Genomic DNA, 57671 nt, shown 5'->3' with positions numbered 1-57671 from the left:
TTTCCACTATTTTGTTTCACATAACTAATACACGCATTTTTTAATGGTGTCTTAAATGTAATTTCATCTGGTTCAATGGCATGTAAAATCGCTTTTATCGCGTGTGAGTGAGCAACAATAATAATACGTTTGCCAAAATGAGTTGTCGCAACATCTTCTAAAGCAGCAAAGCAACGAGCTACAATCTCTTCATCTCGCTCCATACCTTCTACTTTACCCTCAGCAATCAACTCTCTAACAGCCGCAACCGGCTTCCCTGAAGCTTCTCCAAAATTCCGTTCAACAAATCGCTCATCTAATAAAATCGATTGTAATCCAACTGCCGTTGCGATTTCATTAGCCGTTTCTTGCGCTCTAATTAACGGGCTACTTATAATGATATCCCACGTTTCTTCTTGTAAAGCAGCTGCACTTTGACTCGCTTGCTTCTTACCAACTTCATTAAGCGGAATATCTTCTCGCCCCTGAATAATTTCTTGAAAATTCCAATCAGTTTGTCCATGTCGTACTAAACAAATTTCCGTCATGCTGCAACTCCTTTTTAAATAATCAACTTCTATTGTAACAAAAGTTCTGCATGACGGACATATTTTTCACTTCCAATTAGGTTGCGTTTTGTTGCTTCATATACTGAAACATATCAATCATAATCGAAGCAACGGCCAATTGATTTTGAAACTTTTCCACTTTATCTGGTATCGTTTTTTTGAAATGTTGCATCGCCGCTAACTCAAAAGCCTCTTTTTCTTCAGGATTTCGTGTTAATTTTCTATACCAGTACGGTTGCTCCCTAATATAACGAGATAAATCCTCATCAGCCTTTATAAACTCCATAATTTCTGCTCTCATCATCTTTCCCCCTAATCCTTTTGAAAGAAAAACGGGTTATTTTCTGAAGTACTTTGCTCTTGCTGCGTACGGTTACCTTGAAATTGCTGAATAACTTGTTGCACGCTCCCAATTGCACTCGTCACATTGGCTAAATGGTTCTGCATTTGTTCCACGTCCAACTTTTTAAAAAAAGAAAGCATTTGCCCCATCACATCAGCAGTTTTTTCCTCTTCAGTTCGATTATCTTTTTCTTTTTTATTTTCTTTTACCGAAGAAAAAGCAGGCGCTCCATCCGGTCTATAAGTTGCCCATATTGGATCTTCTTCACCAAGTAAGTACCATTCTTCATAAAATTGTTGCCATGTTTTATGACCACTTCTAACCTCATGAACCATTTTAGGGTGATGGTTTACAAATTCTTTAAACTGTTGAACCGATGGATGTAACGGTCCTTTTGTTGTTGGCATAATCCTCACCTCTCCATGTATATCTACTATATAGTAAGAAAAAAAAGGCGCATGGTTCGCCTATTTTTAGACGATTCATGCACCTTTTTTTCTGCTATTTGCATACGGTCAGATTCCCACCTACAATTCAGTGAATACGAAGTAACTAATTAGGTGATGTAACACCCCACCGCTTACAGTTTCGCTTTATTTTCGAATAAAGTTTTGTGTATAAAATTTATCGTATACACCAACACCTAATCCTGTAAATTGTTCATTTAATAAATTCTTTCTATGCCCCTCACTATTTAACCAACCTTGCACTGCCGCAATTCCATCACTATGTTGCGCCGCTATGTTCTCACCAGCAAGTTGAAATCCTACTTTCCCGCGCTGCAAACGATCTCCTAGCGTACCTAATGTAGGTGAGTCATGAGAAAAATAATTATTGTCTTTCATATCTTTACTGTGACCAACAGCAACATCTGCTGTTTCCTGATCCCATGTTAATAATGGTAATTTATGACGACTTCGAATGATATTTGTTAAATCAAAAATTTGTTGCATATTCCCATTTTCTACTTGTTTTATTTTTTCTGGAGTCAATGGTTGTTCTGCTATTAATTCACCTGAATAAACGAGCTGATACGGTCTTTGGCGTAATAAAGTTTCATCATCCATATAACGAACACCAACAAGCTCATGTGTAAATTGATCAAAATACAATTGCGCCCATCCATCTTCTACAGGTATTAACGGTTGTTCCATGACTTCGGTATCAGATAGCTCAAATTGATAACTATTTTTCCCTCTTTTTAATGAAATTTCATGCGAAAGCGGACTTTTTTTATATACTTCTTCATATTTTTCATTTATATAATAAGGTGGAACCTTAACTTGTTCACCAGCTGCGTATGCCGTTACAACTTTACGTTCAGAAACTCCAAATTGAACATACTGAGTTAAATCCTGGTTGTATACCCACCATTCATATCCGTATGCAGATGGCTCTATTCGAGAGGGTTCTCCCCACTTTGCTAATAGGTTTTCAGAGTCTTCACCAATCATATTTAAAACAGTGTCTGAGGAGTCTTCCTTAATTTGCTTTTTCTTTTTCACAATTTTATTTTCTTGCTTTGATTGAGATGGGGTTAATATATATTGTGAAACGAGTAATTTCCCGTATAAATCAACAGCTAAAATTAAAAATGTAATCATTACGATACGCAATAATTTCTTCAAACGATATACCTCCTGAACAAAACATAAAATTGAGATATACACAAATCCTTTTCTTTCTTTTTGTGTGTACCGTACTCTTTTCACTATATCATATTTTTGTGAAAAAAGTCTGGATTATCCCTTTTCTCTCAATATGAATTGCACTTTCTTATTATTCATACTATTATAAAAATAATGGTGTAACATTAAAAAAGGAGGTATTATATGCAATTTACAAATACGAAATTTAATGGAGCCGTCGTTGAATTAACTCTTTTAACTGAAATCATGGAAAACAACCACTTCGTACTTGCCGGACAGTGGGATTATGAACGAGTTACATACGATTATAAATTTGAAATATTAAAGGATGTTTATTATTTACGAGTGCAAGGAGTTGCTGTTGAAGGTGACATTGGCAGTAGACACGCTGAAGTAAAACTACTCCCCCCCTTATTAGGAAAACATTATTATCCTCACGGCGTTGAATATGGTGATGATGAGACTTTCCCAACGAATGTACTTCAAAAAAGCGAACAACTCCTACAAAATGTCGAAAAAGAGTTAAAAGAATTTCAAATTATTGATTAACAAAAACAAGCGCATCAATATGATGCGCTTGTTTCATTTCCCTTCCCTAAGAATGAATCGTTTTTTTTACTGGATATCCATAAATAGATCCATCTTTTACTTTAATCTCATCTTCCCAAGGGACCTTATATTTACCTTCAGCTAAATCTTTTACAAACGTATATGGATTTTCTTTCACCCCACCAGGAGTTGCTACATATCCTCTTGAACCTAGATTATATATATTATTTTCCAATCCCCATCCTAATCTAGCCTGATCTGCTAGTTCTGGATATACTTCAGCAGTAACAATCTCCCAAGGATTTCGATGACCCTGTACTAAAGTAGTCCCATCAAAATTACATACTTGTCCTTCACCAAAGTAATAAAATACACCATCATAACCCGCTAAGTTTACCGACAATGTATACATTAAATTTTGCCATGCATTTGAACGATTCGTTAGCATCCATTGTTCACTAACTTGTGTACTATATCCAGAAATACGAATTAAGACATTTGCACCTTTATAGGCCGCTTCACGAGCTACTTCAGGGAACATGCCATCATGACAAATACAAACAGCTAATTTACTTCCTCCAGGTCCATCACAAACAGGTAAGCCTAAATCTCCAGCTTTCCAAGGCTCGACTGGCACCCAAGGATTTAGCTTACGATACTTCAAAATCATTTCACCTTGTGGATCAATAATAACTGCTGTATTATACGGCTCTCCACCATCAGGATTTTTCTCCATTATTGAAAAAACACCATATACTTTAGATTCTTTACATGCCTCAGCAAATAAGTCTGTTTCTGGCCCAGGCACTGTGCATAAAAATTCTTCTGTAGTCCATTTTTTTGTATTGAGCCCTTGTGTACTATATTCAGGAAATACTATCAATTCTAAACCAGGGTAACCTGATTTGGTCGAATGAATTGTTTTTATGATTTGTTGAATTTGTTTATCAATGTCTGTACGCGATTCTACTACTGGTACTGGATATTGAATTAGTGCTGTCAAAAAACCACTAATCGGCTTTACCATACTTCCACTACTACCCATTTAAACTCCCCCTTAAAATAGTTCGTGTTTATTAAAGATAACAGTATATATTTGTAACTCTCTAAAAAACTTGCACTACATATGGAATTATTACGCATGAAAGCTAGTAGTAAATTTTATCTCCACTTTTAGTACACGCCTACACTAACTTAACATAAAAAGTTAGAAAATTCAATCTTTTTAAGGTAACTAAAACTAAAAAGAAAAAGCGCATGGAATCCCATACACTTTTTTACTTAGTCTGTAAATACGGCGGCAATTGTTGCAACTGCTCCTTATCCTTTTCACGTTCTCTACGTGCCCATCTAAAGAATACATAGCCTATAATTGTACCGTACACTATTTCCTGGACAATTTTCATTATGATACCACCAGTTTGCTGGTCTTGTACGACTGGCATCCAGTGCAAAAATTCTGGTCCCGTTATATTTAAATCCGATAAAGTGCCCGCTGGTACACATAGTTCCATCGCTTTCATCCAAGCAGCCGGATCCGTATACGTTGCAAATAACGGCGCTGTCGCAAAAATGATTAACGCACAAGCAGGCGTTAATAATATACCGTTAGCAAACATATAACCAAGTTTCTTTATATCACTTAACGTTTGATATTCTGGTAATGGATTTAACATCGGCCACCACATCATGATTGCTGTAAAAAACAATATAGCGAGACAAATAGGATGAGCTATTTGACTTTGTTTTACTGTATCAAAAACAACTGGTAAATGATAAAAAGAAAACAGGCCGTTAAATACAAACAACGCAATAAGTGGTTTAGCAAATGCATTTAATATAATTTGAACGAACTTAAAAGAAGTAATGTAACGATATAACCAAATTGGTATACCAAGCAACAGTAACGGCGGAACTGCAATATACATGACTGCCATTTCAAACATATGAGCACTAAATATAATATGGCCAATTAAATCAATAGGCCCTCCCTTTACAAAATACAAAAGAACAATACCAGTCGTAAAATAAAAAATTTGCTTCTTACTTACCTTCGTCGCATTTTCAAATCGCATTCTATATGGCCCAATAATTAAGAAGTACCCAATAAGAATCGAAAGCATAAATAATAAAAAGATAGGACTCCATAAAGCCTGAAAACCAAATATCCACAAGTTACTCATTTTCACACCTACCTTCGTAAGGTTATCTCATAATATGAAGAGGGAGCTGTGACAACACAAGCTCCCTTATTTTTCACTTTTCAAATCCACACGATTGTCATAAAAGCTAAAATTGTAATTAACCCTATTAGCAGACCTGAGTAAAGAAAGAAACTTGCTGCTTCATGTCCTTTATGACTCATATGCATAAAATAATACAATTGAAAAATTACTTGTACCACTGCTAATAGTAAAATAAACGGTACAGAGAAAATCGGACTAAAAGTTTTTGGATACGCCACTGCTACAAATGCAACTAATGTTAAAAAAATCATTAATGCAAACGTAATAACTTGATGCCTCATTTCCTCCGCACTTTTTCTCTTCCGATAAACAAGATCAACTTTAGGATTATTCGTTTGCTTTATCGCCATTGTTTATCCCACCATTCCCATTAAATATACTACAGTGAAAATAAACACCCAAACTACGTCAATAAAGTGCCAATAAATCGATGCAACATAAAACTTCGGTGCATTGTATAAATTTAGACCTCTCTTCGCATTTCTAAAGATTAATGTTAAAATCCAACATAACCCAAACAATACGTGGAGTCCATGTGTACCAACAAGAGCATAAAACGCAGAGCCAAACGCACTACTTCTCATAGTATGCTTAAATTCATGTGTATAATGATAAAACTCATATATCTCAAATCCTAAAAACCCTAAACCTAGCAATACTGTTACTAGTAACCAAAGCTGCATTTTCTTAAAGTTAAAGTTTTTCATGTGATACATCGCATATACACTCGTTAAGCTACTCGTTAATAAAAGCATCGTCATAATGAAAACGAGTGGCATTTGGAACATCTCTTGAGATGTTGGTCCACCATTTGTAGAATTCTTTAACGCTAAATATGTGCCGAATAAGGAAGCGAACAACACTGTTTCGCCTCCAAGAAATAACCAAAAACCGACAAACTTATTTTTCCCTTCAAGGGTTGCTTTTTCAGGCTCTGCTGGAAATGTTTCATTCGTTAACTTTTCATCTACATGCATTATGCCTTGCCCCCCTTATCCTCTAAATCTTCTTTATGAATATGATACCCATGATCATCAATTACTGAACGTAGGAACATTGCGCCAAATGTAATGATTAAACCAATAATTGCTACTAATAACCAGAACTTATCTTTTCCGCCCTGCATATACATCGCACCAAATGCCGCTATAAACAATCCGAAAGAAATAACAAATGGTGAAAACGAAGGATTTGGCATATGAATATCACCAACTGGTTCCGCTGCTGTCATCTCTTTATTACCTTCACGTTTTTCAATCCAAAACGGATCTAATCCGCGAACAAATGGTAATTGTTTAAAGTTATATTCTGGTGTCGGTGCTGGCATTGTCCATTCTAATGTACGTGCATCCCACGGATCACGACCAGCTTTTTCTTTTGATACTGTCGTTTTAATTACATTGAATAGAAGAACAATCGTTCCAAGAGCCATAAACACCGCTCCGATAGAACTAATCATATTCCCCATTTCCAACCCTTGCCCTTCAAGATATGTGTAGTAACGGCGTGGCATACCAATCAAGCCAAGGAAATGCTGAATAAAGAACGTTAAATGGAAGCCGATAAAGAATAGCCAAAACGTTATCTTTCCTAATGTTTCATTTAATACTTTATTAAACATCAGTGGCCAATAATAATGAGCTCCTGCAAGTAAACCAAATACAACACCGCCAACGATTACATAATGAAAATGCGCTACTACGAAATAGTTATCATGAAATTGATAATCAGCTGGTGCAGATGCTAGCATAACCCCTGTAACTCCACCCATTACGAATGATGGAATGAAAGCTACTGCCCACATCATTGGTGTCGTAAAACGAATACTTCCACCCCACATTGTAAAGAGCCAGTTGAATATTTTGATACCAGTCGGAACCGCAATCGCCATTGTTGCAACTGAGAAAATAGCATTAGCAACTGGACCAAGTCCAACAGTAAACATATGGTGCGCCCATACCATAAATCCTAAAAATCCAATTAATACAGTCGCAAACACCATCGATGAATAACCAAACAATCGTTTTTTCGAAAATGTTGCGAAGATTTCTGAGAATATTCCGAAAGCTGGGAGTATAAGAATGTATACTTCTGGATGACCGAAAATCCAGAATAAATGCTCCCATATAATTGTATTCCCGCCCAATGCCGGATTAAAGAAACTTGTTCCAAATAAACGATCTAACATTAAAAGTCCTAATCCTACAGTTAACGGCGGAAAAGCGAATAATATAAGCGAAGATGTTACAAATGTTGTCCATGTAAACATCGGCATACGCATATACGTCATTCCTGGCGCGCGCATATTAATAATGGTTACAAGGAAGTTAATTCCTCCAATTAATGTACCAATACCTGAGATTTGCAAGCCGAGTACATAGAAATCAACACCATGACCTTTAGAGGCTAAAGCTAAAGATGCATAAGATGTCCATCCTGCATCAGGTGCTCCACCTAAAAACCAACTTAAATTTAAAAATACTCCACCAAAGAAAAATAACCAAAATCCGAGTGAATTCAAAAACGGGAACGCTACATCACGTGCACCAATTTGAAGTGGTACAGCGGCGTTCATAAATGCAAACACGAGTGGCATAGCTGCGAGGAAAATCATTGTTGTACCGTGCATCGTTAATACTTGATTATAAGCATCCCCAACAAGAAAAGCGTTGTTAGGAATCGCTAATTGAAGGCGAATAAATAGAGCTTCTATTCCGCCTATTACAAAAAACAATCCACCTGCAATTAAATAGAGAATGGCAATCTTTTTATGGTCTACTGTCGTTAAATAATCCCATATGACAGCACCCATCCCCTGTTTTTTTGCTACAGAACTCACGTTTTCAACCTCCCCTTCGCGAATAGTCCCTCTTTACTTTTCAACTTTTAACGTTTGTAAGTATGCATTTAATGCATCAATTTGATCATCCGTTAAGTTGCCATATTTGCCAGTCATTTTGTTTCCTGGCTTCATATTTTCAGGATCTTTCAGCCATTTTTTTAAGTTTTCTTCATTGTTTTCGGCAATACCGGCAACCATATCGCGATCCGCAAAGTTTGCTAAGTTTGGTGCGATACGAGCGGAAGGTGGTCTACTATCATTAGATCCAACTGCGTGACAACCAATACAGCTTTTATTAAATATTTCTCGGCCCTCTTGCGCCTTTGTTGAAGCTACTTCTTTCTTTCCATCAATCTTCTTCATATCAGCAAGCCATTTTTTGTACTCGCTTTCATCTAAAGCTTTCACTTTAAATTGCATTAAAGAATGTGATGGACCGCAAAATTCTGTACAAAAACCATTATAAGTGCCCGATTTATCTGCCTTTAACCACATTTTGTTCACATTGTCTGTATTTGTATCCATTTTCCCTGCTAAAGATGGAACCCAAAATGAGTGTTTAATATCGGCACCCTTCAAATTTAAATACACTTTCTTACCTGTGGGGATGACCAAATCTTGCGAAGTTACTATCTTTTCTGATTTATAAGAAAATTCCCACCAATAAAGATTCGCTGTTACATCAACAACGATAGTATCTTTATCAATATTCTTTTTCTCCATCGCACTTACATCAGCAAGTTTGAATGTATATGTAACCGTTGGAACAGCTAAGATTAGTAAAAGAATAATCGGAATAACTGTCCATATAATTTCTAGCTTGTGATTCCCTTCAACTTGCTCTGGAATATAATCTTCCTGACCTTTCTTTTGTCGGAAACGCACAATTACATACAAGAAAATAATAGTAACTACTAGTACTACTCCTACCATGATTGCACTAGCCAGTAGAAGTAAATCATATTGCATTTTTGCTACTTCTCCTTGCGGAATTAAAGTAGATTGAAAGGCTTTACCGCATCCCCCTAACAGTAAAGCCAGCAGTGAAACGAACGAAAGCAGTCGCCACTGTTTCTTCATACAAACAACCCCCACTTTCCTTGTGAATTAGATTGTACTTTATAGTTAAGTAAAGTAAATCTCAACGTAAAGAAATCCAATTATGTCGTTGTCTTAGAAGAATGTAACTACAATCATTGATACAAATAAGATTGTTAAATAATTTAGGGAATAAACAAACATTTGCACGGACCATTTGATGTCATCTTTCTTACGGAAGCCATAAAATCCTAAAACGATCCATCCGATGTTAAGCAGTGTTGCAATTACCATAAATGTTATCCCTAGTCCACTCATATAAAATGGGAGTGGTAATAAACATACTGTCCAAATCATAATTTGGCGTTTCGTAATTTCAAATCCATGAACTACAGGAAGCATTGGAATTCCTGCATTTCGATATTCATCAACACGTTTCATCGCTAATGCAAGGAAATGTGGGATTTGCCAAATAAACATAATTAAAAATAACATCCAAGCAATTGGATGACCTAAAGATGGATCGATTGCTGCCCATCCAATTAAAGGTGGAACTGCTCCAGATATACTACCTACAACAGTATTTAGTGTATACTTTCTCTTTGTCCATAAAGTATATAGGACAACATATGTGAAAGCACCAATAAATCCCATTAAAACTGCCATTGGTGTTGTTAATAATAAGAATACAAATCCAAGAAGTAATATAACTAGGCCAAATGTAAGTGCAAATCCTGGTTTATACTTTCCAGTAACCGTTGGACGAGTCTTTGTTCTTTCCATTAACGGATCGATGTCTCTATCGATGTAGTTATTTAAACAACATACCCCCGCCATAATTAATCCTGAACCAACGATTGTAAAAAATAGCTTATCCAGATTGTCCATCACACTTAATCCATTAAAGTGTAACGCCAACCAAAATCCTGTAAATACAGTAAGTGTATTTGAGTTTACAATCCCCATTTTAACGAGTGCTGATAAATCTTGTAACCGAGTTGTTTCCGGTACACTTGTAACAGCGGACTCATCATGCAGCTCACTTGTTGCATGGTTCATCACTCTAACCCCCTCTTAAAACTTTCATCTTTCTTTTTGCGCTTATTTCAAATGAAATAATTCGCTTCTATATAGCAATATTATTACAGTAGAAACATTGTTAACCCATTCTACTACTAATCTACGCCCATACTCCAATATATTAAATCATATTTCCCGAACATTTTGTGAAGAAAACATGAACTTTTTGTGTCGGATATAAAAAACTTCATTCTGACTTGTCCTTATCATAACATGATGTTACCTTCTATAATAAACTATTTTGTCCTATTTAACACGTATTCTCCCCATTTCTTTTCAAAACAGCCTATTTTTCACCTAATTTTTTCCTTTCAAACCCTGTTTTTACACCTATTTTCTCCCCATTTCCTTCCTCCTCCATTTCTTTGCTATTTTATTATTTTTTATATATCATAGGAACTAGCGCGTTTTATTCTATACATAATGGAATGAAAATATTTCGCAATAACTTCATAGCAGAAAGATGGTGAAAGAGATTGCAACGCTTTATTAAATGGTTAGCAGTCATTACAAGCCTTGATTTATTAATAGTTTTATTAGGAGGCGCTTTAGTTACAAAAACAGGTTCTGGTCAAGGTTGTGGTAAATCATGGCCACTTTGTAACGGTGAATTTGTTCCATCTAATTTATCAATGGAAACTATTATTGAACTTAGCCACCGATTAACATCAGGATCAGCTGGAATTCTTGTCACTCTCCTTTGTATTTTGTCCTGGAAATATTATAAACATGTGCGTGAAACAAAAACGTTAGCAATTTTATCCTTCGTATTTTTAGTTGCACAAGCATTAATGGGAGCAGCAGCAGTTGTTTGGGGCCAAATGCCCGCTGTACTTGCTATTCATTTTGGTATTTCCTTAATTTCATTTGCTTCTGTCATTTTATTAACGTGTCTTATCTTTGAAATTGACCAAAAGTTTGATGCACGTTCACTTATTATGGACAAAAAAATGAAATTCCATATCTATGGTGTAACAATTTACAGTTATATCGTCGTCTACACAGGCGCTTTAGTACGTCACGAACGAGCTAGCTTAGCCTGTCCAGACTTTCCTTTATGTAGCAAAAACAGACCTATGCCAACTCAACTACATGAATGGGTTCAAATGGGCCATAGAGTTGCAGCGATGTTAATTTTCGCTTGGATACTATACGCGATGATTCTCGCTATTCGCCATTACAAACAGCAACCTGTCGTATATTGGGGATGGATCATTTCATTTATCCTTGTTACACTTCAAGCTGTAGTAGGAGTTTTAGTTGTATTTACAAACGCTAGTTTAGCAATGGCATTGTTACATTCTCTATTTATTTCTTGCTTGTTTGCCGTACTATGCTATTTAGTTATGTTAGGAACAAGAAGTAAAGTGAATGCAAAAGAAGCCGAATCAACTTCTAAACAAACAAAATAATTTAAAACTAAAATCCCTTGCCAATTCGGCAAGGGATTTTTTGCAATAAAAAAGAGCTGTATTTACACAGCTCTTTTCTTATTTTAGTGATCTAATTCAATAAGTAAATCACCCGTTTGAATTGCATCACCATCGTTAACATATACTTTCTTCACTTTACCATTGAACGGCGCTTGAACTGTCGTTTCCATTTTCATCGCTTCTGTAATTGCCATAGAATCGCCTTTTTTCACTTCGTCGCCTTCTTTTACAACTACTTTAATTACCGTTCCTGGCATCGTTGCACTAATATGATTTGGATTCTCACGGTTCCCTTTCACACGTTGTGCAACTGTTGCTTTTACACTCTCGTCTTTCACGATAATTTCACGTGGTTGACCGTTAAATTCCAAGTAAAGAACGCGGTTTCCATCCGGCTGAGGTTCTCCAATTGATACTAGTTTAACCATCAATGTTTTACCCTGTTCAATTTCTACATCAATTTCTTCACCTAGTCTCATACCATAGAAGAACGTCGGTGTATCAAGTACAGATACATTTCCATAAAGCTCAGCAACTTTTTCATAATCCATAAATACTTTTGGATATAAAGCATATGCCACTACATCAAAAATCGTTACTTCGCGTCCAAGTTTATGGAATAATTCTTCTTTTAACGCTTCGAAATCTACTGGCTCTAGTAATTCACCTGGTCTTACTGTTAATGGCTCTTTCCCTTTTAAAATAATCTTTTGTAATTCTTTCGGGAAACCACCGTACGGTTGACCTAAATCACCAGAGAACATTTCAACAACAGACCCTGGGAAGTCCATGGCATGTCCACGCTCTAAAACATCTTGTTCTGTCAGATGGTTTTGAACCATAAATAATGCCATATCACCAACAACTTTTGATGATGGCGTTACTTTTACAATATCTCCAAACATGTCATTCACACGGCGGTACATTACTTTCACTTCATCGAATCGATCTCCTAAACCAACCGCCTTCGCTTGTTGCTGAAGATTACTATACTGCCCACCCGGCATTTCATGCATATACACCTCTGTATGAGGCGCATTCATACCACTTTCAAACGGTGCATAGTATTTGCGTACATCTTCCCAATAATGAGATAGTTTTTCTAAAGAATCTATATTAACATCTGGTTGTCTTTCGTTTCCGCCTAACGCATAGTATAGCGTGTTCGCACTTGGTTGTGACGTTTGACCAGCCATAGAACTCACTGCTACATCGACGATATCAACACCCGCTTCAATTGCCTTCGTATACGTTAATATACCATTTCCACTCGTATCGTGCGTGTGCAGATGAATTGGAATCGACACTGTCTCTTTTAATGCAGAAACTAAATCATATGCTGCATTTGGTTTTAGTAAGCCCGCCATATCTTTAATACCTAAAATGTGAGCTCCTGATGCTTCTAACTCTTTTGCTAAATTTTTATAGTAATTTAAATCATATTTACTACGCAGTGGATCATGAATATCCCCTGTGTAGCACATTGTTGCTTCTGCAATTTTACCAGTATCTCGTACAGCGTCAATTGCAACTCTCATGCCTTCCACCCAGTTTAAGCTATCAAAAATACGGAATACATCAATGCCTGCTTGAGCAGAACATTCCACAAATTTTTGAATTAAATTATCTGGATAGTTTTTGTATCCAACTGCGTTTGAAGAACGAAGTAACATTTGGAATAACACGTTCGGCATTTTTTCACGAAGATCTAGTAATCGTTCCCATGGATCTTCTTTTAAGAAACGATACGCAACATCAAACGTTGCACCGCCCCACATTTCCGCTGAGAATAGGTTCGGTAACATTCTCGCTGTTGGCTCCGCAATTTGATGTAAATCTTTTGTACGAATACGAGTTGCAAGTAATGACTGGTGTGCATCACGGAATGTTGTATCCGTTAAAAGTACACGTTTTTGATCCTGTACCCATTTTACTAATCCGTCCGCTCCACGCTCGTCCAAAATTTGTTTCGTTCCATTTTGGATTGGCTCTGAATGTTTTAAACATGGAATACGAGCATCTGGGAATATTGGTTTTTCTTTTTTCCCTACTCCTGGGAAACCATTTACTGTTACTGTACCAATGTAATTTAACATTTTCGTTCCACGGTCTTTACGTTTCGGGAACAAGAACAATTCAGGTGACGCATCGATAAATGAAGTATCATATTCTCCTGATAAGAAGTTTTTATGCTTTACTACATTCTCTAGAAATGGAATATTTGTTTTAATACCACGAATACGGAATTCTTTTAAGTTACGTTCCATTTTTGCAGCAGCTTGCTCAAAAGTAAGTGCCCAAGTTGTAACTTTTACAAGTAAAGAATCGTAGTACGGTGTAATAACTGCACCTTGGAAGCTATTTCCTGTATCAAGACGTACACCAAAACCACCGCCTGATCGATACGCCATAATTTTTCCTGTATCCGGCATAAAATTATTTAGCGGATCTTCAGTTGTTACACGAGATTGAATTGCAAATCCATGTACAACTACTTCCTCTTGCTTCGGAACACCTACCATTTTGCTATGTAATGAATGTCCATCAGCTATTAAAATTTGTGATTGAACAATATCTACTCCCGTAATCATTTCTGTAATCGTATGTTCTACTTGAACACGTGGATTTACTTCAATAAAGTAAAACTCATCATCTTTTACAAGGAATTCTACTGTTCCTGCATTTAAATAGTTTACATTTTTCGTTAACTTCACAGCAGCATCACAAATACGCTGACGCAGATCATCTGAAAGTGATACACTCGGTGCAATTTCTACAACTTTTTGATGACGACGTTGTACAGAACAGTCACGCTCGTATAAATGAACAACATTGCCTTCTTCATCTGCTAAAATTTGTACTTCTATATGTTTAGGTTTTTCAACGAATTTTTCGACGTAAACTTCATCATTACCAAAAGCTGCTTTCGCTTCTGATTTCGCTCGATTATATGATTCTCCTAATTCCTCACTAGTACGCACAATACGCATACCACGACCGCCACCCCCAAGGGATGCTTTAATAATAATCGGGTAATCATACTTTTCAGCAAATTTTTTGACTTCTTCTAATGAATTTACTGGACCATCACTACCAGGTATAACTGGAATTTGTGCTAGCTGCGCTTGTGTTCTTGCTTTCACTTTATCTCCAAACATATCTAAATGCTTACTTTTCGGACCGATAAAGATAATTCCTTCTTCTTCACAACGTTTAGCGAATTGAATATTTTCTGACAAGAAACCATATCCAGGGTGGATTGCATCTACATGATTACTTTTTGCAATCTCAATAATGCCTTCAATATCTAGATAAGCATCAATTGGTTTTTTTCCTTCCCCAACTAAATAGGACTCATCGGCTTTATAGCGATGATAAGAACCACTATCCTCTTTAGAATAGATTGCAACTGTTTTTAATCCAAGTTCCGAACAAGCTCGAAACACACGAATTGCAATCTCTCCACGGTTAGCTACCAATACTTTTTGAATACGTTGCAGCTTTGTCATGATTTTCCCCCTCTACTTTCCTACCACTCTAGAGATAAAATATATACACACCTTAAAAAGCGTGAAGTTCTTCACTTTCCACATTATATTATACTTAGAAAGCTTCACTTTATTTTTATCCATCATACCTTATTTTCTAACAAATGATAAGTTTTCTGTGCAATTTGTTTCACAAAAATAGTATAGCATACCTCTTCCTTTTCTAACAACTTAATTGTATATCACATTTAACTTAATGTGATATATCTTTTGACTGAAAGAGAAATTAGTACATCATATTTAAAACTACTTAAAAATAAAAAACACATCATGCTCTAAAGCACAATGTGTTTTTATTTTACAACTACAAGATGTGGTCCATTTTGTTCTCTTTCTTTCATTACACCATTCTGTTGTTTCTCTTGTCGTTTCACGTGACTAGCAATATTGAGTAGTATTCCCATTGCAAGTAGATTAGCTAATAAAGAACTTCCGCCGTAACTAACAAACGGTAATGGTACTCCTGTAAGTGGTATTACTCCAGACATACCACCGACATTGATAAACGTTTGAACTCCAAACAAGCTTGCAATTCCGATAGCTATTAAACTTCCAAATGGATCTGTACACTTTTGCGCAACTCTAAATGACCGAATAATAATAAGTAATAAACAGATTAAAATGATAGCTACACCTATAAAACCAAGTTCTTCAGATATAATTGCCATTATAAAATCCGTTTGCGGTTCTGGTAAATAACCATATTTTTGTACACTATTCCCTAATCCTCTACCATTAAGCCCTCCAGAAGCGATTCCAATAAATGAATTCACTAATTGAAACCCATCCTTTTGAGGATCATTAAACGGATCAAGGAAAACAGAAAAACGTGCCTTTTGATATGGATTTAATGCATAATTACCAAGAAGATATAGTGCCGGAATCCATACTATAGAAGTTAAAGCAATTCGTTTAATCCATAAGTTAACCTGTACTCCCGAACAAAGAAACATAATTCCTACTGTTCCTGCAATTAACAAATCAGTACCTAAATCATTTTGCTTTAATATTAAAAACATGATTATTCCAACACCAATAAGTACTGGACCTGACCCTTTGAAAACAGGTGTATTCGTTTCTTGTCTTTTCGCAAAAAAATGAGCTAAGACGAGAATAACTGTTATCTTAACAAATTCTGCAGGCTGTATTCCAAATATCCACCCGTTTGCACCGTTTACTGACTTAGTGAAAAAGGCAGCTGCAGCTAATAAGGCAACACTAGCACCGTAACTCCCCAACAAAAAAATTCGTTTTCTCCAAACTTTATATGGGATAGTAGCAATAATTATTAATACCATTGTCCCAACAACTAAAGTAATTAATTGTCTTTTAAAAAAGAAATTTGCTGGTTTATCAAATCTCGAAATCGCAACAATGGAACTCGAACTATATACCATTATTACCCCCAGCACACATAAAATAACAAGAGGAAGTAACAATGAATAATCCATTGATTTCCATACTTTTTTCATTTCATTTCCTCTTTCTGTTTCAATTTAATTATTGTTGTATTCCATATGTACATTGATTCTTCCTGCTTTATTATACAAATAAAAAGCTCAAACTAATTTAGTTTGAGCCCCCTTATTTGAACCCGTTATTGTTGTTTGTTTGTAAATGCTTCATGAAGTGCAGATAACTCACGTTCGAGCTCACCTAACATTGCTTTCCCTTGTTCTTCTGCAATAAGACCAAGGCGAACTGCAAAATCGACCTCGCGGGATAGTCCAAACATTTGTGTGTCTAACACTTCTTCATATAATGGACATTGCGGCATTGTAAGATGGTCCATTTGCACCTTAATAAGTCTTAAAATCTTCTCTGCATCCGCTTGTAGAAGGGCTAGTGCCTTTTCCTGATGATTTGCTACTGTCTCAGACGCCAAATTGATTCCCTCCGTTTCCGTCCTACTCTCCTCTATCCTATCTATTAATATTAGCGATAGTTTTAATAAATTGCAATAGAAACATTTTTTGTGACAACAGTGTCTAATACTATTATACTGAAAAGTGGGAGTATAACACAAATGGGGGAACAACAATGAGCGAAATTTTATTTATTAACGGAAAAGTACGTTTTCCAATCACTATTGATCCAACTGTTTGGATCTTTGATGATCGAAAAGTAGATTTGACAACTTACTTTGATGAAACTAGAGAAAACACGTCTGAACTAGAAACTTATTTAAAAAACACTTCAGAACATTGGGATCGCGAAATCCGTGATGGTGCCGCTTTTCCTCCAATACAACAAAGTGTGAAGAAATATAAAAAAGAACAGCTGATTACTGGAACATTTGGTATACCATTTCATCCATTCCTTGCTAACGCTGAAATTTTAGAGGACGCTACGCAAGTTGAAATTGAAACGGTAGATCATACAATGACACTTCCATTAGAAACTGTCAAAAATGCTATACTAGGCTTTTCAAAAGAAGGAAAACCATTAAAAGAAGACGGGCCTGTTCATCTCTATTTCAATGATGGATCTAATCAACAAAATCCAATCCGTAACATCCGTAAATTTACAATTATTTAAAGAAAAGGAGTGAGCTTAAGCTCACTCCTTTTCACAATAAATCTGCTGCTAGTTGAGCTAAATTAGATCGCTCCCCTTTAACAAACTTCACATGACCACTAATACGCTGTTCTTTAAACTTCTCTACAACATACGTTAAGCCATTATTATATTCATCTAAATATGGGTGATCAATTTGCTGAGGATCTCCCATCAATACAATCTTACTCTTTTCCCCTACCCTAGTTAATATCGTCTTCACTTCATGCTTTGTTAAATTTTGTGCTTCGTCAATGATAATGAACTGATCTGGAATACTTCTCCCGCGTATATAAGTAAGGGCCTCTACTTCAATCGAACCCATTCCAGCTAAAATAGCATCTAACTCTCCTGGCTTTTTCGTATTAAATAAATACTCTAGGTTATCAAAAATTGGCTGCATCCATGGCCTTAACTTTTCTTCTTTTTCTCCTGGTAAATAACCGATATCTTTTCCGACTGGAACAATTGGTCTTGCCACAAGTAATTTTTTATATAACCCTAAGTCTTCTGTTTGCATAAGTCCCGAAGCTAACGCAAGTAACGTTTTTCCTGTGCCGGCTTTCCCCGTTAACGTTACAAGCGGAATATCTTCACGAAGCAACAATTCTAATCCCATAATTTGCTGCACGTTTCGTGGTCGTATCCCCCACACTTGTTCATTGTGAAAAATAAGTTTCTTTACCTTCTTACCTAAGTGATCCACAATGCCAAGAGCAGAACTAGAGCCCCCTAATGCATCTTTCATCACTACAAATTGATTTGGATAAAAAGGATGATTCGCAATTTCAGATAGAGGCAATTCACCTTTCTCATAAAAATAATCCAATTGTTCTTTTGATATATATCCTTCTAAAAAACCAGAATATATATTTTCTACTTCAATTACGCGATCACTTAAATAATCTTCAGCCTTCAAACCAATTGCATCAGCTTTTACTCTTACGAGTACATCTTTACTTACTAAAATAACAGACTTCCCGTCCTCTTTTTCCTGTTCTTCTAAAGATAGATTTTTTGCTACAGCTAAAATTCGATTATCATTTGTTTTTTCTACAAAAATATCTTGTAGTTGTACAAATGAACGATGGTTCAATTCAATACGAAATGTTCCGCCGTTTTCTAGCGGGATACTTTCATGCAGCTTTCCTATTTCACGAAATTTATCTATTAACTTAGATACATAACGAGCGTTTCGTCCTACTTCATCCATATAACGTTTTTTCGAATCAACCTCTTCTAATACAACTGCTGGAATCACTACTTCATTGGTTTCAAATGAAAAAATAGATAAAGGATCCTGCAAAAGTACATTCGTATCTAACACATAAATTTTATCCAACCTGTTACCCCCTGACTCCACTTTTAAATTTGTAGAACAAGGGTTTCATCCATAAAATATGGACGAACCATTGTTATAATTATATGTACCGTGTAAACGAGGTAGAATCGAAAATCATAGTCATTAAACCTTTTATTTATTCTTTATTCATTTCTATTCAATATATTACTTTTTATTATAATTATTAACGTTAAATCACAATAACTGATTACAAAAGTGAATAAACAAATTTCCTATTTAGCATCTTTATAATTCTCTTATCCCTACTAACACTTCATTATCCAGCTTTTTCGCTGCCCGAAGATCATATGTTTTTTCATATGTTGGTTCAATTGCAAGTTTCGCTCCATAAAACATAACATCACGCACTTCTTGCACATTTACTTCTATTACAGTTAATTTTAAAGAAATACCTTCCATTCTATCTGTCAAAATTTCACCTGCACCACTTATAGAAAATACGGATTCATTCGCCATTATAGTCAATACCACACCTGTATTATGCTGTATATTTTCCACAATACGTGAACGTTGATCTACTGCAAATCGAATACTAGTTTTACTCACTGCATACACCCAAGAAATAGCACTTACGTTAGGAACTTGTTTTTCGAAATCTGTCGTTGCTATCATAACAATACACTCTTTACGCAACGTTTGTACTAAATCCTTTGTTAAGGTAGGCTCTACTACATTCGCCATATTTTCACCTCCAAACATACTTGGTATATCCTTATCATAACTTATTTTTTGAATTGCGAAAATATTATTTTTTCCCACTATTATTCAAAAACATTATACTTCCATGATATACTTATACTGATAGAATTCGTATTGAGGTGACGAAATGAGAGTCAAATGTATGATTTGTGATAAAAAAGATATGTTAGATGATGAAAATCCTATGGCAAAAAAACTGCGTAATCGCCCTATTCATACATATATGTGCATGGAATGTTCGGAACGAATTGCAGAGCGTACAATGGAACGTCATGCAAGTGGTAATTTCCGATTATATCGTGATAAAAAAATCGAAGATGATTGGTAAAATGTAAATAAGTCCTTACTCATATAGATAAGGACTTATTTATATTTTTCTGGTTCACGATTCATCTGATCCAAAAAACAATCAATGGCTTCTAACGGAAACCTTGCAGATTTCCGTTCTCCATTCATTTCATATGTAATTAAATACATTTCCTCGTTCTTTTCGACTTCCACATTTCTTAATTTATGTTCTTCATATATCATATTTTGAAATAACAAATATGTTTCTTTTGCAGCACTATCATCTGGGCGTGCTTCCGCAACTGTTTTAATTGTTAACCAATTATATAGTGCATCTTGTACTGAACGCATGAAAACTCCCCTTCCTTATCCTGCTTTTTGTTGTTTCGCTTGACGCAAACGCAATCTATAAATTCCAAGTACAATTGCCGCTACAACAAGTCCTTCTCCAACAGGTAAAAACACAGCAAAAAAGGTTAATACTGTGCATCCAATTGCTAATGATATGTATATCACAATATTTTTTAGTACAGACAACTTTCTAGCAAACCCTAAATTATAAACGAGAGCACTTAATATAATAATCGTCCCATAAAGTAACCACATTCCTAACTCTGGATTTTCATCTACCTTACACAATTTTGCAAAAAAAGACATCCTTTCTAACACACTCTTCCCCCCTAGCAGTAAAATGCAATTTTCTTTATACACTTAATACAAGAGTAACTCGCAAAAAAAATACTGTCCACAAAAATGAGTAAATATTCTAAAAAATAAACAAAATAAAAAAACAACGCCCTTTATAAAGGGCGTTGTTTTTTTATTTTTACGCTTCAACAGATTTCTTTTTCTTAGCAGCTCTTTCGCGCTCACTCTTATCAAGAATCTTTTTACGTAGACGAATTGATTCTGGAGTTACTTCACAGAACTCGTCATCGTTTAAGTACTCTAATGATTCTTCTAAAGTCATTAGGCGTGGTTTCTTCATTGTTGAAGTTTGATCTTTCGTTGCAGAACGAATGTTAGTTTGTTGTTTCATTTTCACAACGTTAACTGTTAAGTCGTTCTCACGAGTGTGTTCTCCTACAATCATACCAGCATATACTTCTGTACCTGGTTCAACGAAGATTACACCACGGTCTTCAACTTGCATAATACCGTATTGTGATGCTTTTCCTGTTTCAAGTGAAACTAGAACACCTTGACGACGTCCACCAACTTGTCCAGCGTGTACTGGTTGGTAGCAATCGAATGTATGGTTTAAAATACCGTAACCACGAGTTAATGTTAAGAATTCTGTTGTGTAACCAATTAAACCACGTGCTGGAACCATGAAAGTAAGGCGAACTTGACCGTTTCCGTTATTCACCATATCTAACATTTCACCTTTACGTGCACCCATAGATTCCATAATAGAACCAGTGTATTCTTCAGGTACATCGATTTGTACACGCTCTACAGGCTCACATCTTACGCCATCAACTTCTTTAATAATTACTTCTGGCTTAGATACTTGTAATTCATAACCTTCACGACGCATGTTTTCAATTAAGATAGATAAATGTAGTTCCCCACGTCCAGATACGATCCACGCATCAGGAGAATCTGTATTATCTACACGTAAACTTACATCTGTTTCTAATTGTGAACGAAGACGCTCTTCAATTTTACGAGATGTAATGTATTTACCTTCACGACCTGCAAATGGGCTGTTATTTACAAGGAACGTCATTTGTAGTGTTGGCTCATCAATACGTAATAATGGTAACGCATCTTGATGTTCAACTGGACATACTGTTTCACCTACGTTAATGTCTTCCATACCAGAAACGGCTACTAAGTCCCCTGCTTTTGCTTCTTCAATTTCTTGACGTTTTAATCCCATGTAACCGAATAATTTCGTTACGCGGAATTGCTTCACGCTTCCGTCTACTTTCATTAAAGCAACTTGTTGTCCAACCTTCATTGTACCGCGGAATACGCGACCAACTCCAATACGTCCAACGTAGTCGTTGTAATCAAGAAGTGCTACTTGGAATTGAAGTGGCTCTTCGCTGTTATCAATTGGTGCTGGAATATGTTCGATAATTGTATCGAATAATGATTTCATATTCTCTTCTTGATTTGCTGGGTTTGAATCTAAGCTTGCTGTTCCGTTCATTGCTGATGCAAATACAACTGGGAACTCTAATTGATCTTCGTTTGCACCAAGCTCAATGAATAAGTCGATTACTTCATCAACTACTTCATCTGGACGAGCGAAGTCACGGTCAATTTTGTTTACAACTACGATTGGAGTTAAGTTTTGCTCAAGAGCTTTCTTTAAAACAAATCGTGTTTGTGGCATACAACCTTCATATGCATCAACAACAAGTAAAACACCATCAACCATTTTCATGATACGTTCTACTTCTCCACCGAAGTCAGCGTGACCAGGTGTATCTAAAATGTTAATTCTTTTATCTTCATAGTGAATCGCTGTATTTTTCGCTAAAATTGTAATACCGCGTTCTCTTTCTAGATCATTTGAATCCATTGCGCGTTCTTCAACGTGTTCGTTCGCACGGAAAGTCCCCGCTTGACGTAATAACTGGTCAACAAGTGTTGTTTTACCATGGTCAACGTGGGCAATAATTGCTATATTACGTAAATCTTGTCGTTTTTTCAACATGTCCAACTCCTAATGTCTTTTTAATCCTTCTCTATTATAAGAGCGAAGGGGATACAATAGCAATTAAAATAAAAGCAAGAATGAAAATATAGTTGTATTCTTACTTTTGTGAAAGTAAAATGAGATTGGAGGGTGAAGAAATGGAACACATTCAATATCGCTTTTTATTAACTGCAATTATCGGTGTTATTTTCTTAATCGGTATCGGCATTATGATTGCTGAAAATAGTCCAATCGGTATTATTATTTGCATTATCGGCACATTTGTTACAGTTGGATACGGTTTTGTAACAAAAAGAAAAATGCGCAAATCACAATAACGCTAAAAAGTAAGAAGCTTATACACAGCCTCTTACTTTTTTTGTTGCTCTCATATAAACGATAACACTTCTTCATACACTCCTGGTTTTGCAACTAACACACTGCTCTTCTCTATGATAGAAAGTGGCGCTCCAGAGAATGTCGTCACCTTACCTCCAACTTCTTCTACAATTATCTGTCCTCCGCCAAAATCCCATGGTGATAATCTCGGCGTTACATATGCATCTATTCTTCCTGTTGCAACGTATACCATCTCTAACGCTGCACAGCCATATGATCTTGTGCCTCTTGCTTTCTTAACAAGTGCCATCATACTTTCCATATTAAGCAATGGATTATCTGTAAGCCATATCGCATTTAAAGCTACAATACCTTGCTCTACAGTTCCTTTTTTCAGTGGAGGAATTGATATATCATTACAAAAAGCTCCAGATCCCTTGACTGCATGATATAGTTCATCATGCACTGGATCATATATAAGTCCAATCTTTCCGATACCGTTCTCATAAATCCCAATTGAAATCGCAAAATTTCTTTTTTGATGAACAAAGTTCATCGTGCCGTCAATTGGATCAATTAACCAAACAACCCCGTCAGAAGACGTTATCTCGTCTCCATAACCCTCTTCTCCTAAAATATTATGATTCGGGAATGTTTCTTTAATTTTCCCAATTAAAAACTGTTCTATCTCTCGGTCCATATTTGTAACTAAGTCAGCTGCATTTGATTTTGTTTCTATAATAAGTGCTTTTTTCATTGATGCCATTAAATGCTCTCCTGCATCCCGAATCCACCGTTTGGCGTGTGCATCAATGTCTTTCCATACTTCTTGCATGTTTAAACACTCCGATCTATACTGTTCACAGAAAAAACGAACCCTTTATAAGGTTCGCACCAACTAATTTTTTATACATATACTATTATTACGCTTCTAAACGAATCATTTCAAGTCTTAACACTTCTAACTTTTGTACACACTCTTCTTTTTTCTGTTTATCATCTTCCATCATCGCATCATATAAAGTTGCTAATTCATAATCTAGCTCCAAACGTAGCACCGGTATTCTCTTTTCAGCATCTGTTCTCTTTAACGCATTAATCACCTGTCTCATATTATTTGCCTCCTCCCAATATTCGTCTGCCCTCGGACTAGAATTAATTCAATTTTCTGATTTTTTGTTTTATACTATACTATGTTGGATAAATCATCTATGCAACAAAATTATATTTTTTTATTTAAATTTTTTTGTGCTGTTTTTTTTATGAATAGTACAAGCTATGCTAAAATAAAAGCAAAATAGGAGTTGGAGGAACAATCATGACAATACAAACATTCAAGTCAACTGATTTTGATGTCTTTACAGTTGATGGTCTCGAAGAACGAATGAGTGCAATTAAAACGAACATTCATCCTAAGCTAGAAGCTTTAGGGGAACAATTTGCAGAATACTTATCCAAACAAACTGATGAGAACTTTTTTTATCATGTTGCAAAACACGCACGCCGCAAAGTCAATCCACCAAACGATACTTGGGTTGCTTTTTCAACAAATAAACGAGGATATAAAATGCTACCGCATTTCCAAATCGGCTTATGGGGTACTCATGCCTTCATATACTTTGGTTTAATCTATGAGTGTCCACAAAAAGTTGAGACGGCTCATGCCTTCTTAGAACATTTAAATGATTTAAAAACAAATATTCCAAATGACTTCGTTTGGTCCATTGACCATACTAAACCAAGTGTGAAATTACATAAAACACTTGAAACCGAAGACTTACAAAAGATGATTGAACGATTAGCTACTGTAAAAAAAGCAGAATTATTAGTTGGTATTCATATATCACCAGAGGAGTTTTCAGCAATGACCAACGAACAATTCCTTGCTAAGATTGAATCTACGATGCAATCACTCCTTCCTTTATATGCACTTTGTAATCGATAGTAGAAAACGGACAATTTATATTGTCCGTTTTTAGTTGTTATCACATTATATCACTTCAGTTTTTATTTTTCAAAATATTTTTTACATTTTTACAAGCTTTTGTTCTTCGACTTCTTTTGCCCTTTGAATAGCACGATATATAGAGTATCCACTTACTTCTTCAAATTCTTTATCAATTTTCTTTTCTTCTGCTTTCGATGGAACAATCTCTTTAAAACGACGATATAAACCCATTAATTCTTCTCTTATAATCCCTTTTTCATAAGCTTTCTCAATCGCTTCATAAAACTTAACAATTGTAACCATTTCCTCATTTGACCAATCATAATCTAACGGATATTGATATTCCATTTCGCACCTCATTTATCATTTCTTCTTGTTTCATTATGCTATCTTAAAGAGAATATTTTATTCTTCATTATAGCCACTCTGCATTATACACTATTTATTCATTTTAATGGAATTGTCTTCCTCTATTCATTAATTGAGGCTAACTATTAAACATACTCACCTTAAAAACATTTTTTTCTATACATCTATAATTATTGGTGATATAATGCTTTTGTTTTATAGAAAGTAAAGTGAAGCTACCATCTCAAAAACGATTTTTTGAATGGCAGAAAAACAAGCCTTATTCTAAAAAGACTAAACTTTTTAGAGCAGGATTATATAAAACAAATTACACTAAATATTATGAAGAAGAAGGGGTGTATAGATTGTCCCAATACGAAACACCATTGTTTACCGCTTTAGTTGAGCACAGTAAGCGAAATCCAATTCAATTCCATATTCCTGGTCATAAAAAAGGACAGGGCATGGATCCTACATTTCGCGAATTTATTGGGCATAATGCATTAGCAATTGATTTAATTAATATTGCGCCACTCGATGATTTACATCATCCAAAAGGTATGATTAAAGAAGCACAGGATTTAGCAGCCGCTGCATTCGGTGCAGATCATACTTTCTTTTCTATTCAAGGTACAAGTGGTGCTATTATGACAATGGTGATGAGCGTTTGCGGTCCTGGTGACAAAATCCTAGTACCACGAAACGTGCATAAGTCAGTAATGTCAGCTATTATTTTCTCAGGCGCAAAACCGATTTTCATGCATCCTGAAATCGATCCGAAGCTCGGTATTTCTCATGGAATCACAATTCAATCTGTCAAAAAAGCACTTGAAGAGCACTCAGATGCAAAGGGCTTACTTGTTATTAACCCAACGTACTTTGGGTTTGCTGCAGACTTAGAACAGATTGTACAATTAGCACATTCTTATGACATCCCTGTACTAGTCGACGAGGCTCATGGTGTTCATATTCATTTTCACGATGAATTACCCATGTCAGCGATGCAAGCTGGTGCAGATATGGCAGCAACAAGTGTTCACAAATTAGGAGGCTCTTTAACTCAAAGTTCTATTCTTAATGTGAAAGAAGGCTTAGTGAATGTAAAGCATGTCCAATCTATTATTAGCATGCTTACGACTACATCAACTTCTTACATCTTGTTAGCATCCCTTGATGTTGCGAGAAAACGTCTTGCTACAGAAGGAACAGCACTCATAGAACAAACAATACAATTAGCTGAACATGTTCGTGATGCTATAAATTCTATTGAGCATCTTTACTGTCCTGGAAAAGAAATGTTAGGTACAGATGCTACCTTTAACTATGATCCTACAAAGATAATTGTATCTGTAAAAGATTTAGGTATTACCGGCCACCAAGCTGAAGTATGGCTTAGAGAGCAATATAACATTGAAGTAGAACTCTCAGATCTATACAACATACTATGTCTTATCACTTTGGGAGATACAGAAAGTGATACAAATACACTTATTGCAGCTTTACACGATTTAGCAGCAACATTTAGAAATAGGGCAGATAAAGGTGTTCAAATACAAGTAGAGATTCCAGAAATTCCAGTGCTAGCACTTTCTCCTCGAGATGCTTTTTATTCGGAAACAGAAGTCATTCCATTTGAAAATGCAGCGGGTCGTATTATAGCTGATTTTGTTATGGTTTATCCGCCAGGGATTCCAATCTTTACTCCGGGGGAAATTATTACACAAGAAAACTTAGAGTATATTCGGAAAAACTTAGAAGCAGGTTTACCTGTACAAGGTCCTGAAGATATGACCTTACAAACATTACGTGTTATTAAAGAGTACAAGCCTATCAGTTGATAGGCTTTTTTTTCACCTTTTTTCCTTTTCTTCATACGATACTTAAGAATGTAACGTATAGGTGGGGATACTATTATGATTGTAATAGGCCGTTCTATTGTACATCCTTATATTACAAATGAATATGAGCCATTTGCAGCAGAGAAACAACAAATTTTATCAATAATGGCAGGAAATCAAGAAGTTTATTCCTTCCGAACAGCTGATGAACTCAGCTTTGATCTCAATTTACGAGTTAATATTATTATCTCTGCACTAGAGCTTTTTCAAAGTGGATTTCAGTTTCGCACATTTCAACAATCCTTTTGCAACCCCCAGTATTGGAAAAGAACATCCCTTGGAGGATTCGAGCTTCTTCCAAACATACCATCTTCTATTGCCATACAAGATATTTTTAAAAATGGAAAACTATATGGAACTGAATGCGCAACCGCTATGATCATTATTTTTTATAAAGCTTTACTATCATTGTATGAGGAAGAAACTTTCAATCGTCTATTTGCAAATCTTTTACTTTATACATGGGACTACGATCAAGATCTAAGGCTCATAACAAAAAACGGTGGCGATCTTGTTCCAGGTGACCTCGTTTACTTTAAAAACCCACAAGTGAATCCAGCTACAATTGAGTGGCAAGGAGAAAACACAATCTATTTAGGAAATTTCTTTTTTTACGGACATGGCGTGGGTGTAAAAACAAAAGAAGAAATTATTTATTCATTAAATGAACGAAGAGTCCCTTACGCTTTTATTTCAGCTTTCTTGACTGATACTATTACCCGTATCGATAGCCGTATAATGAGCCAATATGCTTCTTCTAGTACACCACATACATCCATAAGCTTTATTCCAATTAGAGATGATGCAATCGTTGCAACAGTTGGTCATACAACTACAATTTATTAAAAAAGCGCCTACACATGTAGGCGCTTTTTCTTATTATTAAGCTTTTGTATGTTCTTTATGGTCACATTCGCAATGAGATCCACATTTCCCGTATAGTACTGTTGATTTTTCATCTTCAAAATGTCCAATTGTTCCTTCACATACTTGGCATACGATTGTTCCCATTTTCATTTCCCCCTGAGTTTTAATAGTAATCTATTTATTTATCATTAAGCTTTCGCATCATCTTTTCTAGCACAGTCACAATTTGTTCCACATTTTCCGTAAAGTACCGTCGTTTTCTCATCTTCAAAATGTCCGATTGTTCCTTCACATACTTGGCATACGATTGTTCCCATTTTTCATTTCCCCCTAAGTTTATGGTCCTAAAAACTTTTAGCTGTCCATTTCCTATCAATTATTGGGCTTTTGTATGCTCTGTGTGATCACATCCGCAAGATCCACATTTCCCGTAAAGTACCGTTACTTTCTCATCTTCGAAGTGTGCAATTGTACCTTCACAATCTTGACATACGATTGTTCCCATTTTTCATTTCCCCCTAAGTTTATAATCCCAAAAACTTTTTGTAACCGCTTAACTTTCTGTCTTCATTTTAATATGTTATACTTTTTACGTCAATAGGTTTTTAGTATAACACATTAAATATTTTTAATTTAAATTAGTATGCGATATTAAAATAAAAAACAGCCATATTTATAAGTACGACTGTTTCACATTAATTATTCTTCATATTCCGCATGTAAAGAAGTTGACGGAACTAGAAATTTGAAAAACTGAGCTAACTCCTTTGCTTCCTCTTCTGATCCTAATTTAAAAATCTCCTGTATATATTGAATATTCTCTACATCATCTCGTCCGAGTAAAGTAGACCTTCCTGTTTGCATACAAACAATGAGTGGCTTTCCAAAAAACATATTTGTATAAATAACACCAAAATCATAACGTGTATCATGTGTCATAAACCCTAAAAATCGTACCTTCACACTTTCATGCTCATCATACAATTTTTCAAACATTGGTTTCCACCTTTCTACATCACGTTTCATTAATAGTATATTAAACAAAACATGTAATACTCCTTTTAATTGTCAAAAAATTCAGTAGGATGTAGAATGATAGTATTCTACTAAGCTAGGGGGAACTTATATGCAACACGCCTTTATTACGCTTGTACCGAAATCCAACCAACAATCAGTTTCAATAGATGATATAAAACAACTTTTTCATTATTATAAAACAGTTACTTCTAAAACTGGTGCCCAAATTAATTACACGTATACAAATACCGCTTTTCCTTATGAAATTTTAGATACATCTACAACAACATTAAAACTTCAATCCACTCACGACCGGTATGACTCAATTTATATTGGTGTTGGTATAGAAAATGAACAATCTTTCATCCAAGTTTCTTTACCACCTAATGCAACATTTGGTGACAAAGGGAAAGCAAATGAATTTTGCCGTTTTTTAGCGAAGAAATTAGAAGGAGAGTTACAATTATTTAATGGAAGAACAATGTATTTTTATAAACGCTAATTTAAAAAATAGATAATATGCTTAAAAATAATATACAATTCGAACATGTAAGAAATAAAGCTTGCTTTCTTACGTGCAATACAAAATATGCTATTACATAGGCTAAATATAGAAATACGAAAAAAAGAATAACTTTATAATGAAACTTATCACCATTCGATAATGTTAATACAGTGGAAAAGCCACTCCATAGTAGTAAATGATAAAATATAACATGTAATATTTTCATGGAACCTTCTCCTTTGACATGCTCTATTTTATTAATATATGGGGTTAAGTTTGAATCAATTACATATTATAGGATGATATATATTACCTTTGAAGTAAGTTAAGCCTGAATCATTTGTTAAAGTATTATATATTCATTCGACAAGTACGTTTAAAGACCTTGCAAGTCATTTGATGAAAATAAAAATAGCCCCTCTCTTACAATAAGAGAAGGGCTATTTACATTACTTAAATTATTTTACAATGTGAATTGGCATTCCAAGAGCAACTTCAGCTGCTTCCATTGTGATTTCACCTAATGTTGGGTGAGCATGGATTGTTTGAGCGATATCTTCAGCTGTCATTCCAGCTTCGATAGCTAAACCAATCTCAGAAATAATATCAGAAGCACCTGCACCTGCAACTTGAGCACCTACAAGAAGACCATCTTCTTTACGTGTTACAAGTTGTAGGAAACCGTCAGTGCTGTTTAATGATAATGCACGACCGTTAGCAGCGAATGGGAACTTAGATACAGTTACAGTCATTCCAGCTTCTTCAGCTTGTTTTTTAGTGTAACCAACAGATGCTAGTTCTGGATCAGTGAAGCATACTGCAGGAATTCCGATGTAATCGATAGCTGATGCATGGCCACTAATTGCTTCTACAGCTACTTTACCTTCGTAAGAAGCTTTGTGAGCTAATGGTGGTCCAGGAACGATATCACCGATTGCATAGATGTTTGGTACATTTGTACGACATTGCTCATCGATTTCGATGATGCCGCGGTCAGTCATTTTAACTCCAACTTGCTCAAGACCGATTTCTTGAGTGTTTGGACGACGACCTACAGTTACTAATACGTAATCTGCTTCTACAGTTTGGATTTCACCTTTAACTTCAAAGCTAACTTTTACGCCAGTTTCTGTTTCTTCAACGCCTTTAGCCATAGCTTTTGTATGGATATTTACGTTACCTTTTTTCTGTAGAGCACGTTTAACAACAGAGCTCATAGCTTTTTCGAAACCAGCTAAGATTTCGTCGCCAGCTTCTACTACAGTAACTTCTGTACCGAAGTTAGCATATGCAGTACCTAATTCCATACCGATGTAACCGCCGCCGATTACAACAAGTTTTTTAGGAATTTCAGGTAAGCTTAAAGCACCTGTAGAGTTGATAACACGTTTAGAGTATTTGAATCCTGGAATTTCGATTGGTGTAGAACCAGTTGCAAGAACAGCATTTTTAAACGTATAAGTTTGAGCTGCATCTTCAGTCATAACGCGTAATGTATTAGCATCTACGAAGTAAGCTTCACCGCGAATGATTTCAACTTTGTTACCTTTAAGAAGGCCTTCAACACCGCCAGTTAATTTCTTAACTACGCCGTTTTTCCATTCTTGAACTTTTGTAAAGTCAACTTTTACGTTTTCTGCAGTAATACCCATGTCATCAGAATGCATTGCATTCTCATAACGATGACCTGCATTGATTAACGCTTTTGAAGGAATACATCCAACGTTTAAGCATACGCCACCAAGGTTAGCTTTTTCAATGATTGCTACCTTTTGACCTAATTGTGCTGCACGAATTGCCGCAACGTATCCACCAGGACCTGCACCAACAACGACTGTATCTAATTCAATTGGGAAATCTCCTACTACCATTGTTATTACGCCTCCATTACTAATAATTGTGGGTCATTCAATAGACGTTTAATTTGGTTTAACGCTTTTTGAGCAGTTGCACCGTCAATTAAACGATGGTCAAAGCTTAGAGATAATGCTAATACTGGAGCTGCAACGATCTCACCGTTTTTCACAACTGGTTTTTCAGCGATACGGCCGATACCAAGGATTGCTACTTCTGGGTGGTTGATAACTGGAGTGAACCATTGTCCACCTGCAGAACCAATGTTTGTAATTGTGCAAGAAGCACCTTTCATTTCAGCTGGAGCTAGACGACCTTCACGTGCTTTACCAGCAAGATCATTGATCTCGTTAGAGATTGTGAAGATAGACTTACGATCTGTATCTTTAACAACTGGTACTAATAGACCTTTGTCTGTATCAGCTGCGATACCGATGTTGAAGTAATGTTTATGAACTACTTCTTGAGATGCATCGTCTAAAGAAGTGTTTAACATTGGGTATTCACGTAATGCAGATGTTAAAGCTTTAACAACGTACGGAAGGTAAGTTAATTTAATACCTTTGTCAGCTGCTACTGCTTTGAACTTCTTACGGTGAGCAACAAGTTCTGTTACATCTACTTCGTCCATTAATGTTACGTGAGGAGCTGTGTGTTTAGAGTTAACCATTGCTTTCGCAATCGCTTTACGGATACCACTCATTTTCTCACGAGTTTCTGGATATTCACCAGCTGGGATTGGTTGTGCTTTTGGTGCTTCTTCTTTCGCTGCTGCTGGAGTAGCTTCTACTGCTGCTGGAGCCTCAGTTGCTGCTACAGTTTGTCCACCATTTGCAAATGCATCGATGTCAGCTTTTACGATACGGCCATTCTTACCAGTACCAGCTACTTTATGAATGTCTACACCTTTTTCACGAGCGTATTTACGAACAGATGGCATAGCAATTACGCGCTCATTTACTACTTCTGCAGTTGCTGCTGGAGTAGCTTCCGCTGCTGGAGCTTCTACTGCTGCTTCTTCAGCTTTTGGAGCTTCATCATGATCGTCACCTTTAAATTTAAGGTTTTCGTATCCAGGAGCATCAAATTTAATTAATGTATCTCCTACGATTGCAACTGTTCCTTCTTCTACAAGTACTTCAAGTACTTTACCTTTAACAGGAGAAGGGATTTCTACTACTGCTTTATCATTTTGTACTTCAAGAAGTACATCGTCTTCGTTTACTTCATCGCCTGGTTTAATAAACCATTTTACGATTTCACCTTCGTGGATACCTTCACCGATATCTGGTAGTTTAAATTCAAATGCCACGGAATTCAGCCCCCTGATTCATTTCATTATTATGGAATATGTACAAAAGAAACCAGCATGTGCTGATTTCTTTTGCACATGAAAAGCTAAAAATTAGAAGTTCATTACTTTGTTTACAGCTTCAACAATATCTTTGTGGTTTGGTAACCATACGCTCTCTGCTTGAGAGAATGGGAATACTGTATCAGCAGCTGCAACACGTACAACTGGAGCTTCTAAGTTTAAGATTGCACGGTCGTTAATTTCCGCTACAACGTTAGCTGCAATACCAGCTTGTTTTTGAGCTTCTTGAACTACAACTACGCGACCTGTTTTTTCAACAGAAGCGATGATTGTTTCGATATCTAATGGTTGAACTGTACGTAAGTCAACAACCTCTAAAGAGATACCTTCTTTTTCAAGTTCTTCAGCAGCTTTTAATGCAGCGTGAACCATAGCACCGTAAGCGATAACAGATACATCTGTACCTTCACGTTTGATATCAGCTTTACCTAAATCAATTGTGTAATCACCTTCTGGTACCTCTTGACGGAATGAACGGTACAATTTCATATGCTCTAAGTAGATAACTGGATCGTTGTCACGAATCGCAGAGATTAAAAGACCTTTAGCATCGTATGGAGTAGATGGAATAACAACTTTTAGACCCGGTTGTTGAGCCACTAATCCTTCTAAGCTATCAGCATGTAGTTCAGGAGTATGAACACCACCACCGAATGGAGAACGAACTGTTACTGGAGCAGTCCAACGTCCACCAGAACGGTAACGCATACGAGCTAATTGACCAGAAATTGAATCCATTACTTCATAAACGAAACCGAAGAATTGGATTTCTGGAACTGGACGGAATCCTTCAAGTGCAAGACCAACTGCAAGTCCACCAATACCAGACTCTGCAAGTGGAGTATCCATTACACGATCTTCACCAAATTCAGCTTGTAAACCTTCAGTAGCACGGAATACACCGCCGTTTACACCAACGTCTTCACCAAATACAAGTACGTTAGGGTCATTTTTCATTTCAACGCGTAAAGCATCAGTGATTGCTTGAATCATTGTCATTTGAGCCATGGCTTACTTCGACTCCTTTTCTTTGTAGATTTCATATTGTTCAGCTAAGTTGTAAGGCATTTTTTCGTACATGATTTCCATTAAATCAGTTACTTTTTGTTTTGGAGCTTGGTCAGCCTTAGCAATTGCTTGTTTGATATCTTCTTTTGCTTCTTCGATTACTGTCTCTTCAACTTCTTGAGACCATAGGCCTTTAGCTTCTAAGAACTTACGGAAGCGTACGATTGGGTCTTTTTGTTCCCATTCGTTTTCGATATCTTTTGTACGGTAACGAGTTGGGTCATCACCAGCCATTGTATGTGGACCGTAACGGAATGTTAAAGTCTCGATTAAAGTAGGGCCTTCGCCATTTACTGCGCGCTCACGAGCAAAAGCAGTTGCTGCGTATACAGCTAATGGATCCATACCGTCTACTTGAATTCCGTAAATACCTGCTGCTACTGCTTTTTGTGCTACAGTTTTAGCTGCAGATTGCTTTTCTACTGGAGTAGAGATTGCATAACGGTTGTTTTGAACAACGAAGATTGCTGGAGCTTTGAATGCACCTGCAAAGTTCATACCTTCGTAGAAGTCACCTTGTGAAGCACCACCGTCACCAGTGTAAGTAATTGCAACAGATTTTTTACCACGTAGTTTCATACCTAACGCAACACCAGCAGTTTGGATGATTTGCGCACCGATAATGATTTGTGGAGCTAATGCATTTACATTCTCAGGCATTTGGTTACCCATGAAGTGTCCACGAGAGAATAGGAATGCTTGGTATAATGGTAATCCGTGCCATACTAATTGTGGTACATCACGGTATCCTGGTAAGATAAAGTCTTCTGCTTCAAGTGCGAAATGACTTGCTAATTGAGAAGCTTCTTGTCCAGCTGTAGGTGCGTAGAAACCTAAACGTCCTTGACGGTTTAAAGAAATAGAACGTTGATCTAATACGCGAGTATACACCATACGACGCATTAATTCTTTTAATTGATCATCAGATAATTCAGGCATAGCTGCTTCATTCACAACTTCACCGTTTTCATTTAAAATTTGTAATGTTTCAAATTGAGCTGCGATAGCTTTCATTTGCTCATCAACATTAAATAGGGTCTTTTTTGTTTTAGTACCCATTCCGTTCACCTCTTCCTCTCTTGAACCATATTCTGAAACGCTTTCACTGGCTATTTTCCAGTTTAAAAAGCGCAACGATGTAAACCAACATGTTTGTATGTCGGTTGAGAATAATTTTGTGTACCTAACAATCTGTACTAATGTTTTTTCAGAAACATATTAATACAATCTTGATCACGTTTTTTAGTTTACAACTATTCTAATTACGATGTCAATTACTTTGAATACGTTTTTTTATAAATAATATGCAGGTTTCTACTACACAAACGTGTTTTTATTTTTTACATCTGTATTAGTAAGCATTGACCTACTGTTATATTATTCCCTTTTTCACTTATTTTTTCTCTTAGAATAATATGTAAACGATTTAATTCTCTTTAGTTTTTCTCTCTTCGTAACAAAAATATACAAACTACTCTTCCTTTTTTAGGTAAATACCTATACATTTCTACCCTCTCTTCCATACATTATAGTAACCGCAGTATTAGCGGGAAATAATAAAGGAGGTCATCTCATGTACGGATACTCATATTGCTATCCAACTTGTTCATATCCTTCCTATGGTTATGGCGGTTCTTGTGGCGGGTCTGGACGCGGCTTCGCCTTAATCGTTGTGTTGTTTATTCTTTTAATTATCGTTGGTGCTGCTTGCATTCGCTAATGTAAAACGAAACAACTATGGAAAGAAAAAGACGGCTTTGCCGTCTTTTTCTGTTTATCACATACATAACTACTCTATAATAGAACAATTTCCAAAATGCCTTCCCTTTCTTGCCGATGACTTTTTCCATCTCCTTTGGTAGACTAAAGAGGAAAGGAGAGATTACATATGCTTACAATGAAAGATGTTATTCGCGAAGGAGATCCTATTTTGCGTAACGTTGCAGAAGAGGTGTCATTACCGGCAAGCGAAGAAGATACAACTACCTTAAAAGAAATGATTGAATTCGTAATAAATAGCCAAGATCCTGAAATGGCTGAAAAATATAGTTTACGCCCTGGAATCGGATTAGCGGCTCCGCAAATCGGTGTTTCAAAAAAAATGATTGCAGTTCATGTAACCGATGCGGATGGTACATTATATAGCCATGCATTATTCAATCCAAAAATCATTAGCCATTCTGTTGAACGTACATATTTACAGGGTGGTGAAGGCTGTCTATCTGTAGACCGCGAAGTACCTGGTTATGTTCCTCGTTATACAAGAATTACAGTAAAAGCAACTTCTATTAACGGAGAAGAAGTAAAATTACGTTTAAAAGGTTTACCAGCAATCGTATTCCAACACGAGATTGATCATTTAAATGGCGTTATGTTCTATGACCATATCAATAAAGAAAATCCTTTTGCCGCTCCTGATGATTCCAAACCTCTAGAGCGATAATAATAAAAAGGCGGAAGTTAATCTTCCGCCTTTTTATTATGAAATGGGTTCCATATTCACTTATAGCAATCCAGCCCACTTTAGTCCATGATATATACCGTCTTCATTAACATCCTTTGTCACATGATTTGCAAGTTTTTTCAAGTCTTCATGGCCATTTCCCATCACAATACCTGTGCCAACGGCTTCGATCATTTCTAAATCATTTAAGCCATCTCCAAATGCATACACTTGATCACGATTAAAACCTAACTTTTCAATGTATTTCTCAATTCCTTTTGCCTTAGAACCACCATTCGGAATGATATCCATTGAATATGCATGCCAACGAATAAAATGAAAATCTGGATAATGATTAATAAACTTTTCCTCTTCATTTACTTCACAAAAAAGTAGTGTTTGATAAATATTACGTTCCTCATAAAAATTAGGCTCATATGCTGGATGCTCAAAGTTTAAGCTTCCAAAGCCTTCTTTCACATAATCATGATATTCCACTGATGCTCTCATATCTTGATGGTCAAGATATACAAGTGGATATCCTTCTTGTTTTGCAAACTGAGTAAACCTATGTAAAGCATCTGGATGTAACGGATTATTAAATATTACCTCATCTTCAAAGACAACATATTGCCCATTAAAACTAACATAATTATGTATATCAAGTTCCCTGCGAATATCTTCGAACATAAATGGCGCGCGCCCTGTCGCAATTGCTACATGTACACCTTTTTCTTGTAACTGTTTTACTGCATCTCGTGTAGATTGCGGAATTTTTTTATCATGATCTAATAATGTTCCATCAATATCAAAAAAGACAATTTTATCATTCATTTGTCAAAATCCTTTCTGGCACTCTATATTCCTATTTTGAATATCACTTTTCAAATTCTAAAAAAAAGTATAACATATTAAACATCTGTGAAGAAAGCGTTCCCTTTCTGACCTTATTTATAAACTTTGCATATATATATTAGTAAAACATGTGGATACTTGTTCGGATGAATTTTCTTTTCCATTCTTCCTCATACTATACCTATAACTAACGGCTACTAATCTTTACTATAGAATAACTTTCACTGTATGGGAAAGGACAAGATTCACCCTTCACTTTTGTCCTATCTCTTATATCAGAGATAGAGTTTTCACTAGTAATAGGCATGTTTAAAATAAGGAAAGGAAGGAGTAATCATGCTGAAGAAGCTGAAGAAAAAGCTCAAGCGTTATTTAAACGGTCTAGTCCGTAAAAAGACAATCGCTTAAATTGTGCCCATTTCGGGCTTTTTCTTCATTCTCATTCGAAAAAACATGAAAATCGTGACTGTTTGCTTTATAATAAGTAACAGATAATGCAAAACATAGACAAGGAGAGGTTTTCCAAATGATTTTTAAAGTATTTTATCAAGAAAAATTAACTGAGGTTCCAGTACGTGAAAATACAAAAGTTTTATATTTAGAGGCTACGTCTGAAAAGGATGTTCGTACAAAATTAAATAAGTTCGCATATAATATCGAGTTTGTTCAGTCTGTTACTGGCGCTCATCTTGAATATGAAAAAGAAAACGCTGATTTAACATTAGCGGAAATCGTATAGCGATATGAAATTTCTAAAAAACGACCAAGTTGCTGTATTTGCTCTCGGTGGGCTTGGTGAAATCGGTAAAAATACATACGCTGTTCAATTTCAAGATGAAATTATTATAATTGATGCTGGAATTAAATTTCCAGAGGACGAACTTCTCGGAATCGATTATGTAATACCAGACTACACTTATTTTGTGCGAAACGAAGATAAAATTAAAGGGTTATTCATTACACATGGTCACGAAGATCATATCGGCGGAATCCCTTACCTATTACGTCAAGTGAACATTCCAATTTACGGCGGAAAATTAGCAATTGCACTCATCAAAAACAAATTAGAAGAACACGGCTTACTTCGTAAAGCAAAACTTTACGAGATTCAAGAAGATGACGTTATTAAATTCAAAAAAACGTCTGTATCCTTCTTCCGTACAACTCACAGTATTCCAGATTCGTACGGCGTTGTTGTGAAAACACCTCAAGGTCAAGTTGTTCATACAGGTGACTTCAAATTTGACTTCACACCAGTTGGTGAACCAGCTGATTTAACAAAAATGGCTGAAATCGGTAAAGATGGCGTACTATGTCTATTATCTGATAGTACGAACAGTGAAGTTCCAAACTTTACTATGTCTGAGCGTCGCGTTGGTGATAGCATTCAAGACATTTTCCGTAAAGTAGAAGGACGGATTATATTCGCAACCTTTGCATCAAATATCCACCGCTTACAACAAGTTGTTGAAGCTGCTGTTGAAAACAACCGTAAAGTAGCTGTGTTTGGTCGAAGTATGGAAGCAGCGATTGAAATTGGACAAAACCTTGGTTATATTCGTTGCCCGAAAGATACATTCATAGATGCATCTCAACTAAACCGCTTACCAGCTAATAAAGTTGTTATTTTATGTACAGGTAGTCAAGGTGAACCGATGGCAGCACTTTCACGTATTGCAAATGGTACACACCGCCAAATTCAAATTATTCCTGGAGATACAGTTGTTTTCTCTTCTTCACCAATTCCAGGAAATACAATTAGCGTAAGTCGTACAATTAACATGTTGTACCGCGCTGGCGCTGATGTAATTCACGGGAAACTTTCAAATATCCATACAAGTGGACACGGTGGACAAGAAGAACAAAAGTTAATGTTACGTCTAATTAAACCGAAGTACTTCATGCCAATTCATGGTGAATATCGTATGCAGCGTATGCACATGAACATAGCAAATGATTGTGGCATCCCTGAAGAAAATTGCTTCATTATGGATAATGGTGATGTTCTTGCTTTACGTTCGGATGAAGCTAGCGTAGCTGGAAAAATCCCATCTGGTTCGGTCTACATTGATGGAAACGGTATTGGAGATATTGGCAATATCGTATTACGCGATCGTCGTATCCTTTCTGAAGAAGGACTTGTAATTGTAGTTGTAAGCATTGATATGAAAGAATTTAAAGTTGCAGCAGGACCTGATATCATCTCACGCGGTTTCGTTTACATGCGTGAAAGCAGCGATTTAATCAATGATGCACAAACATTAATTACAACTCATTTAGAAAAAGTAATGGAGCGTAAAACAACACAATGGTCTGAAATTAAAAATGAAATTACAGACACATTAGCCCCATTCCTATATGAGAAAACGAAACGTCGTCCAATGATTTTACCAATCATTATGGAAATATAAGAAAAAGGACAATGCCATGAAGGCATTGTCCTTTTCTTTTCTCTTATCTTAAAAAGTGTTTAAATCGATCCACTTCATCGTCATGACCAATGACAATTAATATATCTCCTGCTTGAATATTCTCCGTAGCTCGAGGGGATACGATAACTTCTTTGCCTCGTTTAATTGCTACAATATTCAATCCAAACTTCGCACGAATATCTAATTCAATTAAAGAGTGCCCATCAATTTTTTTATTCGCAATAATCTCTACAATACTATGCTCATCTGAAAGCTCAAGGTAGTCTAGCACATTGCTTGATGCAATATTATTAGCAATCCTTTTTCCCATATCACGTTCTGGATGCACAATATGATCTGCACCTATTTTACTTAACACTTTTTCATGATAATCATTTTGAGCTTTTACAGTAATATTTTTTACACCCAACTCTTTCAAAATCAAAGTCGTTAAAATACTTGAATTTAAATTATCTCCAATAGCAACGACTACGTGATCAAAATTTCGAATACCAAGGCTTTTTAATACCATCTCATCTGTTGAATCTGCAATTACAGCATGCGAAGCTATATTTGCAAATTCATTAATTTTATCCTCATCTGAATCGATTGCCATTACTTCCATACCTAATTGAGCTAGTTCTCGGCAAATACTTCCACCAAAGCGACCAAGTCCAATGACAGCAAATTCTTTTTCTTTCTCACCCACAAGAATTCCTCCAATAACTTCAAGTACTATTTATTTTCAGTGTAACACACTTTATATGCGTCACAAAAACTATGATTAGCTCTTATTTTTGTTTTTGTATATAAAAATATTGTTGCAAGTAAAAAGCGATACCAACAAGTAGCATAGCAAATACAAATATATTTCCAAAAGAACTAAATGTTTCAAAAACGAATAATAATGTTTCTTGACCAAAAAAGGCAAATAGAAGCTGTGTGAATGCAAATAACAACGCCCATATGTAATGATGTTGATGGAATAAATAATGCGTTGCACCTAAAAAAGCAATAAACGAAAAGATAAAGATCCACCAATTTTCTAAAAATAGTTGCCAATTAGAAAATTGATATCCATTTACTAATATCGCAATAAGCGCGATAACTGCCATCGTCGGCACACTCCAAAATAATGCCCGTCCTCTAAAGAAACGAGTGCCTTTAACATCTCCTTTTTCATGTGCAATATATGTTAGTACTACTGTGCTTATATACAAAACAGAAAGAATTGTTAAAACGATAATAAGCCAAAAATGTAATTGATAATATTCATGCTCTATATTTGTCACGATTGCAGCTAACATGCACGGAATTAACATTCCCGTCCAACCATCTACTTTTCTTTCATTCCAAAAGACCGTATTACCAATCCTTATTCCTAACAACATAAAAATAATGATACCCAATACAAATAACGTAGTTTTATTCCCTACTAAACTCGTTGAGAAAGCAATTAATCCAATAAATAAAAAGAGCACAAACCCATTCATAATTTCTAGTACAGGTGATAAATATCTCTTCACCCATTTGTATGTTTCATCATATTCATTATTATCTACTAGACGATAGGCATAAAAACTTATCCCAAAATAAACCGCCGCAATAATAACATACGCATATAAGACGAAACATAAAATCGCACTGCTAATTTGCACGTAATTCCCCACCCTTTTTTCTATGTTTCACATTGATTTTACACACTTTTCATACTAAAAGTAAACATATATAAGTTAGTCAAATAATTAATAATGAGCAGTGGCTAAACCCCCTGCTCATTATTAAAACAGTACAATTAACTTTAATTCTTCCATTTGTATGTAAATGTCTAAAATCAATCTATACGAGCGTTACTTACACCTCAGAACAAAAAGTTTTTTGGAACCTTCAAGAGAGCGGAAGTTTTATTTTCTATTCCCTTTCCACTTTACATATTGGCTTAAAAATGTGATTGCCTTTTCAATCACTTCTTCGTCTGGTTTTAATTTTGCATGATGTAAACCATATTCTGAATTTACTCCAAGCCAAAACATAAATCCAGGGATTTCTCGAAGCATATAACCAAAATCTTCACCCGTCATTGCCTCAGTGCATGTAATAACATTCATATCAGTTTGTTTATGTACAAATTCCATAAACTCTCTCGTTAACTCTTCATGGTTATATACTTGATGATACATTGCTCCGTAATCTATAATCGCCTCACACTGGAAAGAAGCTTCGATACCTGCAACAATTGACTCAATTCTGCTTTTCACACGCTTCATTGATTCCACTGATAATGTTCGAATCGTTCCTTCTAAACGAGATTTTTCTGCAATAATATTTTGAACCGTACCACCTGTAATTTTCCCGATTGTAATTACTGCACTATCAAGAGGATTGACATTGCGACTAATAACGGATTGAAGCTGTGTAACAAGGTGACTCGCTGCAACAATCATGTCATTTGCAGTATGCGGATAGGCAGCATGGCCACCTTTCCCTTTTAAATCAATATATAATTCTGAAGTATTGGCAAATAACAGTCCTTCTTTCGTTGCAATTGTCCCCACAGCGTATTCTGGTGCAATATGAAGACCAAGAATTATATTTGGTTTCCATTCTTTTAACTCTTCACTTTCTAACATAGGAAGAGCACCGCCTGGTCCTTCTTCTGCTGGCTGGAATAGAAATACAAGGTCATCATCTATTCTTTCGCTCACAGCTTTCGTTAGAAGGCCTAAACCGATTGTTGTATGTACATCATGGCCACATGCATGCATCATTCCCTCATGAATAGAAGCAAACTCGTATCCAGTTTCCTCTGTAATTGGTAAACCGTCTATATCTGCACGATAACCTATTATTTTTTCGGGATTTTTTCCATTTACTTTAACGATTACACCCGTTTTCCATGTCTTCACTTCCACAAATTCATGAGAAAGTGTTTCTATATAATTTAAAATATACTGTTGTGTTTTCCATTCCTTAAATCCAATTTCCGGAATTCTATGTAGATCTCTACGAATTTGGATAAATTTGCTTACTGTCATTTTTGCACCTCTATCTATAAAAAGCGTAAGAGCCCATTTACGCTCTTACGCTTTTTTTACTTTTTATTTCTCTGGGTTTAATTGACGAAGCTCTTGTTTAATTTCTGTTTTTGCTTTTGTCTTCTCATCAATTTCTTTAATTACACGTGCTGGAGTACCTGCAACAACTGTGTATGGAGGCACATCTTCTGTTACAACAGCTCCTGCTGCTACAACTGCACCTTTCCCTACTGTAACACCCTCTAAAACAACCACGTTTGCACCGATTACTACATCATCTTCAACGATAACTGGTTTTGCAGAAGGTGGCTCAATAACACCTGCAAGTACAGCACCCGCACCTACGTGACAGTTTTTACCGACTGTTGCACGTCCACCAAGTACTGCGTTCATGTCGATCATAGAACCTTCACCAATTACAGCACCAATGTTAATTGTTGCATTCATCATAATTACAGCGTTGTCACCAATTTCAACATGGTCACGAATAATAGCACCTGGCTCGATGCGAGCTTTAATACCTTTTAAATCAAGCATCGGGATTGCAGAATTACGACGATCGTTTTCTACAACGTAGTCAACGATGTGATTATTATTCTCATCAAGAATTGTCTTAATTTCAGACCATTCTCCGAATAATACACCTGACTTTTTATTCACAAATGCTTGTACTGTTTCAGGGAATGTTACTTCTTTTAAATCCCCTTTTATGTATACCTTTACAGGAGTTTTCTTTTCACTTTTTTGAATAAACGAAATAATTTCGTTAGCGTCCATCATTTTCATTCTTGTTGCCTCCTAAATCCATTTATAATGTTACTCTACCAAACGAAAGAGCGAGTAGCAAGATAATAATCTTATTTTTCCCTTTGAATTTCTTCTATAATTTCTAAAAATGCTTGTACTTGCTTCAACTGCTTTGCCGAGTCACTTGTTAACAACCATGTTTCTCTCGTCAGTTGAACAGGTGTTTTATACATATTTTCCTGTACTTCCTTTAAAACAGTAGAAGGTAAAAGGGCATAACCTATACCATTTAAAACAAGTTGTTTACATGTTTCAATTTGGTCAACTACAATCGTTCGCTTAGGCGGATTAGAAAATAAACCATACCACCAATTTTGTATTTGTCCATAATAAGTCGAATCACTTTTAAATTGAATGAACGGCCTATTTGTTTCTTTTAACATCGAAATATCTTTTATTTCTTTATCAACTAAATACAGTTCATCTTCAAATAATTGTTGCTTCTGACCTTTATATTCTTGTGTTCCCCTCAGTATAGCAACATGAACGTCTCCTTCATAAAACTGCTTTTGCACTTCACTACTCCATCCAGTAAACAGCGATATCTTGACAGAAGGATATTTATGCACAAACTTTTTCAAAACAGGAGGGAGCCAATATTGACCAATAACTGATGCAACAGCTATTTTTAACGTTCCATGAGTTTCCGTTCTGAAAACAGCTAGCTCACTTTTTATATCTTCTTCCCTTTGCAACATTTCTTTAGCATAATTTGCAACTTTTTCCCCTTCAGGTGTAATTGTCAATCCTTTTTGTGAGCGAATAAAAAACTTCATTCCCCATTGTTTCTCCATAGATTGTAATCGTTGACTCAGCGCAGGTTGGGAAACAAATAAACGTTCCGCCGCTTTTCTCATATTTGATTCCTGAGCTAACACAACCATCATTTGAAAATCATCAATTTGCAACTTTCTCCCTCTTTCCTTAGCTTCCATACACCTTATTTCAATAAGCTTTTCATCCTTAATTTACCCGAATGCTTTCATTCAGAAAATACAATTGTCCAGTGCAAACTTTCCTTATGTTTTATGTCTTTTTAAATATAATACATACACAAGTGATATGCACGAAAAAAAAGTGACTTCTTCGTTTCTATGAAGTCACTTTTCTTACGTTATCGATTATGTTGCCTTACTTTCTTATTCAACAATTTTAAAATAGCCCGACGTGTTAAAATCCCCTCAAAATAGCCTTCTTCATTAACAGCGCAAATAAAAGGATGATCAATTGTCATTTCTAAAGCTTTTGCAAATGAATCGTCTAATTTAAGAACAGGTATATCTTCCTTCATCACCTGCTCTACTTTCATATCATCGAGTCTTTCAAACTCAATACGCTCTAATCCTAACATACCATCTAATATCATGGCAGTACTAATTAAACCATGTAGTTTATACATTGGATCTAAGACAGGTATCGCCGAATATCCAGATTTCACAAGAACGAGTAAAGCATGTTCTAAACTATTTCCAATTTGGACATGAGCTACTTTTTCCGATGAAATCATTAAATCCTTCACAAGAATTTGTTGAAATTCGTCTTTCGGAATACTAATCATATTACATCCCCCATTTTCCCTTTTTCCTGCTTATGTTCACAACTCTATTCATATTTTATGACAGCGTTTTCATATTATTATTTTGTCCTAAATTTATTTCAATAAAAATACAATCACACAGCTATTTTAGCATATAGCACAAAAAAAAGACTACCATTCCGGTAGCGCTTAATACCCTTTATTTTTTAATCTGTAAAATAACCTTGTGATTTTTTTATATTGCATCACATCTGTCTGTTTCAAACCATTCTCAATATCTGTAAGTTCCACAGCTAAAATTTCACTTGCGTAATTTTGCTGAAATAAAATATCTAGTAGTAAACTTTCTTCTTCCTTCGTTAAAACAACTTCCCTTTGCATATACCCCTCTCCTTACACTCGCATCGTTACTCTTATTATATAAAAAATTCAACCTATTTAATAGATGTAATATTCAGTTTTTATCAAAAGATATGTAGCAATCGTATACATACAAAAAAATCATTTCGTATATCGATTTGCATAGCTAAACGCCGCATAAGCATCTGGCTTAATTTTTGCAGTTAATCCCATAGCTCGAATTTTTTCTGTCATATCTAAAATAAATTCTTTTGTTAAACCATCATTCCCAATGTCTAAATGAATTTCCATTATGAATCCAGCCCCATCTTGAGCATAAGGATGCAATAACTCCCATATTGTTTGTATATGAGTAGGCGTAAATAGACATGCGATTTCTTGACTAAACTGCGTTTCTAAATATATTTTCTCACGTAAGGTTGCCGGCTTATCTTTTACTGATCTATGGTGTAAACAGCCCCAGGCACCTTTTCCAACACGATGAATATGGATTGCTGTAATAAACCTCGTATCCTTTTGATGCGCTTGTGAGTCTGTCCCAATGGATAATCGATATAAATTTCGCGGATCCTTTTCAATGAAACTACAAATACGGTTAAAGACCATATCAAAATTTAAATGTCTCTCTGAAACATTGTAAAATTTATGTGCACCGTCCACAGAGTCACGTCCTTTCAATTAGACAGACTTTTCGTATTCTCATTGTATGGGACAAAAACTAAAATTATAACTTCCTATCCTTTATTCGTTTCAATATTTCGAATTACAAAGTGACAAACTTGGCACGTATAAATTACATTTTGATTAGATTGAGCCGTTAATACATGAATAATCTCAGCAGAACTTTGACAATTAGGACAAATCACAACTGGTAAACGTTCCATACGATAACCTCCTAGTTATATTTCTCCCGCTATTTGCAGAACCCAGCGATTGTGAGAAGTTTAGCTTCACATATTCACCCGGTTGACGGGACTCATTTTCCACATGGATAAGCAAACTTGCACGGATTAAAATTTCATTTTAATACCATTGTAGGAAAAATAAAAAACTTCTATACATTCCACTAGAAAGTAATAGAACTAAAAAAGGTACTGCCACATGGCAGTACCTTTTTTATATGTATCAAGAAATGATATCGTAAATCTCAATTGCAACCATGTCGATATTATCGAATTGATACACTTGAGGTTTTTCACCTTGTTGATACACTTCTAACTCATACATTTCACTTTTATCGAAAAATTTCACGCTACATTTGCGCTCACCGTTCACTTCAAAATAGCGTTGTGCTACTTCACCGCTTTCAGCTTGTTCTTGTAGACTAACAAGTCGAGTTAAAATTCCTTGGAGTAGAGACATGAAATCTCTCCTTTCTCTGATCTTCCTACCAATAGGTTTTACAGCTATACTCATTCTATCCGTCATAACAGAAAAAATGTTCCACACTCTAGGATAAAGGTTATTGGCCAGAAACTCAACTAAAAATTTGTCGAAATGCGAAGGAAAAAACAGAAAGAACATATTTCCCCTTCTTTATTGCGGTTTTTATACTGGAAGAATATAATAAAAAACAGAAAAAAGGAGGAATAACAATGAAAAAAATTGAGGTTTATACACAACCCGATTGTCCGCCCTGTGTTATTGTGAAAGAATTTTTGAAGCATAATAACGTTGCATATGAAGAATTTGACGTAAAAAAAGACGCTGCTGCTCGCAATCGTCTTTTATACGACTATGATTCTTATTCAACTCCAACAGTCGTAATTGATGGCGAAGTAGTTGCAGGGTTTCAAATTGAAAAGTTACAACAACTACTCAATATAGAATAGGAATAGGTAAATACCTATTCCTATCCTTATCCCGCTATTTGTAGGTAGTAAAACTCCTACCCCAAATTTAGCTACAGCAAAGAAGTTAGATGGAAGAGTAATCCCTCCCACTGATTAAAAGTTTCACTTTATAATTGTTGCAACCTTTTTATTTCAGTTAAAAGTTCCTGACTTTCATGATATCCTGCTAGCTTCCATTTATCTTGATCCCTTTTCAATGTTACAATTTGATACTGTCCACTTTTTGTCCGCTCATATACATATAAATTTTTATGTTCTTCATCATACGACATTTTTGTTTCTGAATTAAAAGAAAACGGTGCTTCTTTTGCCGGAAGTAAATATTCACCACTTTGTTTATCACTTCTGCTATTTTCATCTGTAAATACTTGAAGGAAATTATCTGTAAAATACGGTGATAACGTCTCTATCATCTTATTCATCGGCAAATGCTTCCCACGAATTGAAAACTGGGTTTCATAGCCTTTTTGTATCGTTGTAAATACTTCTTTCCGATCGACTTCCACTTCCTCTTTTCCTAAAACAGTCGTAACACTATAACCAACTAGAAAGGCAACACATACAAATAGAACAAGCCATATTCCATATTTCCTCATTTTTTCACCTTCCTTTTAAAAGAACTTGTCTTTGTAGTATTCATTGTAACAATGATTATGCAAAGAAAGGACAGATTTCGTTCGTAAAATCTTTACAACGATAGACAGCATTTTCATCACCATTTTCACTATTACCAATTTATGATAAAAACAAACAAAAAAATGCACGAATCTCTTCGTGCATTAAAATAAAACATCTTCTTCATATAAATATTCATAAGATAAATCTATAAATAAAAAGTTGTCATCATCAATCGGGAAAGAAAATGTTCGTACCATTTCTCCCGTTTCAATATCTGCATATAAATCTGAAAGCCTCGCCTTATTCTCAAAACGCATTTTCATGATATTCTCGAGAAAATACGGGCGCCAACTCCAGTTCTTCATATAATAATCCGGCATCACAATCCATTCTCCATCTTTTTTCATAACATTTCCTGATTGTTGGAAACCATCTTCATTACAAATAAATATACGAAAACTACACTGTGATACACTTTGACTAAATTGTAATAACCAATCATTTATATCTTCATTCTTTTTTTGTTTTGATAAAACATCGCCAATGCGATCGCGTAACATCTCTGTTAAATTATAAATTTTTTGTAACTTCTTCTTTTCATGCTGAATAAACTGATGACATTCATTACCTAGTCGCTCTTTCAAAACATTCGTTTCAATAAAATCAGGTAAACATTCTTTCAAATAATTACCTTGATAATATCTTCCGCCGTTCTTCCAAGCATATTGCAGTTGATAAAAAGCATCTATTTCTTCATATAACAAAGTTGCACCAATTCTTCTAGCAAGTAATGATAAAGAATATAAAATATCTTGATAAGATTGTAAAAGTGCTGTTTGCCTTAAGTTCGTTAAATCTACTTTTAAAATATCAGGTGCTAACACGCTAATACGCTCTAAATTACTTGTGCCCGTTCCGACTTTATTAATCGAAATTTGAATACCATATGTACGATAATACATAAGCAAATGATTAAATTGCTCTATATCTTCTTTACATTCATGCTCTGTAATCTCTAAAACAATTTGTTTTAAATTTAAACCTTGTTCTTCATACCTCAATAAAAGTTGAAGCAAGCTTTCATCATCATCATTCATTAATACATTAGCATTCCGATGTATAAATAATAATAATTTTTGATCGCTTTCTAAATAACGATTTAAAGCTTTTTCTACTATAATATTATCCGCTTCCAGTTGAAATTCACTTGGAATCGAATCATCGTGAAAGAAAGAAGCTAAACTTTGTATGCCCTCTTCTGTTTGAATACGTCCTACTACTTCGTATCCAATTACAGTATGCTCATCAGCACTAAAAATAGCTTGATAATAAGGAAGGACTTTATCCAAGTTACTCATTACATCTAATGCATCTATCAACGTGCTTCCCTCCCTTTACTTTTCAAAAATTATAACATGATATTTACGGAAAAATAATAAAAAATCCCTTCAGTTTTCCTGAAGGGATTAGAGGGGTAAAATGCTAAGGGGAATTAGCAATTCTACTATGAAGAAAAAAGAGGTCTTAAATATAACGTATATATGACCTCTTGTAAACACTTTTCTTTCATATGTCACAATTCCGTCACATTTAGCCATAAAAAAATGAATCAAATATTCATTTTTTTATCCCTTTTAAAATGGATATTGATGTAAATGTTGTCCTCCATCCATTGTCATGCAAGTTCCATTTATGTACGCAGCTTCATCTGAACATAAATAATAAGCTAGACCAGCGATTTCTTCTGGCGTACCCAGCCTTCCAAGCGGAACACTTTGTATCGTACGTTTAGCCATTTCTTCTGAAATCCATAATTTATCAGCACCGCCCGTACGTTCAATTGGTCCTGGCGCGATAGCGTTAACTCGTATTCCATATTTACGTCCCCACTCAACAGCGAGCGTCTTCGTCATCGCTAATACTCCTGCCTTCGCTGCAGCCGAATGAATAACTCCTGGACCAGCATCCCATGCATATGTTGCTACCATGTTAATGATATTCCCTTTTATACCTTTTTCAATCCAATATTTTCCGACAGCATGACTACAGTAAAACGTACCGTTTAATACAATATTAATGACTGAATTCCAGCCATTCACAGATAAATCTTCTGCTGGACAAATAAAGTTTCCAGCTGCATTATTTATTAAAACATCAATTCTACCAAACTTCTCATCAATCTGTTCAATCATTTTCTGAATGTCATCCGTATTTCTTACATCCATTTGTACAGGTAATACTTGCCCTGGAAATTGTTCAATTTCCAACTTTGTTTCCTCTAGTTTTTCCTTTGTACGTCCTGTAATAACAACTCGTGCCCCTTCTTTTGCAAAACGAGTCGCCATTCCTTTTCCCATTCCACTCGATCCACCTGTTATAATAACTACCTTTTCTTTCACATACATCCCCTCCAAAAAATGAATACACATTCATTTTATCACTTTATTTAATAGAAATCTTTATATTTTTAAACTTTTCTGATATTTTAGCGTAAAGAACTTTCTTTTTATTCATTTTTTTTCGTAATCTATACTACTTTTTATTATGTAAAGTATATTTTAAATAAACTGAAAGGAGATTTGAGTAGCCTATAAATGGAATGAAAACATTGAGGTATACTCATATTTTTATGAAGCACATTACAAGAAGAAATTTTTTGAAAATTGGTATGCGCACTTGTCTCTATTCATTTATAACCAGTAGCATCGGATACTACTATGCTAAATATATAGAGCCCCATTTCATTTCTTTTACACAGCACACATTAAAATCACAACTCATCCCAAAAAGTTTTCATGGTATGAAAATTCTTCAATTCAGCGATTTACATCTCGGATACTATTTCTCGCTTCAACATTTATCTAAAGTTGTTTCTAAAATTAATGCTGTAAATCCAGATATTGTCCTTTTTACCGGAGATCTCATTGATAATTATCAAACGTATACTGACACTCCTTTCGTTGCATCCATTTTAAAAAATATACAAGCCCCCTTTGGTAAATTCGCTATTTATGGTAACCATGATCACGGTGGATATGGAACTGAATACTATGAGCACATCATGCGTGAATCAGGATTTGAGCTATTGCTCAATAGTGAAAAAAGAATTCGCTTAATGGATAATAGTGAAATTTCTATTTTCGGTCTCGATGATATACTATTAGGCAAACCAAAAATAGAGAAAACATTAGAGCATGCACGGCAAAGTACTTATAACATTGTTCTTGTTCACGAACCAGATATCGCGCCCAAAGTTTCTAGATATCCAATCAACTTGCAACTTTCTGGTCATAGTCACGGCGGACAAGTACAAATTCCTTTTTTAGGAGCTATTATTACACCTTCACTCGCCAAAGACTATATTGAAGGCTTCTATACAATTCAGGATTTAACTCTCTATGTCAATCGAGGCCTGGGAAGAACACGTGTCCCATTTCGTTTTATGTCAAAACCTGAAATCACAATTTTCACACTCCAACATTCGTAATAATTCGCCTATTTTCTTACATATCCTTTCTTGTACGCGCTCATCCACGTTTTGTTTACCATATGATAAAAGTGAGTCCAATAAAGGAGGTATGTTCATGTATCCATATTATCAACCAATTCCAGTCCGTTCAGCACCTATTGGTCCAGTAGGCGACTCACGCTTCTTCCCGTTTTTTGGCGTTCCCTTTCTAGCTGGAATTGCTGGTGGATTGCTCGGCGGAGCATTAGCTTTCGGCCCTCGACCATTTTATCCACCTTATCCACCACCTTTTCCGCCGCCAGCACCTTATCCTTGTTACGGTGGACCATGTCAGCAACCATACTATTACTAAGTTAAAATAACGATTCTTTCAAATATTATTCTCTCAACGAGCCATCTCATTACACGCTTATAATAAAACTATTGTTTCTACTCATCCTTCCATTTTTGGAGCATATGAGTAGAAAAAAGTAAAAACCTCTTATTGACATAAGAGGTTTTTACTTTTTTCATTATTCAGCGTCTGTATTTTGATATGCCATCTTAAACAACTTCACTTGGCTATCAATTTCTTCTGTACTACTATTAATAACATAATAGTAATCACCATCTTTATTTTGTTCACGTGTTTTCACATTATCAGCTAATGTAAGCTGTAAAATCGCCTTAATTCGTGCCTTCATTTCAATATCTAATATCGGGAAAGATATTTCCACTCGCTTCTCCATATTTCGCGTCATCAAATCAGCTGAAGATAAATATATTTTCTCCTCCCCATTATGATGGAAATAATAAATACGGCTATGCTCTAAGTATCTTCCAACAACACTAACTACACGAATATTTTCACTTACATTTGGAATGCCAGGTCGTAGGCAACATGTTCCTCGAACAATGAGCTCTACCTTTACTCCAGCTTGTGATGCTTCGTACATTTTTTTAATTAATGGTTTATCTGTTAATGAATTCATCTTAGCGATAATATATCCATTTCCATATTGCCTATGATAACGGATTTCTTCATCTATTAAATCTATAAATTGCTCTCTTATATCAAATGGAGCAACCGATAAATGATGAAAATGTGGCTTTGTTGTATAACCACTTAAATAATTAAAGAAATTGGTTGCATCAACCCCAAAGTCTTTTCTTGATGTAATATATCCAAAATCAGTATATAACTTCGCTGTTGCATCATTATAGTTTCCAGTTCCGAGATGTACGAACCTTTCGATTTTTCCGTTTTTTCTTCTTACAACTAATGTAATTTTACTATGTGTTTTCAAGTGACTTACACCGTAAATAACATGACAGCCTGCCTGTTCCAATTCTTTAGCCCAATGAACATTGTTTTCTTCATCAAATCTTGCCTTTAATTCAACTAATACTGTCACTTGTTTTCCCTTTTCAGCCGCTATCTTTAACGCCTGAATAATCGGTGAATCACCACTTACACGATATAACGTTTGTTTAATCGCAAGTACATTCGGATCGTCCGCCGCATCACGGACAAAATCAACTACCGGCTGAAATGATTCAAAAGGATGATGTAATAAAATATCATGCTCAATTGCTTTTTCAAATACATCTTCTTCATCACCTAAATCTTGAGGTGGTTGCGGAATAAGAGCCGGATATACAAGATGTTCATATAAAGGAGCTAGTTTTTTATATAAAGAAAACAAACATGTTAAATCTAATGGACCATCCATTATATATACATCTTCATCTTTTACTTCCAGAACCTCATATAATAACGCTAGTACTCTTTCATCAATGTGTTCTTTCCCAACTTCTAAACGAACAGCAGCCCCCCACTTACGCTTTTTTAATTCTTTTTCAATTACCTTTAATAAATCTCTCGCACCTTCTTCATGAATCGTTAAATCTGCATTGCGTGTAATACGGAAACGAGTAACAGATGATACTGTATATCCCGTAAATAATTTATGAGTAAAGCTACTAATTACGTCTTCTAATAAAATAAATTTATGCTTTTGCCCTTCGCTCGGTAAAATTATGAAGCGCTCAAGTAATGAAGGAACTTGCACAATTCCTAACTTCGTCCTGTTTTCTTCTTCCGCTTGCTTCTCATCATATAAAAGAGTAGCCAAATTCAAACTTTTGTTTAATAACATTGGAAATGGGCGATATGCATCAATAGCTACAGGAGTTAACACTGGAAAAATTTGCTCATCAAAATACTCTTCTATAAATTCTCGCTGCTCTTTCGTCAAATCATTGAATGTTAAACGTTCAATTCCCTCTAACTCAAGCGCTGGTAATACATAATTTTTAAATGTATCATATTGTACTGTCATTAGTGCATGGGCTTTTATCGCAATTTTATTTAATTGCTTTTTTGGTGTTAAGCCAGCTTTATTTTCTGGCTGATTAAATCCAGCACTCACTTGATCCTTTAATCCCGCTACACGTACCATAAAAAATTCATCTAAATTCGAACTAAAAATACTAATAAATTTCAATCTTTCCAAAAGTGGATTATTTGCATCTTGCGCTTCTTGTAAGACACGTTCATTAAATGCTAACCAACTTAACTCTCGATTATTGTAATAAGCTGTATCATTTAAATTTACTGCATTCCCCTTCAATAATTCCATTCTCTTCACACTTCCCCTTGAAACTTTTTCACTATAATTTAGTTACTTTTATTTTAGCAAATTACAATATTATAAAGTGTAAATTTTTTGTAAAGACATCCGTACAACCTAATGTTTTAGTTCAAATAACAAGTTAATATTCGTTTTTAATACTCTTTCTAACTGTTTTTTTTGTTTTTCAGCCTGCACTTTTTCCGCTAATGCCGATTTTTCACATAAAGCTTTAAATGTTAATCCTTCTTCGTTTTCTGTTATAGATATGGTATCAATAAGCGATCGTTGCCTTACATTTAAAGTAGCTGAAAATTGTAAAACAGCTCCTAACAGGCGGATTTTTTTTTGTTCGCTTTTATCAAACCAACCTTCAAATGGAGATAAATGTTGTTTAAATAACATTTTTGATTTATACGATGCAATAAGCGCTAGCCTTACTCGATCTTTATGCATCATGCCATCAATTGTCTTATTCGCTAATAAATAAAACGTATGTAAACGACTTGCTTCTTCGTCTATATATTTGCCTATATTAAATACTTTCGCTGCTTGATGGAACACTTCCCAGTCTTTTACTGACATAGAAATAAGCCCTATTTCCTCAAGTTGTTTGCAAATTAGTCTTCCATGTTTAATAAGCTGAATAACAAATTCCATGTCCATTTCGTATTCATGTGATAGTAAATGCAGACTTTCTTCAACTACGTTCGGATAATATGAAATCCCCAAATCTTTTGTCAACTCTTCATAGAAAACACCTTCTCTTAACCCTTTTCTACTTAATACAAATGCCGGTGCCTCTATAACATTAACAAGTGTATGAAATACTTCAACCGCTGGAATAATCGTATCTGCTCGATCTTTTGCCAATCCTTCCAATTTCTGAAGTTCTATGTACGACAATTTTTCCAATTCATCTTTTACACTTTCAATATCTTCTTCTTTCATCTTGTATAAATGTAATCCTGCTATAGGATAGCATATTAAATTTTGATGGATTTTCACTAAGTTCCTAGCACTACCACCAATTGCAATAAGAGGCAATTTCTTATTGATTAACCATGGTAACGTTCGAAATTGAAACTCTAAATACTGTTGCATTCCCTCTAACTCATCTTTAGTAGGAATATCCCCTTTAATAAATTGTTGCTTTAAAGAAAGTGCCCCAAATGGAAAACTATGGTACTCTAAAATCTCTCTATTTCTAAAGTATGTAACTTCTGTACTTCCCCCGCCGATATCTACCGTTATTCCTTCTGAAAACGATGTAGAATTCATAACCGCCAAGTATCCGTAACGCGCTTCCTCATACTCTGATAATACTCTAAGAGTAAAGTCCGTTTGTCCTTCAACAAGCTTTTTAATTTCCTCTTGATTCTCCGACTGTCTAATTGTTGCTGTTGCAACACAAAGTACATGATGCAACTGATGGAATCTTGTACTTTCTTGAAATTGAAATAATGTCTGTAATAATACTTCTATTCCCTCTTCATTCAACACACCATCAATTAAGTAATTCCTTAACCTAGCAACAACTTTCGTATTTTCAATCTCTTTATAAAAACCTCCATTTTGCTTTTCATAAATAACTAAACGCATTGTATTAGATCCAATATCTATAATGGCATACTGTTGTTTTAATATTTCTTTCAAACTTCTCACTCTTTCATTATCAAATTTCAAAAACATATTCTATTACTATTATACAAAATAGTTGTTTTTTGTAACAATATTGCTTTAATATTGAAAATATATACAATCACTTTTTGCGTATAATAAATACCTATTTTATTTATGGTATAATAATGAAAAATTGAAAGGAGATTCAATATGAAACCTTCACAACCACAATCTCAATTACAAAACCAACATTCTATTAATCGACTAGCTCAATCTATTTTCGTTGTGAATCGTCATGCTAAAGCAGCTACTAATCCTAAATATTTATACTGGTTAAAAAAGACAGCTTTAGAACGTTTGATTGCTGAAAAAAAAGCAATTAAAGAAGGATTACATTTTTCTAGAAACCCACGTTTTAGCCAACAACAATCTGATGTCCTTATACGTTTAGGCGATTATTTTTTCCACATCCCTCCTACGAAAGAAGATTTTCGAATTCTACCGCATCTTGGTCATCTTGAATCCTCCTATCGAAATCCGAAAACAACCTTATCTTTAACAGTGGCAAAAAAAACAATTCAAGATTATATTGGTCCTGAAGCATTAAAACAAGAAAAAAAATTAAGTGAACCTGTTCCATGGTATAGTCGTACTTATACAAAAAAATAAAACAGTTTGGCCAAGTGTAGGCCAAACTGTTTTATTTTTTCTCTTCTTTAATTTTAATATTTGCTTGTTTATAAAAAGCTACTTTTTCTGTATTATAAGACTTTGTGAATTCATTAAATTTATCTTTTTCTGACTCAATATCCTTATAAGATTGATTTACTACTTTTACTTTTTCACTAATATCTTTTAATTTAGTACCTTTATCTTGTAACATTGTATATAACTCTTTTTCTTGTTTTAAAGATTTGTCATAGCTGTCATACATTTTATTAAATGAATCGTGTCGTTTCTCATACGTGCTTTTCACTTTATCAGCTTGATCTTTCAATTTCTTATCTTCAATTTTCTTCACATACTTATCAGCTGACTTCACTTCTTCTTGCGCTTTATTTAAAACTTCTTTTTCTTTTGCAAGCACTTTTTCTCGTTCAGTTGTATTTTTCACTGCTTGATTCAGTTTTTCTTTAACAGTTTGATTATTATCTTTTCCTTCTTGAACAATCTGGTTATATAATTCTTGTCCTTCTTTCTCTAAAGTCTCAAGTTTTTTTGCATCTTCAAACATTGTTTTTTCTTGTTTAGCAGCGTTTTCAAACGCTACATATAATTCTTCTTCTGGTTTCGGACCGAAACAACCGGCTAATAAAATCATTGATAATGCAGTTACAATTGCTAATTTACTATATTTCAACATCTCTTCCTCCTACTTATAAACGACCATCGTGTAATATAAAAAAGTTATAAAATATGTAATTGTTCTATACACTCGCATCTTTTTTACGAAGATCATTAATATTGTTTGTACAAATTATTACTTGATATTACATTATTCTTTTTGAATTATTTAGCAATTCCATATCCATCTTTAAGTATACTACTTCGTGTTTTTTAAGGCCTGTTCACACTATGTATTACTTTAATATCCACGGAATTTCACCTCAGTCTTAATAAGACTATAATAGTTCACCTGATAAAAGGTGATCGCTCCGCTCTCACGTCTATCATTCCCTTTCCAGCTTTCTATCAATTAATCTCTTTGTTCATTTTACACAGTACAATCGATATCTCGCAACAACTTACAAATATTCTTTTCATTTCCTAAAAAGGAAAAGTGTAGAGCTTGCTTTCCTCTACACTTTTAAAATAAAACACACTGTGCAAATTGCATTGACACTACCATCATAATTATATGCTTATTTCATATATTTTTAAAGACTTTTATTACAAACGTGGCGTTTTTTTGTAATAAAAGTCAAAAAAATGTTACAAATAAAACATCTTCCTATCATATATCTTCAAATCAAAGCTTCACTCATTTTCTTGCA

The 57671-nt window shown here is 35.2% G+C and carries 66 protein-coding genes (2 of these 66 running past the window's edge); 17 read left to right on the top strand and 49 right to left on the bottom strand.

Annotated features, from left to right (window positions below; genetic code table 11):
- The 4 genes from ACTFR8_RS13040 to ACTFR8_RS13025 form a co-directional block, all read right to left on the bottom strand.
- Positions 1-527, bottom strand: the 5' portion of a protein-coding gene (locus ACTFR8_RS13040; RefSeq protein WP_000134947.1) for a histidine phosphatase family protein. The gene continues 46 nt to the left of window position 1, outside the view; only the first 527 of its 573 coding nucleotides appear in the window; its start codon is at positions 525-527; the stop codon falls past the left edge of the window.
- 76 nt (positions 528-603) lie between these two features.
- The gene (locus tag ACTFR8_RS13035) at positions 604-849 is read right to left on the bottom strand and encodes a YlbE-like family protein (RefSeq protein WP_001200990.1); all 246 of its coding nucleotides are present in this window, start codon (positions 847-849) and stop codon (positions 604-606) included.
- Between the two features lie 11 nt (positions 850-860).
- On the bottom strand, positions 861-1298 hold the full coding sequence (locus tag ACTFR8_RS13030) for a YlbD family protein (RefSeq protein ID WP_001143346.1): 438 nt from the start codon (positions 1296-1298) through the stop codon (positions 861-863).
- Positions 1299-1484: 186 nt separating this feature from the next.
- The gene (locus ACTFR8_RS13025; RefSeq protein ID WP_000735378.1) at positions 1485-2519 is read right to left on the bottom strand and encodes a CAP domain-containing protein; all 1035 of its coding nucleotides are present in this window, start codon (positions 2517-2519) and stop codon (positions 1485-1487) included.
- 204 nt (positions 2520-2723) lie between these two features.
- Here ACTFR8_RS13025 and ACTFR8_RS13020 point away from each other — a divergent pair, with 204 nt between their 5' ends.
- The gene (locus ACTFR8_RS13020; RefSeq protein WP_001160947.1) at positions 2724-3089 is read left to right on the top strand and encodes a YugN family protein; all 366 of its coding nucleotides are present in this window, start codon (positions 2724-2726) and stop codon (positions 3087-3089) included.
- 46 nt (positions 3090-3135) lie between these two features.
- Here ACTFR8_RS13020 and ACTFR8_RS13015 read toward each other — a convergent pair whose 3' ends face one another.
- The 7 genes from ACTFR8_RS13015 to ctaB all read right to left on the bottom strand — a co-directional run bounded on the left by ACTFR8_RS13015 (position 3136) and on the right by ctaB (position 10274).
- The gene (locus ACTFR8_RS13015; RefSeq protein ID WP_000535813.1) at positions 3136-4134 is read right to left on the bottom strand and encodes a formamidase; all 999 of its coding nucleotides are present in this window, start codon (positions 4132-4134) and stop codon (positions 3136-3138) included.
- Between the two features lie 232 nt (positions 4135-4366).
- Positions 4367-5272, bottom strand: a complete 906-nt coding sequence (ctaG, locus tag ACTFR8_RS13010) for a cytochrome c oxidase assembly factor CtaG (RefSeq protein WP_000069028.1) — start codon at positions 5270-5272, stop codon at positions 4367-4369.
- 80 nt (positions 5273-5352) lie between these two features.
- The gene (gene ctaF / locus ACTFR8_RS13005) at positions 5353-5685 is read right to left on the bottom strand and encodes a cytochrome c oxidase subunit IVB (RefSeq protein WP_000985706.1); all 333 of its coding nucleotides are present in this window, start codon (positions 5683-5685) and stop codon (positions 5353-5355) included.
- A 3-nt stretch (positions 5686-5688) separates the two neighbouring features.
- On the bottom strand, positions 5689-6312 hold the full coding sequence (gene ctaE, locus ACTFR8_RS13000) for a cytochrome c oxidase subunit III (protein WP_000557861.1): 624 nt from the start codon (positions 6310-6312) through the stop codon (positions 5689-5691).
- Positions 6312-8147, bottom strand: a complete 1836-nt coding sequence (ctaD, locus tag ACTFR8_RS12995; protein ID WP_153579316.1) for a cytochrome c oxidase subunit I — start codon at positions 8145-8147, stop codon at positions 6312-6314. Before ctaD ends, ctaE begins: the two co-directional genes overlap by 1 nt.
- A 60-nt stretch (positions 8148-8207) precedes the next feature.
- Entirely contained in the window at positions 8208-9257 is a 1050-nt protein-coding gene (coxB, locus tag ACTFR8_RS12990; protein WP_100619318.1) for a cytochrome c oxidase subunit II, read from the bottom strand.
- 93 nt (positions 9258-9350) lie between these two features.
- Positions 9351-10274, bottom strand: coding sequence for a protoheme IX farnesyltransferase (ctaB, locus tag ACTFR8_RS12985; protein WP_001015061.1), 924 nt, complete (start codon positions 10272-10274; stop codon positions 9351-9353).
- A gap of 497 nt (positions 10275-10771) precedes the next feature.
- Between ctaB and ctaA the strand changes: the two genes are divergently transcribed.
- Positions 10772-11707: a heme A synthase gene (gene ctaA / locus ACTFR8_RS12980; RefSeq protein WP_001188744.1), complete on the top strand. Its 936-nt coding sequence runs from the start codon at positions 10772-10774 to the stop codon at positions 11705-11707.
- 83 nt (positions 11708-11790) lie between these two features.
- Here the strand turns inward: ctaA and pyc are convergent, their stop codons facing one another.
- From pyc to ACTFR8_RS12965, 3 genes are all read right to left on the bottom strand, one after another.
- Entirely contained in the window at positions 11791-15237 is a 3447-nt protein-coding gene (gene pyc, locus ACTFR8_RS12975; protein WP_000164093.1) for a pyruvate carboxylase, read from the bottom strand.
- Positions 15238-15569: 332 nt separating this feature from the next.
- Positions 15570-16748, bottom strand: coding sequence for an FtsW/RodA/SpoVE family cell cycle protein (locus tag ACTFR8_RS12970; RefSeq protein ID WP_098283086.1), 1179 nt, complete (start codon positions 16746-16748; stop codon positions 15570-15572).
- Between the two features lie 125 nt (positions 16749-16873).
- The gene (locus ACTFR8_RS12965; RefSeq protein WP_000135694.1) at positions 16874-17161 is read right to left on the bottom strand and encodes a YlaN family protein; all 288 of its coding nucleotides are present in this window, start codon (positions 17159-17161) and stop codon (positions 16874-16876) included.
- Positions 17162-17316: 155 nt separating this feature from the next.
- Here ACTFR8_RS12965 and ACTFR8_RS12960 point away from each other — a divergent pair, with 155 nt between their 5' ends.
- Entirely contained in the window at positions 17317-17814 is a 498-nt protein-coding gene (locus ACTFR8_RS12960) for a hypothetical protein (protein ID WP_001289809.1), read from the top strand.
- A gap of 31 nt (positions 17815-17845) precedes the next feature.
- On the opposite strand, the gene ACTFR8_RS12955 is transcribed toward ACTFR8_RS12960, so the two are convergent.
- Both ACTFR8_RS12955 and ACTFR8_RS12950 read right to left on the bottom strand, forming a co-directional pair.
- Entirely contained in the window at positions 17846-19174 is a 1329-nt protein-coding gene (locus ACTFR8_RS12955) for a PhoH family protein (RefSeq protein ID WP_000358083.1), read from the bottom strand.
- A gap of 246 nt (positions 19175-19420) precedes the next feature.
- Positions 19421-19876, bottom strand: a complete 456-nt coding sequence (locus ACTFR8_RS12950; protein ID WP_100619304.1) for a pyridoxamine 5'-phosphate oxidase family protein — start codon at positions 19874-19876, stop codon at positions 19421-19423.
- Positions 19877-20021: 145 nt separating this feature from the next.
- Between ACTFR8_RS12950 and ACTFR8_RS12945 the strand changes: the two genes are divergently transcribed.
- On the top strand, positions 20022-20222 hold the full coding sequence (locus tag ACTFR8_RS12945) for a YlaI family protein (protein ID WP_002082250.1): 201 nt from the start codon (positions 20022-20024) through the stop codon (positions 20220-20222).
- A 35-nt stretch (positions 20223-20257) separates the two neighbouring features.
- Here the strand turns inward: ACTFR8_RS12945 and ACTFR8_RS12940 are convergent, their stop codons facing one another.
- From ACTFR8_RS12940 to typA, 3 genes are all read right to left on the bottom strand, one after another.
- Positions 20258-20533, bottom strand: a complete 276-nt coding sequence (locus ACTFR8_RS12940) for a hypothetical protein (protein WP_001258147.1) — start codon at positions 20531-20533, stop codon at positions 20258-20260.
- A 15-nt stretch (positions 20534-20548) separates the two neighbouring features.
- Positions 20549-20851 (bottom strand): YlaH-like family protein, encoded by a 303-nt coding sequence (locus ACTFR8_RS12935; RefSeq protein ID WP_000893662.1) that lies wholly within the window; start codon positions 20849-20851, stop codon positions 20549-20551.
- A gap of 157 nt (positions 20852-21008) precedes the next feature.
- Positions 21009-22853: a translational GTPase TypA gene (gene typA, locus ACTFR8_RS12930; protein ID WP_000914762.1), complete on the bottom strand. Its 1845-nt coding sequence runs from the start codon at positions 22851-22853 to the stop codon at positions 21009-21011.
- A 140-nt stretch (positions 22854-22993) separates the two neighbouring features.
- On the opposite strand from typA, the gene ACTFR8_RS12925 reads away from it, so the two are divergent.
- Complete coding sequence (locus ACTFR8_RS12925) at positions 22994-23173, top strand: DUF5325 family protein (RefSeq protein WP_000400127.1); 180 nt, start codon at positions 22994-22996, stop codon at positions 23171-23173.
- A gap of 50 nt (positions 23174-23223) precedes the next feature.
- On the opposite strand, the gene ACTFR8_RS12920 is transcribed toward ACTFR8_RS12925, so the two are convergent.
- Both ACTFR8_RS12920 and ACTFR8_RS12915 read right to left on the bottom strand, forming a co-directional pair.
- A complete protein-coding gene (locus tag ACTFR8_RS12920) occupies positions 23224-24009 on the bottom strand; it encodes an inositol monophosphatase family protein (protein ID WP_001158703.1) in 786 nt (261 codons plus the stop codon).
- Between the two features lie 88 nt (positions 24010-24097).
- A complete protein-coding gene (locus ACTFR8_RS12915) occupies positions 24098-24286 on the bottom strand; it encodes a hypothetical protein (protein WP_001250164.1) in 189 nt (62 codons plus the stop codon).
- A gap of 206 nt (positions 24287-24492) precedes the next feature.
- Between ACTFR8_RS12915 and ACTFR8_RS12910 the strand changes: the two genes are divergently transcribed.
- Positions 24493-25119 carry a YktB family protein gene (locus tag ACTFR8_RS12910; protein WP_000155317.1) on the top strand — a complete coding sequence of 209 codons (627 nt, stop codon included), beginning with the start codon at positions 24493-24495 and terminating at the stop codon, positions 25117-25119.
- A gap of 81 nt (positions 25120-25200) precedes the next feature.
- On the opposite strand, the gene ACTFR8_RS12905 is transcribed toward ACTFR8_RS12910, so the two are convergent.
- Positions 25201-25470: a UPF0223 family protein gene (locus ACTFR8_RS12905; protein ID WP_000456549.1), complete on the bottom strand. Its 270-nt coding sequence runs from the start codon at positions 25468-25470 to the stop codon at positions 25201-25203.
- Between the two features lie 365 nt (positions 25471-25835).
- Here ACTFR8_RS12905 and speA point away from each other — a divergent pair, with 365 nt between their 5' ends.
- Both speA and ACTFR8_RS12895 read left to right on the top strand, forming a co-directional pair.
- Positions 25836-27308: an arginine decarboxylase gene (gene speA, locus ACTFR8_RS12900; protein WP_000084897.1), complete on the top strand. Its 1473-nt coding sequence runs from the start codon at positions 25836-25838 to the stop codon at positions 27306-27308.
- Positions 27309-27383: 75 nt separating this feature from the next.
- Complete coding sequence (locus ACTFR8_RS12895; RefSeq protein WP_000635340.1) at positions 27384-28214, top strand: protein-glutamine gamma-glutamyltransferase; 831 nt, start codon at positions 27384-27386, stop codon at positions 28212-28214.
- Between the two features lie 36 nt (positions 28215-28250).
- On the opposite strand, the gene ACTFR8_RS12890 is transcribed toward ACTFR8_RS12895, so the two are convergent.
- The 4 genes from ACTFR8_RS12890 to ACTFR8_RS12875 form a co-directional block, all read right to left on the bottom strand.
- Positions 28251-28379 carry a GapA-binding peptide SR1P gene (locus ACTFR8_RS12890; protein ID WP_000536796.1) on the bottom strand — a complete coding sequence of 43 codons (129 nt, stop codon included), beginning with the start codon at positions 28377-28379 and terminating at the stop codon, positions 28251-28253.
- Between the two features lie 44 nt (positions 28380-28423).
- Positions 28424-28552, bottom strand: coding sequence for a GapA-binding peptide SR1P (locus ACTFR8_RS12885; RefSeq protein WP_144607948.1), 129 nt, complete (start codon positions 28550-28552; stop codon positions 28424-28426).
- A 59-nt stretch (positions 28553-28611) separates the two neighbouring features.
- Positions 28612-28740 carry a GapA-binding peptide SR1P gene (locus ACTFR8_RS12880; RefSeq protein WP_000536778.1) on the bottom strand — a complete coding sequence of 43 codons (129 nt, stop codon included), beginning with the start codon at positions 28738-28740 and terminating at the stop codon, positions 28612-28614.
- Between the two features lie 194 nt (positions 28741-28934).
- Complete coding sequence (locus ACTFR8_RS12875) at positions 28935-29231, bottom strand: DUF3055 domain-containing protein (protein ID WP_033683945.1); 297 nt, start codon at positions 29229-29231, stop codon at positions 28935-28937.
- Positions 29232-29361: 130 nt separating this feature from the next.
- Here ACTFR8_RS12875 and ACTFR8_RS12870 point away from each other — a divergent pair, with 130 nt between their 5' ends.
- On the top strand, positions 29362-29754 hold the full coding sequence (locus tag ACTFR8_RS12870; RefSeq protein ID WP_001163302.1) for a DUF1885 family protein: 393 nt from the start codon (positions 29362-29364) through the stop codon (positions 29752-29754).
- Between the two features lies 1 nt (position 29755).
- Here ACTFR8_RS12870 and ACTFR8_RS12865 read toward each other — a convergent pair whose 3' ends face one another.
- The 5 genes from ACTFR8_RS12865 to pdhA form a co-directional block, all read right to left on the bottom strand.
- The gene (locus tag ACTFR8_RS12865) at positions 29756-29983 is read right to left on the bottom strand and encodes a hypothetical protein (protein WP_100619300.1); all 228 of its coding nucleotides are present in this window, start codon (positions 29981-29983) and stop codon (positions 29756-29758) included.
- Between the two features lie 232 nt (positions 29984-30215).
- Positions 30216-31628 (bottom strand): dihydrolipoyl dehydrogenase, encoded by a 1413-nt coding sequence (gene lpdA, locus ACTFR8_RS12860; RefSeq protein WP_000260104.1) that lies wholly within the window; start codon positions 31626-31628, stop codon positions 30216-30218.
- A 5-nt stretch (positions 31629-31633) separates the two neighbouring features.
- The gene (gene pdhC / locus ACTFR8_RS12855; protein ID WP_000863419.1) at positions 31634-32923 is read right to left on the bottom strand and encodes a pyruvate dehydrogenase complex dihydrolipoyllysine-residue acetyltransferase; all 1290 of its coding nucleotides are present in this window, start codon (positions 32921-32923) and stop codon (positions 31634-31636) included.
- 93 nt (positions 32924-33016) lie between these two features.
- Entirely contained in the window at positions 33017-33994 is a 978-nt protein-coding gene (gene pdhB, locus ACTFR8_RS12850) for a pyruvate dehydrogenase complex E1 component subunit beta (protein WP_000068168.1), read from the bottom strand.
- A 3-nt stretch (positions 33995-33997) separates the two neighbouring features.
- Positions 33998-35113: a pyruvate dehydrogenase E1 component subunit alpha gene (pdhA, locus tag ACTFR8_RS12845; protein ID WP_000536895.1), complete on the bottom strand. Its 1116-nt coding sequence runs from the start codon at positions 35111-35113 to the stop codon at positions 33998-34000.
- 514 nt (positions 35114-35627) lie between these two features.
- Here pdhA and ACTFR8_RS12840 point away from each other — a divergent pair.
- Together ACTFR8_RS12840 and def are read left to right on the top strand one after the other, a co-directional pair.
- Positions 35628-35774 (top strand): YjcZ family sporulation protein, encoded by a 147-nt coding sequence (locus tag ACTFR8_RS12840; protein WP_000274562.1) that lies wholly within the window; start codon positions 35628-35630, stop codon positions 35772-35774.
- Positions 35775-35942: 168 nt separating this feature from the next.
- Positions 35943-36497 carry a peptide deformylase gene (def, locus tag ACTFR8_RS12835; RefSeq protein ID WP_000957048.1) on the top strand — a complete coding sequence of 185 codons (555 nt, stop codon included), beginning with the start codon at positions 35943-35945 and terminating at the stop codon, positions 36495-36497.
- 60 nt (positions 36498-36557) lie between these two features.
- On the opposite strand, the gene ACTFR8_RS12830 is transcribed toward def, so the two are convergent.
- Positions 36558-37331 carry a Cof-type HAD-IIB family hydrolase gene (locus tag ACTFR8_RS12830; RefSeq protein ID WP_000998278.1) on the bottom strand — a complete coding sequence of 258 codons (774 nt, stop codon included), beginning with the start codon at positions 37329-37331 and terminating at the stop codon, positions 36558-36560.
- Between the two features lie 547 nt (positions 37332-37878).
- On the opposite strand from ACTFR8_RS12830, the gene ACTFR8_RS12825 reads away from it, so the two are divergent.
- Both ACTFR8_RS12825 and rnjA read left to right on the top strand, forming a co-directional pair.
- Positions 37879-38091 (top strand): DNA-dependent RNA polymerase subunit epsilon, encoded by a 213-nt coding sequence (locus ACTFR8_RS12825; RefSeq protein WP_000576435.1) that lies wholly within the window; start codon positions 37879-37881, stop codon positions 38089-38091.
- A 4-nt stretch (positions 38092-38095) separates the two neighbouring features.
- The gene (gene rnjA, locus ACTFR8_RS12820; RefSeq protein ID WP_000670377.1) at positions 38096-39763 is read left to right on the top strand and encodes a ribonuclease J1; all 1668 of its coding nucleotides are present in this window, start codon (positions 38096-38098) and stop codon (positions 39761-39763) included.
- 43 nt (positions 39764-39806) lie between these two features.
- Here rnjA and ACTFR8_RS12815 read toward each other — a convergent pair whose 3' ends face one another.
- The 10 genes from ACTFR8_RS12815 to ACTFR8_RS12770 form a co-directional block, all read right to left on the bottom strand.
- Positions 39807-40472 carry a potassium channel family protein gene (locus ACTFR8_RS12815; RefSeq protein WP_000504032.1) on the bottom strand — a complete coding sequence of 222 codons (666 nt, stop codon included), beginning with the start codon at positions 40470-40472 and terminating at the stop codon, positions 39807-39809.
- Positions 40473-40554: 82 nt separating this feature from the next.
- Entirely contained in the window at positions 40555-41421 is an 867-nt protein-coding gene (locus tag ACTFR8_RS12810; protein ID WP_001167321.1) for a cytochrome c oxidase assembly protein, read from the bottom strand.
- 246 nt (positions 41422-41667) lie between these two features.
- Positions 41668-42798 (bottom strand): N-acetyldiaminopimelate deacetylase, encoded by a 1131-nt coding sequence (locus ACTFR8_RS12805; protein ID WP_100619298.1) that lies wholly within the window; start codon positions 42796-42798, stop codon positions 41668-41670.
- A 63-nt stretch (positions 42799-42861) separates the two neighbouring features.
- The gene (dapD, locus tag ACTFR8_RS12800) at positions 42862-43584 is read right to left on the bottom strand and encodes a 2,3,4,5-tetrahydropyridine-2,6-dicarboxylate N-acetyltransferase (RefSeq protein WP_098910972.1); all 723 of its coding nucleotides are present in this window, start codon (positions 43582-43584) and stop codon (positions 42862-42864) included.
- A gap of 71 nt (positions 43585-43655) precedes the next feature.
- On the bottom strand, positions 43656-44540 hold the full coding sequence (locus ACTFR8_RS12795; RefSeq protein WP_100619297.1) for a LysR family transcriptional regulator: 885 nt from the start codon (positions 44538-44540) through the stop codon (positions 43656-43658).
- 179 nt (positions 44541-44719) lie between these two features.
- Entirely contained in the window at positions 44720-45163 is a 444-nt protein-coding gene (gene cbpB / locus ACTFR8_RS12790) for a cyclic-di-AMP-binding protein CbpB (RefSeq protein WP_000623579.1), read from the bottom strand.
- Between the two features lie 168 nt (positions 45164-45331).
- A complete protein-coding gene (abbA, locus tag ACTFR8_RS12785) occupies positions 45332-45523 on the bottom strand; it encodes an antirepressor AbbA (RefSeq protein WP_001188692.1) in 192 nt (63 codons plus the stop codon).
- Between the two features lie 120 nt (positions 45524-45643).
- A complete protein-coding gene (locus ACTFR8_RS12780) occupies positions 45644-46162 on the bottom strand; it encodes a ribonuclease H-like YkuK family protein (RefSeq protein WP_000348489.1) in 519 nt (172 codons plus the stop codon).
- Between the two features lie 74 nt (positions 46163-46236).
- Positions 46237-46386 carry a hypothetical protein gene (locus ACTFR8_RS12775; RefSeq protein WP_000440540.1) on the bottom strand — a complete coding sequence of 50 codons (150 nt, stop codon included), beginning with the start codon at positions 46384-46386 and terminating at the stop codon, positions 46237-46239.
- 241 nt (positions 46387-46627) lie between these two features.
- A complete protein-coding gene (locus ACTFR8_RS12770; protein ID WP_000055151.1) occupies positions 46628-46864 on the bottom strand; it encodes a YkuJ family protein in 237 nt (78 codons plus the stop codon).
- Positions 46865-47097: 233 nt separating this feature from the next.
- Between ACTFR8_RS12770 and ACTFR8_RS12765 the strand changes: the two genes are divergently transcribed.
- Positions 47098-47334, top strand: coding sequence for a glutaredoxin family protein (locus ACTFR8_RS12765; RefSeq protein WP_000717875.1), 237 nt, complete (start codon positions 47098-47100; stop codon positions 47332-47334).
- Positions 47335-47462: 128 nt separating this feature from the next.
- Here ACTFR8_RS12765 and ACTFR8_RS12760 read toward each other — a convergent pair whose 3' ends face one another.
- The 3 genes from ACTFR8_RS12760 to fadH all read right to left on the bottom strand — a co-directional run bounded on the left by ACTFR8_RS12760 (position 47463) and on the right by fadH (position 50372).
- Entirely contained in the window at positions 47463-47951 is a 489-nt protein-coding gene (locus tag ACTFR8_RS12760) for a DUF3993 domain-containing protein (protein ID WP_001233804.1), read from the bottom strand.
- A gap of 183 nt (positions 47952-48134) precedes the next feature.
- Positions 48135-49352, bottom strand: coding sequence for an EAL domain-containing protein (locus ACTFR8_RS12755; RefSeq protein WP_000564306.1), 1218 nt, complete (start codon positions 49350-49352; stop codon positions 48135-48137).
- A gap of 255 nt (positions 49353-49607) precedes the next feature.
- Positions 49608-50372 carry a 2,4-dienoyl-CoA reductase gene (gene fadH / locus ACTFR8_RS12750; protein WP_000660913.1) on the bottom strand — a complete coding sequence of 255 codons (765 nt, stop codon included), beginning with the start codon at positions 50370-50372 and terminating at the stop codon, positions 49608-49610.
- A 230-nt stretch (positions 50373-50602) separates the two neighbouring features.
- On the opposite strand from fadH, the gene ACTFR8_RS12745 reads away from it, so the two are divergent.
- Positions 50603-51460 (top strand): metallophosphoesterase, encoded by an 858-nt coding sequence (locus tag ACTFR8_RS12745; RefSeq protein WP_030027732.1) that lies wholly within the window; start codon positions 50603-50605, stop codon positions 51458-51460.
- Between the two features lie 97 nt (positions 51461-51557).
- The gene (locus ACTFR8_RS12740) at positions 51558-51794 is read left to right on the top strand and encodes a hypothetical protein (protein WP_000283738.1); all 237 of its coding nucleotides are present in this window, start codon (positions 51558-51560) and stop codon (positions 51792-51794) included.
- Between the two features lie 160 nt (positions 51795-51954).
- Here ACTFR8_RS12740 and ACTFR8_RS12735 read toward each other — a convergent pair whose 3' ends face one another.
- A complete protein-coding gene (locus ACTFR8_RS12735) occupies positions 51955-54063 on the bottom strand; it encodes a polyphosphate kinase (protein ID WP_000421677.1) in 2109 nt (702 codons plus the stop codon).
- 108 nt (positions 54064-54171) lie between these two features.
- Complete coding sequence (locus ACTFR8_RS12730) at positions 54172-55746, bottom strand: Ppx/GppA family phosphatase (RefSeq protein ID WP_002005581.1); 1575 nt, start codon at positions 55744-55746, stop codon at positions 54172-54174.
- Between the two features lie 141 nt (positions 55747-55887).
- Between ACTFR8_RS12730 and ACTFR8_RS12725 the strand changes: the two genes are divergently transcribed.
- Positions 55888-56346 carry a YkyB family protein gene (locus ACTFR8_RS12725; protein ID WP_000804862.1) on the top strand — a complete coding sequence of 153 codons (459 nt, stop codon included), beginning with the start codon at positions 55888-55890 and terminating at the stop codon, positions 56344-56346.
- A gap of 31 nt (positions 56347-56377) precedes the next feature.
- On the opposite strand, the gene ACTFR8_RS12720 is transcribed toward ACTFR8_RS12725, so the two are convergent.
- Together ACTFR8_RS12720 and ACTFR8_RS12715 are read right to left on the bottom strand one after the other, a co-directional pair.
- A complete protein-coding gene (locus ACTFR8_RS12720; RefSeq protein ID WP_000922482.1) occupies positions 56378-57040 on the bottom strand; it encodes a YkyA family protein in 663 nt (220 codons plus the stop codon).
- Positions 57041-57654: 614 nt separating this feature from the next.
- Positions 57655-57671, bottom strand: the 3' end of a protein-coding gene (locus ACTFR8_RS12715) for a diguanylate cyclase domain-containing protein (protein WP_000680811.1). The gene runs 637 nt beyond the window's last position; only the last 17 of its 654 coding nucleotides appear in the window; its start codon lies off the right edge, out of view; it ends in the stop codon at positions 57655-57657.

The sequence above is a fragment of the Bacillus cereus group sp. MYBK15-3 genome, assembly GCF_051916765.1.
GTDB classification, from domain to species: Bacteria; Bacillota; Bacilli; order Bacillales; family Bacillaceae_G; genus Bacillus_A; species Bacillus_A cereus.
This window is presented reverse-complemented; position numbering and strand designations above follow the sequence as displayed.

What these genes read in the sequence shown, in the direction of transcription:
- ACTFR8_RS12720 (WP_000922482.1), bottom strand. Translation starts at nt 57,040, where the DNA reads ATGTTGAAATATAGTAAATTAGCAATTGTAACTGCATTATCAATGATT.
- ACTFR8_RS12885 (WP_144607948.1), bottom strand. Translation starts at nt 28,552, where the DNA reads ATGGGAACAATCGTATGCCAAGTATGTGAAGGAACAATCGGACATTTT.
- ACTFR8_RS12775 (WP_000440540.1), bottom strand. Translation starts at nt 46,386, where the DNA reads ATGGAACGTTTACCAGTTGTGATTTGTCCTAATTGTCAAAGTTCTGCT.
- ACTFR8_RS12745 (WP_030027732.1), top strand. Translation starts at nt 50,603, where the DNA reads ATGAAGCACATTACAAGAAGAAATTTTTTGAAAATTGGTATGCGCACT.
- ACTFR8_RS12760 (WP_001233804.1), bottom strand. Translation starts at nt 47,951, where the DNA reads ATGAGGAAATATGGAATATGGCTTGTTCTATTTGTATGTGTTGCCTTT.
- ACTFR8_RS12915 (WP_001250164.1), bottom strand. Translation starts at nt 24,286, where the DNA reads ATGAGACAGGTGATTAATGCGTTAAAGAGAACAGATGCTGAAAAGAGA.
- ACTFR8_RS12920 (WP_001158703.1), bottom strand. Translation starts at nt 24,009, where the DNA reads ATGCAAGAAGTATGGAAAGACATTGATGCACACGCCAAACGGTGGATT.
- typA (WP_000914762.1), bottom strand. Translation starts at nt 22,853, where the DNA reads ATGTTGAAAAAACGACAAGATTTACGTAATATAGCAATTATTGCCCAC.
- ACTFR8_RS12725 (WP_000804862.1), top strand. Translation starts at nt 55,888, where the DNA reads ATGAAACCTTCACAACCACAATCTCAATTACAAAACCAACATTCTATT.
- ACTFR8_RS12735 (WP_000421677.1), bottom strand. Translation starts at nt 54,063, where the DNA reads ATGGAATTATTGAAGGGGAATGCAGTAAATTTAAATGATACAGCTTAT.
- ACTFR8_RS12875 (WP_033683945.1), bottom strand. Translation starts at nt 29,231, where the DNA reads ATGTTTGAAAAATTGTATGATGAGCATGAAAGTGTGAAGGTACGATTT.
- ACTFR8_RS12865 (WP_100619300.1), bottom strand. Translation starts at nt 29,983, where the DNA reads ATGAAAATATTACATGTTATATTTTATCATTTACTACTATGGAGTGGC.
- ACTFR8_RS12765 (WP_000717875.1), top strand. Translation starts at nt 47,098, where the DNA reads ATGAAAAAAATTGAGGTTTATACACAACCCGATTGTCCGCCCTGTGTT.
- ACTFR8_RS12825 (WP_000576435.1), top strand. Translation starts at nt 37,879, where the DNA reads ATGATTTTTAAAGTATTTTATCAAGAAAAATTAACTGAGGTTCCAGTA.
- pyc (WP_000164093.1), bottom strand. Translation starts at nt 15,237, where the DNA reads ATGACAAAGCTGCAACGTATTCAAAAAGTATTGGTAGCTAACCGTGGA.
- ACTFR8_RS13015 (WP_000535813.1), bottom strand. Translation starts at nt 4,134, where the DNA reads ATGGGTAGTAGTGGAAGTATGGTAAAGCCGATTAGTGGTTTTTTGACA.
- ACTFR8_RS12890 (WP_000536796.1), bottom strand. Translation starts at nt 28,379, where the DNA reads ATGGGAACAATCGTATGCCAAGTATGTGAAGGAACAATTGGACATTTT.
- ACTFR8_RS13030 (WP_001143346.1), bottom strand. Translation starts at nt 1,298, where the DNA reads ATGCCAACAACAAAAGGACCGTTACATCCATCGGTTCAACAGTTTAAA.
- dapD (WP_098910972.1), bottom strand. Translation starts at nt 43,584, where the DNA reads ATGAAAATGATGGACGCTAACGAAATTATTTCGTTTATTCAAAAAAGT.
- rnjA (WP_000670377.1), top strand. Translation starts at nt 38,096, where the DNA reads ATGAAATTTCTAAAAAACGACCAAGTTGCTGTATTTGCTCTCGGTGGG.
- ACTFR8_RS12950 (WP_100619304.1), bottom strand. Translation starts at nt 19,876, where the DNA reads ATGGCGAATGTAGTAGAGCCTACCTTAACAAAGGATTTAGTACAAACG.
- ACTFR8_RS12970 (WP_098283086.1), bottom strand. Translation starts at nt 16,748, where the DNA reads ATGAAAAAAGTATGGAAATCAATGGATTATTCATTGTTACTTCCTCTT.
- ACTFR8_RS12870 (WP_001163302.1), top strand. Translation starts at nt 29,362, where the DNA reads ATGCAACACGCCTTTATTACGCTTGTACCGAAATCCAACCAACAATCA.
- ACTFR8_RS12740 (WP_000283738.1), top strand. Translation starts at nt 51,558, where the DNA reads ATGTATCCATATTATCAACCAATTCCAGTCCGTTCAGCACCTATTGGT.
- ACTFR8_RS12770 (WP_000055151.1), bottom strand. Translation starts at nt 46,864, where the DNA reads ATGTCTCTACTCCAAGGAATTTTAACTCGACTTGTTAGTCTACAAGAA.
- lpdA (WP_000260104.1), bottom strand. Translation starts at nt 31,628, where the DNA reads ATGGTAGTAGGAGATTTCCCAATTGAATTAGATACAGTCGTTGTTGGT.
- ctaD (WP_153579316.1), bottom strand. Translation starts at nt 8,147, where the DNA reads ATGGGTGCTGTCATATGGGATTATTTAACGACAGTAGACCATAAAAAG.
- coxB (WP_100619318.1), bottom strand. Translation starts at nt 9,257, where the DNA reads ATGAAGAAACAGTGGCGACTGCTTTCGTTCGTTTCACTGCTGGCTTTA.
- ACTFR8_RS12940 (WP_001258147.1), bottom strand. Translation starts at nt 20,533, where the DNA reads ATGCGTTCAGTACAAGATGCACTATATAATTGGTTAACAATTAAAACA.
- cbpB (WP_000623579.1), bottom strand. Translation starts at nt 45,163, where the DNA reads ATGATTAGTATTCCGAAAGACGAATTTCAACAAATTCTTGTGAAGGAT.
- ctaF (WP_000985706.1), bottom strand. Translation starts at nt 5,685, where the DNA reads ATGGCGATAAAGCAAACGAATAATCCTAAAGTTGATCTTGTTTATCGG.
- def (WP_000957048.1), top strand. Translation starts at nt 35,943, where the DNA reads ATGCTTACAATGAAAGATGTTATTCGCGAAGGAGATCCTATTTTGCGT.
- ACTFR8_RS12895 (WP_000635340.1), top strand. Translation starts at nt 27,384, where the DNA reads ATGATTGTAATAGGCCGTTCTATTGTACATCCTTATATTACAAATGAA.
- ctaB (WP_001015061.1), bottom strand. Translation starts at nt 10,274, where the DNA reads ATGAACCATGCAACAAGTGAGCTGCATGATGAGTCCGCTGTTACAAGT.
- ctaG (WP_000069028.1), bottom strand. Translation starts at nt 5,272, where the DNA reads ATGAGTAACTTGTGGATATTTGGTTTTCAGGCTTTATGGAGTCCTATC.
- ACTFR8_RS12840 (WP_000274562.1), top strand. Translation starts at nt 35,628, where the DNA reads ATGTACGGATACTCATATTGCTATCCAACTTGTTCATATCCTTCCTAT.
- ctaE (WP_000557861.1), bottom strand. Translation starts at nt 6,312, where the DNA reads ATGCATGTAGATGAAAAGTTAACGAATGAAACATTTCCAGCAGAGCCT.
- ACTFR8_RS12910 (WP_000155317.1), top strand. Translation starts at nt 24,493, where the DNA reads ATGACAATACAAACATTCAAGTCAACTGATTTTGATGTCTTTACAGTT.
- ACTFR8_RS12830 (WP_000998278.1), bottom strand. Translation starts at nt 37,331, where the DNA reads ATGAATGATAAAATTGTCTTTTTTGATATTGATGGAACATTATTAGAT.
- pdhB (WP_000068168.1), bottom strand. Translation starts at nt 33,994, where the DNA reads ATGGCTCAAATGACAATGATTCAAGCAATCACTGATGCTTTACGCGTT.
- abbA (WP_001188692.1), bottom strand. Translation starts at nt 45,523, where the DNA reads ATGCAAAGGGAAGTTGTTTTAACGAAGGAAGAAGAAAGTTTACTACTA.
- pdhA (WP_000536895.1), bottom strand. Translation starts at nt 35,113, where the DNA reads ATGGGTACTAAAACAAAAAAGACCCTATTTAATGTTGATGAGCAAATG.
- ACTFR8_RS12905 (WP_000456549.1), bottom strand. Translation starts at nt 25,470, where the DNA reads ATGGAATATCAATATCCGTTAGATTATGATTGGTCAAATGAGGAAATG.
- ACTFR8_RS12795 (WP_100619297.1), bottom strand. Translation starts at nt 44,540, where the DNA reads ATGGAAGCTAAGGAAAGAGGGAGAAAGTTGCAAATTGATGATTTTCAA.
- ACTFR8_RS13035 (WP_001200990.1), bottom strand. Translation starts at nt 849, where the DNA reads ATGAGAGCAGAAATTATGGAGTTTATAAAGGCTGATGAGGATTTATCT.
- ACTFR8_RS12880 (WP_000536778.1), bottom strand. Translation starts at nt 28,740, where the DNA reads ATGGGAACAATCGTATGTCAAGATTGTGAAGGTACAATTGCACACTTC.
- ACTFR8_RS13020 (WP_001160947.1), top strand. Translation starts at nt 2,724, where the DNA reads ATGCAATTTACAAATACGAAATTTAATGGAGCCGTCGTTGAATTAACT.
- ACTFR8_RS12960 (WP_001289809.1), top strand. Translation starts at nt 17,317, where the DNA reads ATGAGCGAAATTTTATTTATTAACGGAAAAGTACGTTTTCCAATCACT.
- ACTFR8_RS12945 (WP_002082250.1), top strand. Translation starts at nt 20,022, where the DNA reads ATGAGAGTCAAATGTATGATTTGTGATAAAAAAGATATGTTAGATGAT.
- ACTFR8_RS12925 (WP_000400127.1), top strand. Translation starts at nt 22,994, where the DNA reads ATGGAACACATTCAATATCGCTTTTTATTAACTGCAATTATCGGTGTT.
- ACTFR8_RS12730 (WP_002005581.1), bottom strand. Translation starts at nt 55,746, where the DNA reads ATGTTTTTGAAATTTGATAATGAAAGAGTGAGAAGTTTGAAAGAAATA.
- ACTFR8_RS12805 (WP_100619298.1), bottom strand. Translation starts at nt 42,798, where the DNA reads ATGACAGTAAGCAAATTTATCCAAATTCGTAGAGATCTACATAGAATT.